The sequence below is a fragment of the Helicobacter pylori SA213A genome (assembly GCF_000476275.1).
GTDB lineage: Bacteria > Campylobacterota > Campylobacteria > Campylobacterales > Helicobacteraceae > Helicobacter > Helicobacter pylori_CL.
Window position 1 is genome coordinate 1 of sequence record NZ_CBOM010000011.1, and the last position, 53,208, is coordinate 53,208.

A 53,208-nucleotide genomic window follows, 5' to 3' on the forward strand; every position below is an offset into this window, starting at 1 on the left:
TTTTTGGCCTTAACCACCGATTTGCAAGCCGGTATCCCAGCCGAAATAAAAGCGCGAAAAAAGCAATACGAGTATTACCGAGAAAAATTATTGACTTTCAAAGCGCTCCAAAACAAGGGATAACATGAATTACGAAACGATCGCAGAAAGCAATGAAAGCACGGTAATAGCAGAATTTCATAGCGATAATGAAAGGAAAAGCGCTTATGAGAGCGAGGCGCAATTAGAAAGGGAATTTATCGCGCTTTTAGAAAAACAAGGCTATGCATTTAAAAACATCCACAATGAAAAAGAATTGAAAGAGAATTTAAAAGAGCAGTTAGAAAAGCTTAACCATCATCATTTCACGCCCAAAGAATGGGACACTCTTTATTCTCAATTCATCGCTAATAAAAACGATGATTACAAAGCGAAAACGAAAAAGATCCAAGAAGATCCGATTTTTAATCTAACCCTTGAGAACGGGAAAACCAAAAACATTAAAATCATTGATAAGAAAAATATCCATAAAAACGCCTTGCAAGTGATCCACCAATACAGCAATAAAGGGGGGAAGTATGCGAACCGCTATGATGTGAGCATCCTTGTGAATGGCTTGCCTTTAGTGCATGTGGAATTGAAAAAAAGAGGCGTGGCGATCAGAGAGGCGTTCAATCAGATCAAGCGCTATAAAAGGGATAGTTTTAGCGCTGAAGACGGGCTTTTTGAGTTCGTGCAGATTTTTGTCATCAGTAACGGCACGAGTAGTAAATACTATTCAAACACCACAAGAATGGTGCAAATTGAGAAAAACAACAAGGCCGATACTTTTGAATTCACGAATTATTGGGCGGATAGCCAGAATTGCAATATTGAAGATTTAATGGATTTTACTAAGGCGTTTTTTGCAAAGCATAGCCTTTTGAACGTTTTAACGCGCTATTGCGTTTTTACCAGCGATGAGGTTTTATTGGTGATGCGGCCTTATCAAATCGTGGCAGCAGAAAGGATTTTAGAAAAAATCAAAGCCACGCATAATCATAAAACTTATGGGAAAAGCCAAAGCGGAGGCTATATTTGGCACACCACAGGGAGCGGTAAAACTTTAACGAGTTTCAAAAGCGCGACTTTAGCCAAAGAATTAGAACACATTGCAAAAGTTTTGTTTGTGGTGGACAGGAAAGATTTAGACTATCAAACCATGAAAGAATACGATAAATTCCAAAAAGATTGCGCTAATTCTAACACCAGCACCAAGATTTTAAAAGAACAGCTAGAAGATTCTAACGCTAAAATCATTATCACCACGATCCAAAAATTAGACAAATTCGTTAAATCGCACCTTAAAGGGCATGCGATCTTCAATGAAGAAATCGTGATGATTTTTGATGAATGCCACAGGAGTCAATTAGGCTCAATGCATCAAATCATCACCAAAGCGTTTAAAAAATACCATCTTTTTGGATTCACCGGCACGCCCATTGTTAAAGACAATTGCGATAAAAACAACCCGTTAGGCACGACGGAGCAGAAATTTGGGAAACGCCTCCACCAATACACCATTATTGATGCGATCAGGGATAAAAATGTCTTGCCCTTTAGGGTGGAATACCACAACACCATTAAAGCTAAAGAAAACATTAAAGATAAAGAGGTTAGAGCGGTTGATGAAAAAAACGCACTTTTAGATAGTAGGAGAATCAAAGAAATCGCTAAATGCATTTTAGAGCGTTTCAATCAAACCACTAAAAATAAAAAATTCAATTCCATTTTGGCATGCCAAAACATAGAAATGCTGAAAAAATACTACCAAGCCTTTAAAGAAGAAAAACATGACCTTAAAATCGCTACGATTTTTAGTTATAGCCCTAATGAAGATTTTGATGCATTAGAAGATGAAAACAATGAAAACACCGTTGGGCTAGACAAAGGCTCAAGGGATTTTTTAGAGGGCGCGATTGCGGATTATAATGAAAGGTTTGGCACCTCTTTTGACACTTCGGATCAAAAATTCCAAAGCTATTATAAGGATCTTTCTCAAAAAATGAAAGAGCGTAAAATCGATCTTTTAATGGTGGTGAATATGTTTCTTACCGGGTTTGACGCTACTAGGCTTAACACCCTTTGGGTGGATAAAAACTTGAAATACCATGGGCTAATTCAAGCTTTTTCACGGACTAACCGCATTTTAGACAGCGTTAAAACGCATGGGAATATCGTGTGTTTTAGGGATTTAGAAAAGGATTTGAATGATGCGCTCACGCTTTTTGGCAACAAGGACACTCAAACTATTGCGCTATTAAGGAAATATGAAGATTATTTGAAAGGCTATATTGATGAGAATAAAGAATACGAGGGCTATGAGGGTTTAATCAAAAGGCTTTTAACCGATTTCCCCCTAAAAGAGCCGATCATTTCAGAAAGCCAAAAAAAGGATTTTATCAAGCTTTTTGGCAAGATTTTGAAACTAGAAAATATTTTAAATAGTTTTGAAAATTTTAATAAAGACGATTACATCAGTCCTAGGGATTTTCAAGATTATCAAAGCAAATACCTTGATTTTTACGATGAAATGAGGCCAGAAAAAAGAGGGGATAAAGAAGAGATTAACGATGATTTGATTTTTGAAATTGAACTCATTAAGCAAGTGGAAGTCAATATTGACTATATTTTAAACTTGATTGAAGAGTTCGCTAAAGAGCATCATTTAGAGATCCAAGGCGTTAAAAACAAAATAGAGCCTGTCATTAACTCCAGCCTAGAATTAAGGAATAAAAAAGATTTGATCATGGATTTCATTGACCAATACAACAGCCAGGATCAAAAAGTCCATGAATATTTTCAAAGCTATATCCACCAAAAACGAGAAGAGGAATTCCAAAATATCATAGAAGAAAACCGCTTGAATGAAGAAAAAGCCTATTCGTTCATGCAGCATGCCTTTAAAGGGGGCGAAATCAGCTTCAGCGGGACAGAATTCCCTAAAATCATTGAGGAAAAACCCTCCATGTTCAGCTCGCGCTATGCAGAGGTGAAAGAAAAAGTCGCTGCAAGCCTTTCTCGCTTTTTCCACCGCTTTTGCGATCTCACTAGCGCTATATTTAAAAAGAATGGGGTTAAAAAAGATGAGGTTAATGGAAAATAGTTCATGAACGCTTTTGTATTAAAACTCAAAAAAAGCGCCGTTTAATGGATTTTTTGTAAAATAAAAGAAATTTTAAGGAGGCTTGTGGTGTTGAAAGAATTACGCCAAAAACGCCCTTTAGTGCATAATATCACCAATTATGTGGTGGCGCAATTTGTGGCTAATGGTTTATTAGCCTTAGGGGCATCGCCTTTAATGAGTGATGCGATTGATGAAATGCAAGATTTGGCAAAAATTTCTGACGCGCTCGCTATTAATATTGGCACCCTCAATGAACGCGCTATTTTATGCGCTAAAGAGGCTATCAAATGTTACAAGGCTTTGGATAAACCCATCGTATTAGATCCTGTGGGGTGTTCAGCGAGTGCTTTGCGCTATGACACCAGTTTAGAGCTTTTGAAAAGTGGTGGGGTTAGCGCGCTTAGGGGTAATGCTGCTGAATTAGGCTCTTTAGTGGGTATTTCTTGCGAAAGTAAGGGGTTAGATTCCAAGCATTCCGCTACGCCTATAGAAATAATCAAACGAGCGGCTCAAAAGTATTCTGTGATAGCGGTAATGACGGGTAAAATAGATTACGTGAGCGATGGGAAAAAAGTTTTTAGTATTACTGGGGGGAGCGAGTATTTGGCTGTGATTACTGGGGCTGGGTGTTTGCATACAGCAGCGTGCGCGAGCTTTTTAGGTTTGAAAAAAGACCCCCTAGATTCTATGGCGCAACTTTGCGCTTTCTATAAACAAGCCGCTTTTAGTGCACAAAAAAAAGTGTTGGAAAATAACGGCTCTAATGGTTCGTTCTTGTTTTATTTTTTAGACGCTCTAAGCTTGCCCATAGAGTTAGAAAATAGCCTCATTAAGGAAGAGTTGTGAAAATTTATCCGCAAGTTTTAAGCATTGCTGGTAGCGATAGCGGTGGGGGCGCTGGGATACAGGCCGATTTGAAAGCGTTCCAAACTTTGGGCGTGTTTGGGACAAGCGTGATCACTTGCATCACCGCGCAAAACACACAGGGCGTGCATGGGGTTTATCCATTGAGCGTTGAGAGCGTGAAAGCGCAAATCTTAGCCATTAGAGATGATTTTTCTATCAAAGCGTTCAAAATAGGAGCGTTATGCAATAATCAAATCATTGAATGCGTGGCGGACACTTTAGAAACTTGTGATTTTGGGTTGTGCGTTTTAGATCCGGTGATGGTGGCAAAAAATGGGGCTTTGCTTTTAGAAGAAGAGGCGATTTTAAGCTTAAAAAAACGCCTTTTACCTAAAGCCAATTTACTAACCCCTAACCTCCCTGAAGTTTATGCGCTCACAGGCGTTCAAGTGCGAGATGATAAAAGCGCTTCAAAAGCGATGGGTGTTTTAAGGGATTTAGGCGTTAAAAATGCTGTGATTAAAGGGGGGCATACAGAGCATTTTCAAGGGGAATTCAGCAACGATTGGGTGTTTTTAGAAGATATTGAATTTATCCTAAACGCCAAGCGCTTTAACACGAAAAACACGCATGGCACGGGTTGCACTCTATCTAGCTTGATTGTGGGCTTACTCGCTCAAGGACTGGATTTAAAAAACGCTATCACAAAGGCTAAAGAGCTTTTAACTATTATCATTCAAAACCCTTTAAACATTGGGCATGGGCATGGGCCTTTGAATTTGTGGAGCGTTAAAAAGCATGTTTGATGCGGATTGTTTGAAACTCATGTTTGTGGCTGGCTCGCAAGACTTCTACCACATAAAGGGCGGCAAAAACGATAGGATAAACGCGCTTTTAGAGACTTTAGAATTAGCTTTAAAATCTAAAATCACAGCGTTTCAATTCCGCCAAAAAGGCGATTTAGCCTTACAAGATCCTACTCAAATCAAACGATTAGCCCTAGAGTGTCAAAAATTATGCAAAAAATACGGCACGCCTTTTATTATTAATGATGAGGTGCGACTCGCGCTAGAATTAAAGGCTGATGGCGTGCATGTGGGGCAAGAAGACATGGCCATAGAAGAGGTAGTAACTTTATGCCAAAAGCGCCAATTTATAGGTTTGAGCGTCAACACTTTAGAGCAAGCCCTAAAAGCGTGCCATTTAGATGGCGTAGCCTATTTAGGGGTAGGCCCTATTTTCCCCACACCATCTAAAAAAGACGCTAAACAAGTTGTAGGCGTAGAGCTTTTGAAAAAAATACACGATAGCGGGGTAAAAAAACCCCTCATAGCGATTGGGGGCATCACGATGCATAACGCTTCAAAATTGCGCGAATATGGGGGTATCGCCGTCATTAGCGCAATCACGCAAGCCAAAGATAAAGCCTTAGCAATTGAAACACTTTTAAAAATTCGTGAGGGATTCTAAAATCCCACAACGAAAATTTTTCTACCCTATCGTGTCCAATAAACGCTCTTCAAAAGCAAAAAGCATGGGGGTTTTTTCGCACACGATTTCCACAAAAGAAAAGCCTAAAAGGGTGTTTTGAGCCTCTTTTAAAACCTCCTTAGTCCTTTGGAGGGTGGTTTTTAAAAAAAGTTGTTTTTCTTTTTCCTTCAAATAAATAACGCCGCCAATTTCGCCCAAGTTAGGATACAGAGCGTAAAAATCAACGCTTTGTTTTTTGGCTTTCACTTGCAAAAAGGCTTTTTTGCGTTCGTTTTCAACCACGAAGCTTAAAACCTGCGATTGCAAGCTCAAAAGCATGTTGGCTGTATTCAAAAACTCTTGCGGATTTTTAGCATGGATTAATTTTTCGCTCAAAAGTTCTTTGTATTCTTTTAAAGGGGTATTGTCTTTGGCGCTCAATATTTCTTTGATTTGTTTCATTTCAATAGCGGGCAAATCGTTTAATGCGTCTAAGATTTTTGGGGCAGGCACTAAATTTTTAAGCACAATATCGCCCAGTTGGTTTCTTTGCATGGTCGCAAAATAAGGCTGATTGATTTTCAATTCCTGTTCGCTTTTGGTGGGGATAATCCTATTACCCACTTGCAAAAGAAAAAGATCTTTATCTTGTTTTTCTAAAACCTTTAAAAGAATGGGTAAGGTAGCGTTAAAGTGGTGCGCAGCGTTTTTGGAATGAAGAGCGTTAAGCTGGTTTAGGGCGTTTAGGGCTTCTAGCATTAAAGGGCGTTCTCTTTGATAAAATCAAGGATTTTAAAGCTCGCTTCTAATTTGTTCATAGAAGGGATTTTTTGGGTTTTTTTATGGCTAAAAAGCCACAATTCATTTTCTAATGATCCAAAAGGGCGTGAATCTTTAATGAGATTCAAAGCAGCCATGGAGCAATCCTTGCCGTTATCTTGAAAAGGTTTTAAAAGATTTTGTGCATTTTGCATGGCGTTTTGTTGATCGTCTTCAGCTTTAAAACCGATTTTAACGAATTGGTTAGGATTGACAGAAGCCAGTAAATCCTTATTTTGAACGCATTCAATGTTTAGGGTTTCGCCGATTTCGCTTTTTTTAAGCTTATGGTTAAAAGAAGTTTTAGGCACATAATCGCTAATGGCGGCTAAATTGAAGAGTAGGGGTTTTAAGGCATGCTTTTGCAGGTTTTTAGCGGCGCTATTTAAGGCGTTTTCATAAGAAGCGGTGTCGCTGACTAAAACGCTTGCGATTTCTTTAGGCAAAGGGGTGGGGAAGTTTGATGCAATCAAAGTAACTTTGGCTCCCTTAAAATATAACGCTAGGGCTAATGCGCTCGCTTGAATCCCGCTAGAAAGATTGCTAATCGTTCGAACGCTGTCAATCTTTTCCACGCTCGCCCCGCCCATGATTATGACTTCTCTGTTTTCAAAATAAGCGTCTTTTAAGAGCGTTTGAGCGGCTTTAAAAAGGATTTCTAAAGGCTCAGCCATTGCCCCATCGCCTTTAGTGTCGCATGCTAAAAGGCCGTTTTGCGTGTCTAAAATAATGTGGTTGGAATCTTTCAAGCGTTTTAAATTACTTTGAGTGATAGGGGAATTGAGCATGTTAGTGTTCATGCTAGGGGCTAGGATTTTAGGGGAAGCGCAAGCTAAAAAAGTCGCACTTACGATATTATCCGCTAAAGCATGAGCGATTTTAGACAAGCTGTTAGCGCTTAAAGGGGCAAAGATGAGTAAATCAGCATTAGCAGCGCATGCGATGTGGTTATGGTGCAATTTGTTTTGGTAGTTGTAATACCATTTTTCATTACGATCATGCAAGACTTTATGGTGGCTCAAAGCTTCAAAACTTAAGGGTTTGATGAATTTTTTCGTGCCCTTACTCATCACCACTTGGATACTAGCCCCGCTTTTAAACAATAAGCGCGTTAATTCTAGGGATTTATACGCCGCAATAGATCCGCTCACGAGCAATAAAACGCGCTTGTTTTCTAATAATCTTAAGGGGTAAAACAAATCTTCTAAAAAATTCATAGTAATTTTAACAAATCATCAGGCTCTAGCCATTGGTTATTATTATGGCTGCTGTATTCAAAATCGGGGGCGACTTTTTGGCCTTTTTCATGGAGTTTGGTGAGCGTGTAATCTTTAGGCGTTTGGAAGCTTATAGTGGGCTGAATGATGAAAAAGTCTTCAAATTCTAGGGCTAAATGGCTTTCATCTTTAGGGATCATCACTTCATGGAGTTTTTCGCCCGGGCGAATGCCGATGATTTTAGTAGGGGTATTGGGGGCTAGGGCTTTAGCGAGATCAGTCATTTTCATGCTAGGGATTTTAGGCACAAAAATTTCACCCCCATGCATTCTTTTCAAGCTTTTAAGCACAAAAGAAACCCCCTCATCTAAGGTGATCCAAAATCGTGTCATGCGGATATCGGTGATGGGGATTTCACTCGCTTTGTTTTGGACTAATTTTTTAAAAAACGGCACCACGCTCCCACGGCTCCCCACCACATTACCATAGCGCACCACGCTAAATTGCGTTTGAGAAGAGCCTTTAAAGTTATTCGCACTCACAAAGAGCTTATCGCTGCACAATTTGGTTGCGCCGTAGAGGTTAATGGGGTTAGCGGCTTTATCGGTGCTTAGAGCGATGACCTGGCTGATTTCATTTTTTAAGCATGCGTTAATCACATTGCTCGCTCCCATGATATTGGTTTTAATGCATTCTAGGGGGTTGTATTCAGCGATAGGGACATGCTTGAGCGCGGCGGCATGAATACAAATATCCACGCCCTCTAAAGCGTAATTCAAGCGCTCTAAATCCCTGACATCGCCGATAAAAAAACGCATCCTAGGATCATTAAATTCCATGGCCATTTCGCTTTGCTTTAATTCATCTCGGCTATAAACGATGATTTTTTTAGCGTTGGTGGTGTCTAAAACCTTACGAACAAAGCATTTGCCAAAACTCCCAGTGCCTCCGGTGATTAAAATCGTTTGGTTGTCTAGCATGTTTTGATGATTTGGCATGTTTTACCAGCGATAGCCTAAGGAAGCGCTAAAGATTCTCAATTGCCCAATGGTTGGGGATTGATACAAACTGGAGCGGTTGCTCTTAAAAGTAAAACTCCCCGCTACGCCCAAATCAAAGCCTCTAAAGTTGTATTTCGTCCCAAAAGCCACGGTATAGCCATTAGAATCTGGGATACCTATCGCATCTTGGGGGCTTGGGGCTTGATCATAATCAATAGCGCCCATCAAACGCAAGCTTTTGCCCATGTAAGTTACCCCTAATCTAAAGGTGTTGGTGTCCCTCCAGCCAGCCCCCATGTTCATCACGCTTTTAAAATTCGCTAAGCCTACCATTTTTTTAAGCGTCTCAGAGTCTAGTGAAGCCACTGTTCCACTCAAGCCCTTGTAAGTGGCGTTCGCAAAATCAGGGGTTACTAAAAATTTATTCCCTTGACTCCAAAAGGTGCGCTCAAACACCCCCTCTATTCTTAAATGGTCTTTAAAAAATTGGTGGGCGTAGGCCAGGCTAAGAGTTTGAGGGAGTGAAACATTGATATTCAAGCTGCCTTTAGTCAAAACGCTCCCTAAAGAAGGGCCAAGCTCGGTGATAGCCACTAGAGCACCTTTCATGTTGAATGTAACTGAAGAATTATACACCACAGAAAACATGCCATGATCAAACACACGCAAACTCGAACCCACTCTATAGCCCCCTGATACGCCTTGCCCGTTAGATTTTTGCACGACTTGAGTTGTGCCATAAAGATTGGCGCTCGCTTTGATTAAACCGCTATAACCCATGATTTTTTTCAAGCCGTTATAAAACTCTTGACAGCTCTGATCGCTCATATCCCCACCGGCTTTTTGGCAATTAAGCGCTGGCTGATAGCCAATATTGCCTAATAAAGTCATCATATTACTTGGCACTTGATCGGCAAAAACATTGTTGGGTAAATTTAAAATCTGTTCCGCACTCAAAACCGAAGCGCCCTCTAAAGGCACATAAACGGTGTTGTTAAAGCTCCCAGTCGCATAAAGCCCTCTTAAGCCTACACCCACTGAAAAACGCTTATTAACAGTATAGCTCATGCTAGGGGCAAGCTCTACCATCATGATAAACACGTCATGCAAAAATTCCCCCCCCTTACCATTCCATTTCATGCCTAGTCCGCTAGGAGCGGTGAAACTCCCCCCAAAAGTGAAGCCGTTATGCGTGCGAGTTTTATAAAAGAATTTGGGTAGGACAAAATTAGTCGTTCCTGTCCAGCCATTCACGATTTGAGTATCAGGATTTGAAGCGAGGGTTACGACTTTTTGATTGGTTAGATTCATAAGCCCTTGAACACGATTGATTGCTTGTGATAAGCCATTGGTAGCGGCCGTATTGCCAAGCGCTTTAAGGATATTGCCAAGCCCTATAGTGTTGATGATGCCTAAAATATTTTGTTGGCTTTTATCAATTTCTAAACTCGTAACCGAATACAAGCCTTGATTAGTCGTAGGGACTTTAAAGCTAAAGGCCGGAATGTTAATCACGGTGGTGGTCATTTCAAATTCGCTTCTGTTTTCACCCCAATCGTTAGTAAAGCCCATATTCGCTGGGTTATAAAAGGAAGCATCAGCCCCCCTAGCCCCAGCGACATACGCCGAGCCTAAAGCCGTGCCATTTAGGCTTTGTTCTTGGATTTTAAAGCCATTGGCATAAGAAAGCAAGGGCAGGCTCAGAGCGATTAAATGGCATTTTTTGAGCTTTTTAAAACAACAAAGTGGGTAAAAGTTTTTCATTGAAGCTCGCTATCAGCGTTTTCATTATCTTCTAAATCTTGCAAAGAAGGCTCATAGGGTTCAATCCTAATAGCAATTTTTTGTGTCAAATTTTGGAAAGAAATCAGACCATTTTTTCTTTCATAAAGGATAATTTCCCCGCTTTTTTGAAACCTTTGGATCACGTATTCAGGGGTTAAGTGGCGTTTCCCTAAGCCTTTAAAAATATCCCTCCCTAAAACAATGTCATCAAACAAATCCCCATAGCTCACCTTACCAAACAAATCCCTTGCAGCAATCCATTTAGCCGAACATTTTTGACTAAAACAAATGTTTCGTTTAGTCATATAAATATCGCCCACTCTTTGGCTGAGCTTGTAAAGGGTTACTTCAATATTATGGTCTTTATCGGTTTTAATCGTGCCGTAATCGTAAAAGCGAAAAACCGGCGTGTTAATATAAATAAGCCTGAATTGGCGCAAGGCATTCAAAGTCTCTTCTCTTTTTTTATTGGCTTCTTCTTGTCTGATTTGCTCCCTAGTTTTGGGGGTTTGCTTAGAAAAAGGGTGCTTGGAGCAAGAGACAAAAAAAAGCGTCATGAAAAATAATAAAAAAGCACTTCTAAAATACCGCATGATTATAGAGTAAGAGAGTTTATCCTCTCGCTCCGCTCAAAATACGATACCAAATCCTGCCGTCTAATTTAAGCTCCATGCTCACTTGACACAAACCGTCTTTATAGATGGTCTCAGTGATTTCAGCGTTACGAATGAGAGCATTGACTCTGGTTTTAATCACGGAATTTTGTAAAACCATGTCTTTGACGGTGTCTTGAGCGTTCACCCTAATACCATACATTTTTTCACCCAATTGGCGGTAGCCATCAACGATAGCCGCCCGCTTGGCCAAAGCCAAGGCTTGAGAGGGCGAAATGGTGGATTCTGGAGCCACGCCCATGCCCACTGCGTTCAATTCAATGACATTATTAGGCGTGAGAATGGGGGTGTTAGGGATAGCGTTAGTGGGATTAGAGCTAATAATGGGCTGATCGTTATTCTCAAGGCGAGGGCTTGGGAGAGGCTGAATGCTCTTTCTGGGGGTGAAATTGGTTGGGGGATAAATGGGGGCTTGCAAGCCGTTAGCTGAAGGAGGGATTAACTGGGCGTTAGTGTTACGCTTTTTAAAAAGACTGCAACCACTTATCAAAAGAGTGGCTACAAGCAATGAATTGATACCAAAAAAGGCAGTGTGCAAACGCATGGGCATTTTCCTTAAAATGAGTTCATCAGGTCTATTATATCATTTTTGAAGGGATTTGTCATGCGGAATATTCTTATTAAGCTTATAAGGCTAGTGGGTTTTAATTTAAATTCTAGGGGATTATGATTTATTTTTTGGCTTTCCTAAATTTTTAATAGGGATCACTCAATTTTTTAAAAAAAGGGATTTTAATGGCTTGATTTTATCGTTTTAAGATTTTATTTGATGATAAAACTCATTTTTTTAAGTTTGATTTTTAAATTCATTTCTTAAGGGGGTAGGAGGCATTTTGAAAAATTCCTCCCTACAACCCACAACTAAAACCCCCTAAAGAGCGCTTTTTTAAGAGATTATGGCTTGATTTTTGCAAGATCTTTTTAATTGCAAAAAATGCTTTGAATATTTTTTAAATAAGATTGGAAATAAAATAAAATTTTTTTAAATTCCTATAATAGTAAAAATAATGCGAATGGTGTCCTTGGCGGGATTCGAACCCACGACCTTACGATTAGGAATCATACGCTCTATCCAGCTGAGCTACAAGGACATTTTATAAGAAAGCAAGAAGCTTACCATCTATTGATAAGCCCCTTGCTGAGTGGATCAAATTCACTTGCCTTCTTCAACTTTTTGTTTAAGGATTTTACCGGGTTTGAATTTAGGTACTCGTTTGTCTTCGGTTTTATAAGTTTTATCGCTTCCTGGAACTTTACCCTCTTTGCCTTTTTGCTCTGCGGTTTCAAATTTGCCAAAACCGATCAACTCCACGCTCTCACCCTTGCTTAAAGCTGTCTCTACCGCCAAAGTAAAGGCGCTGATCGCTTCTTCGGCTTCTCTTTTGCTGTTGTATTTACCCGTTTCTTTAACCAAATCGATAAATTCCGCTTTGTTCATGTGGATAACCCCTTTTCTAATAGATGCTAAAACCAAGCGGTTTAATCGCTTAGCTTGACTGATTGAGCGGTAATTATAATCAAATCCTAAAGATAAATCAAGCAAAAACGCTTTTTTAAGGGGGTTTAATGCATAAAAAATTTAATTCTGTTGGGTGCTTTTTTTATCTTTAGCGTTAAGGATTAAAGGCGTGCCTAAAAAATTAAATTCTTTCCTTAAGGTGTTGATCAAATAGCGTTTGTAACTGAAATGCAAGGCTTTAGGGCGATTCATTATAAGAGAGATTTGAGGGGGTTTGGTGGCAAATTGCGTGGCGTAATACACTTTCACTAATTTCCCTCCATCGCTTGGCAAGGGGTGTTTTTGAGTGGCTTGAGAAATCACGCTATTGAGCAAGCTTGTGGGAATGCGTTTGGAAAAACACTCATAGACTTCTATGATTTTATGCTTGATTTCATCAATATGACGCGCTTTTAAGCAGCTGGTTGTGATCACAGGGGCGTATTCTAAAAAGCGGAATTTCCTTTTTAAGGTTGCCATGATCTCTTCATAAGGGGCGTAGCGGATGTCCCATTTGTTTAAAATGAGAATGATGCCTAAAGAGTGTTTATCCGCTAAGGAGCTGATCTTTTCGTCCAATTCCACAAAAGGAGCGCTCACGTCTAAAACTAAAAGCGCAATGTGGGATTTTTCTAAGGCTTTTTGCGTGCGTTCTAGGGCGTATTTTTCAATGCCTAAAATTTTACCCCTATGCCTGATGCCAGCGGTATCCACGAAGCAGATTTTTTGATCGCCTATGAGGATGGTTTCATCTATGGGGTCAATAGTAGTGCCAGCCACGCTAGAGACAAGGCTCCTTTCTTTTTTCGTGAGCGCGTTTAAAAGCGAGCTTTTGCCCACATTCACTCTCCCAATGATGCCTACTTGAATGATTTCTTCTTCTTTAGTTTCTTCTTCTGGTGCGTTATTTTCTAAGCTTTCTAAAATATCCGCATCCAGATCTTGCTCTATGATTTGGTTTAAATCCAGAGCCCTCAATATTGCATCAATTAACGTGCTAATGCCTCTATTGTGCGAAACGGAAATATTAAAACTCTTTGGCATGCCAAAAGAAGAAAACGCATAAGCTCGCTCTTTTTCTTTGTCGTTATCAATTTTATTGATCACTAAAAAGCAGTTAGGGTTGATCTTAAAAATCTCTCTAAAAAGCTTGATGTCTTCATCGCTAGGGATAGACTTGCCATCCACAACGTATAAAATCAAATCGCTCATTTGAGCGGCTTTTAAATTAAGGGCTTTGATTTCTTTAGACAAAAGAGCGTCTTTAGCCATGCCCCCTGTATCTAGTAATTCCACTTCATGACCATTCAATGCGATTTTTCGTTTGTTAATGTCTCGTGTAGTGCCTGCAAAATCTGAAGTGATAGCGATCCTTTCTCTAGCCAAGCGGTTAAATAGTGAGCTTTTCCCCACATTAGGCTGGCCTAAAATCGCAATGGTTTTTAAAGTTTTATGGCTTGTATTCATCTTTTTTATCGCTTCAATTTAATCAAAATTAGATTACAATATTATAGTTATTTAAAGCTTAAATAAGGGTCTAGCATTGTTTTTAGTCAAAAAAATAGGCGTGGTAATAATGATTTTAATATGCTTTTTAGCTTGCTCGCAAGAGAGGTTTATTAAGTTGCAAAAAAAAGCCCAAGAGCAAGAAAATGACGGCTCTCAACGCCCTAGCTATGTGGATTCGGATTATGAAGTCTTTAGCGAAACGATTTTTTTACAAAACATGGTGTATCAGCCTATAGAGGAAAGAAACGCTTTTTTCCAACTGACTAAAGATGGAGATGATTCTTTTAACCATGAAACTTCTGTGATTTTATTGAATGAGCCAAGCGATAATAATGAAAAAAACCCGCCCTTATACCAAAATGATCCCCATAACAACACCAACAATGCCAATAATGATATAAAAAACCCGTTCCTTTACAAACCAAAAAGAAAAACAAAAAATCCAAAACTCATTGAATACTCCCAACAAGATTTCTACCCCTTAAAGAATGGGGATATTGTGATGAGTAAAGAAGGGGATCAATGGTTGGTAGAAATCAAATCCAAAGCCTTGAAGCGTTTTTTAAAAGATCAAAACGATAAAGATCGCCAGATCCAAACTTTCACTTTTAATGACACTAAAACGCAAATCGCGCAATTTAAGGGCAAAATTTCTTCGTATGTTTATACCACCAATAACAGCGATTTGAGTTTAAGGCCTTTTTATGAATCCTTTTTGTTAGAAAAAAAGAGCGATGATTTTTATACGATAGGGGCGATAGGGGATAAGGCTTTAGACGCCATTGAGATTTCAAAGTGTCAAATGGTGTTAAAAAAGCATTCAACCGATAAATTAGACAGCCAGCATAAAGCCATCAGCATTGATTTGGATTTTAAAAAAGAGCGTTTTAAGAGCGATACGGAACTCTTTTTAGAATGCCTTAAGGGAAGTTAGGGCGTTTATTACGACAATTTAGATTTTTTTGGGTAGCATGTTAGCGTTTCAAAGGCATGGATATTGTTAAAAAGTAAGGAATGTTTATGTGGATCACCCAAGAAATCACGCCGTATTTGCGTAAAGAATACACCATAGAAGCGAAATTATTAGATGTTAGAAGCGAGCATAATATCTTAGAGATTTTTAAATCTAAGGATTTTGGCGAGATTGCAATGCTCAACCGCCAGTTGTTGTTCAAGAATTTTTTGCATATTGAAAGCGAATTGCTCGCTCATATGGGGGGTTGCACTAAAAAAGAGCTTAAAGAAGTTTTGATTGTAGATGGGTTTGATTTGGAATTGGTCCACCAGCTTTTTAGATACGATGCGCATGTGGATTTTGTGCAAGCAGATGAAAAGATCTTGGATAGTTTTATTAGTTTTTTCCCCCATTTCCATGAAGTGAAAAACAATAAGAATTTCACGCATGCCAAACAACTTTTAGATTTAGACATTAAAAAATACGATTTAATTCTTTGCTTGCAAGAGCCGGACAAGCATAAAATTGATGGTTTAAAAAGAATGCTTAAAGAAGATGGCGTGTTCATTTCGGTAGCCAAACACCCGTTATTAGAGCATGTGAGCATGCAAAACGCCCTTAAAAACATGGGCGAGTTTTTTTCTGTTGTCATGCCTTTTGTAGCGCCTTTAAGGATTTTGAGCAATAAGGGTTATATTTATGCATCTTTAAAAACCCACCCCCTAAAAGATTTGATCGCACCAAAAATAGAAGCGCTAAAAAGCGTGAGATACTATAATGAAGACATTCACAGGGCCGCATTCGCTCTCCCTAAAAATCTACAAGAAATCCTTAAAGAGAATATCAAATCTTAAAATGGTTTTAAAAAACGCTATCGCTCTCACAGGGGGGATAGGCACCGGTAAAAGCACCACCATTAAATTATTGCAATCGCAAGGCTATGAAATCTTAGATGCGGATAAAATCGCCCATCAATTGTTGCAAGAGCATCGGCTAGAGATCGCCCAACATTTTGGATCAAGTATTTTAGAAAAGGATATTCTTGACAGAAAAAAACTTGGCGCGATCGTGTTTAAAGACTCTAAGGAGTTAAAATGGCTAGAGGATTTTTTGCACCCCTTGATTCGTGAATGCATGCTCAAAAAAGCGCGCGAATTAGAAAAAAACCACCAAGCGTATTTTTTAGACATTCCTTTGTTTTTTGAAGTGGGGGGAAAAGAGCGCTACCCTGTGAGTAAAGTGGTTTTAATCTATGCGCCTAGGGCTTTACAAATTGAGCGCCTTTTAGAGCGAGACAAACTCAAAGAAACTGAAATCTTGCAACGATTAAATTGCCAAATGGATATAGAGCAAAAACGCGCCATGAGCGATTATGTTATAGACAATAGTTCTAGTTTAAAAGATTTAAACAAGCGAGTTGAATGTTTTTTAAAAACGCTCTTATAAGCTCGTTTTGTGTGTAAGCATGTTAAACTACCATTAAATTTTTTGTAAGGCTAAAACATGATCACTTTAAAACAAGCCCTTTCTTTATCCCAAGATGAATTAGAAACCCTTAAAAACGAAATTGACGCTAAGGTTAGAGCTTCAGATTTGAACGCTTACATTAAAGCCCCTAGTCTTAATGGCGCTAGTGCTAAGGGTGTGCCTATCCTTATTAAAGACAATATCAGCGTCAAGGGGTGGGAGATTACTTGCTCCAGTAAGATTTTAAAAGGCTATGTCGCCCCTTATTGTGCGAGCGTGATTGAAAACTTGCACCAAAACAGCATGGCAGGGTTTGGGCTTTCTAACATGGACGAGTTTGCAATGGGAAGCACCACGGAGTCTAGTTGCTATGGCATCACTAAAAACCCACGAGATAAAAACAGAGTGCCTGGAGGGAGTAGCGGGGGGAGTGCGGCAGCGGTGGCCGGCGGCTTAGCAGTAGCGGCTTTAGGGAGCGATACGGGCGGGTCCATTAGGCAGCCAGCAAGCTATTGCGGGTGTGTGGGGTTAAAGCCCACTTATGGGAGAGTGAGCCGTTATGGTTTGATTGCATATTGTTCTAGTTTTGATCAAATCGGGCCTATCACGCAAAATGTAGAGGACGCTTCTATTTTGTTTGATGCAATTAGCGGGTATGATAGTAAGGACTCTACGAGCGCGAATCTCAAACCCACGCAAACTTTTAAAAATCTTAACAGAGACAGACGCTTTAAAATCGCTATTTTAAGGGATCACATTAAAGATGCGAGCCATGAAGTGCAACTCGCTTATGAAAACACCCTTAAAGCCTTGAAAGAAATGGGGCATGAAATTGTAGAAAAAAAGATGTTGGATTCGCATTATCAAATCTCGATCTATTATATTATTAGCATGGCTGAAGCGAGCTCCAATCTGGCTAGATTTGATGGGGTGCGTTATGGGAGAAGGGCTCAAAATATTAAAGATTTGAAAGAATTGTATCTTAAAAGCCGCAGTGAAGGTTTTGGCGATGAGGTGAAGCGCCGTATCATGTTAGGGAATTTTGTTTTAAGCAGCGGGTATTATGACGCTTATTATTTGAAAGCCCAACAAATGCGTTTGACAATCAAAGAGCAATACAACAAGATTTTTGAAGAAGTGGATTTGATTTTCACTCCTGTAGCTCCCACGACCGCCCACTTATTCAACTACCATGCAAGCCCTTTAGAAATGTATTTGAGCGATATTTACACGATCGGAGCGAATTTGAGCGGTTTGCCAGCCCTTTCTTTGCCGGTCGCTAAAGATCCTTTAGGCTTGCCCATAGGGATGCAATTCATTGCTAAGGCTTTTGATGAGCAAAGCCTTTTAGATGTTTCCTACGCTTTAGAGCAGGAATTGGATTTAAAATTAGATTAAGGATACAAAATGAGAATTTTACAAAGAGCTTTGACTTTTGAAGACGTGTTGATGGTGCCTAGAAAATCTAGCGTTTTACCTAAAGATGTGAGCTTAAAATCTCGCTTGACTAAAAACATTCGTTTGAATATCCCCTTTATTAGTGCGGCTATGGATACGGTTACGGAGCATAAAACCGCTATCGCTATGGCGCGCCTTGGGGGGATTGGCATTGTGCATAAAAACATGGACATTGAAACGCAAGTTAAAGAAATCGCTAAGGTGAAAAAAAGTGAGAGCGGGGTGATTAATGATCCTATTTTTATCCACGCGCACAAAACGCTAGCGGACGCTAAGGCTATAGCGGATAATTACAAGATTTCAGGCGTGCCTGTGGTAGATGATAGGGGGTTATTGATTGGGATTTTAACCAACAGAGATGTGCGTTTTGAAACGGATTTGAGTAAAAAAGTGGGCGATGTGATGACTAAAATGCCTTTAGTTACCGCTCATGTGGGCATTAGTTTAGATGAAGCGAGCGATTTGATGCACAAGCATAAGATTGAAAAATTGCCTATTGTGGATAAAGATAATGTTCTAAAAGGCTTGATTACGATCAAGGACATTCAAAAACGCATTGAATACCCTGAGGCCAATAAAGATGATTTTGGGAGATTAAGAGTGGGGGCGGCTATTGGAGTGGGGCAACTAGATAGGGCTGAAATGTTAGTTAAGGCTGGGGTGGATGCGTTGGTGTTGGATAGCGCGCATGGGCATTCGGCGAATATTTTACACACTTTAGAAGAGATTAAAAAAAGCTTGATGGTGGATGTGATTGTAGGGAATGTGGTAACTAAAGAGGCCACAAGCGATTTGATTAGCGCGGGAGCGGACGCTATTAAAGTGGGGATTGGGCCAGGAAGCATTTGCACCACTAGGATTGTGGCTGGAGTGGGAATGCCTCAAGTGAGCGCGATTGATAATTGCGTAGAAGTGGCGTCTAAATTTGATATTCCTGTGATTGCAGATGGAGGGATCCGTTATTCAGGCGATGTGGCTAAAGCTTTGGCTTTAGGGGCATCAAGCGTGATGATAGGCTCTTTACTCGCTGGCACAGAAGAATCTCCTGGGGATTTTATGATCTATCAAGGGAGGCAATATAAAAGTTATAGGGGCATGGGCAGCATTGGGGCTATGACTAAAGGGAGTTCTGATAGGTATTTTCAAGAGGGCGTAGCGAGTGAAAAATTAGTCCCTGAAGGCATTGAAGGGCGTGTGCCTTATCGTGGTAAGGTTTCAGATATGATTTTCCAATTAGTGGGGGGCGTGCGCTCTTCTATGGGGTATCAGGGGGCGAAAAATATTTTGGAATTGTATCAAAACGCTGAATTTGTAGAAATCACTAGCGCGGGGTTGAAAGAAAGCCATGTGCATGGCGTGGATATTACTAAAGAAGCCCCTAATTATTATGGGTGAATTTTAAAAGAAAGCAAGACAAATCGTTAAAAAACTCGTTAAAAAGCTTGGTTTAATGAGTTTTTAAAACTTAATTGCTACAATTAAGAAAATTTTCAATAAGGCTTAGAGAAACTTTTTCATGGAACACAGAGTATTTACTATTGCTAATTTTTTTAGCTCCAATCATGATTTTATCACCGGTTTTTTCGTTGTTTTGACAGCGGTTTTAATGTTTTTCATTTCTCTTGGTGCATCGCGCAAAATGCAGATGGTGCCTATGGGTTTGCAAAATGTGTATGAAAGCATTATTAGCGCGATTTTAAGCGTGGCTAAGGATATTATAGGCGAAGAATTGGCCCGCAAATACTTCCCCCTAGCTGGCACGATCGCTTTGTATGTCTTTTTTTCTAACATGATAGGCATCATTCCTGGTTTTGAATCCCCCACGGCTAGTTGGAGTTTTACGCTGGTTTTAGCGCTGATTGTGTTTTTTTATTACCATTTTGAAGGCATTAGGGTGCAAGGCTTTTTTAAATATTTCGCCCATTTTGCAGGTCCTGTGAAGTGGCTCGCGCCTTTCATGTTCCCTATTGAAATCATTTCACATTTTTCTAGGATCGTGTCTTTATCGTTTCGTTTGTTTGGGAATATCAAGGGCGATGACATGTTCTTACTCATCATGCTCTTATTAGTGCCTTGGGCTATTCCTGTAGCGCCCTTTATGGTTTTGTTTTTCATGGGGATTTTGCAAGCTTTTGTTTTCATGATCCTTACTTATGTGTATTTGGCAGGGGCTGTTTTAACCGATGAGGGGCATTAAATAAATATTTTTGTTTGGCTTTAATATTGTTTTTAAAACTTTGTTTTATGGTAAAGCTTTTAAAAGGATAGGGGGGTGGTTTTGAAACCATGCTTATTCTTTGATAACGCTTTTTAAAATTACCGCTTGCTTGTGTAAGTTCTATTTTATTATCAATACCCAATTTTAATAGCTTTTATAATTTTTTAAGCAATCATTAGATAAAATCCACCATACTTCTGTTTTGGATGTGTTTGGGTTTTAGAAGTGTTACTTTTTTATAACTTTTTCATATTCTTATGGGTATGTTGTCATTTTTTTACCGGAGAATTTTATCTTGAAAAACATTTATGTAGGGAATTTGGTTTATAGCGCTACCAGTGAGCAAGTCAAGGAGCTTTTCAGTCAATTTGGCAAAGTTTTTAATGTCAAGCTGATTTATGACAGAGAAACGAAGAAACCTAAAGGTTTTGGCTTTGTAGAAATGCAAGAAGAGGGCGTTAGCGAAGCAATCGCTAAATTAGACAATACGGATTTTATGGGCAGAACGATTAGGGTAACCGAAGCCAATCCTAAAAAATCTTAATAACATTAGAAAATTAGAAATAATTTTCTAATGCACTTCATTCTCTTAATGCGTCTTATTTAGATTGCTTATAGAAGCTAAAAGGGGTTAAAACCCTTTTAAAATCCATTTAAAGATTGTAATCCATTCTTAAAAGCGGTTAAAAACGAGCTTTATTCTAATCAAATAGGGGCAGCTAAAGCTTTAAAACGCTCGTTAGTATTTTTTACAATTTTCATTTATACAAACTGCCAATATTTCAAATATTTGAAATGGAGTTCTCTCATTAGAGCGATTTTAGGGCTATAGGGTTCTTCTTTTCGCGCTATCGTAGAGATTTGCTCATCATCAGCGATCACAAAAGGTTGTAACACCAAATTTTTCACGCCATGGATAAAAGTAGCGTCCATTATCGTATCCACAGGAACAACCCATTTTCGGCTGTGTTTCAAAAAAACTTTGGCAATCTTAGGCGTGATCACATAGCCTTGCGTCCCCACCCCTTCGCTATAAGCTTTAATAATCCCCACACGCTCTTGTATCTCGTGGTTTTTATGGTTTAAAGGCTCACTTTTTACACTGGCATCATACAATAAATGCATCAAGCGGATATAGCCTAACTCTTGGATGTGTTTTTCTAAAAAATCCAAGCCCTCTTTAAAATCCTCTTTCAAGGTTATATCGTCTTCTAAAATACAAATAGGCTCACCTAACTCTATGCATTTTTCCCACAAGGAATAATGGCTCGCATAGCACCCAAGCTCCCCCAAGCTCATAAACTTCGCATGGTATTTTAAAGCGTAATAAAACTTAGAAACCTCACTGATGAGATTGGTTGTAATCCCCATGTCTTTGATATTTTGCGTGATGAAATAAGGGTGTAAATGCTTTTTCACTAAGGGGTGCAACCCGCCTTCAAAAGTTTTAGAATAAATCGCATCAAAAATTTGCGCTTGGTGGTGGGTAGCATTGATGCTATTGAGTAAAGTCGTGGTGTCTCTAAAAACCAAACCAAATTTATCGCACACTTTTTGATTTAAAGAAATGATAAAAACACGCAAAGCTTAGACTCCCATAATTTTTAATAGAGTATATCGTTTTTAGGCTCTGTTTTACAATAAAACTCTTAAGAGAATAGGGGGTATTAAAATAGTTCTCCCCCCTACAACCCCCAACTAAATCCCCACAACCTCCTAAGGAGCGCTTTTTTGATCAAACAAGTTCTTTTATTATATTGATTGTAAAAAATGTTTTAAGCGTTTTTAAATTTTGTGATCAATATTTAATTAAAATAAAGCAAGAGAACGAAATCGCATTGCAATTAAACAAAAAACTAAAATACTTTATAAGCTTTGAAGAGTCAAATGAATGTTTGGAGCAAAAGCCCATAACCCTAAATCTAGGATTACAAGCCATAATTTTAATGGTGTTCTAAATAAGAAATCACGCTTAAAGCCGCCGTAGCACCATCGCTTGCCGCACAAACTACTTGTTTAGGGGCAAAAATGCGAATATCTCCCGCTGCAAACAAACCTTGAATATTTGTTTTCATGGAAAAATCCACGACTATTGAGCCGTATTCATCGCATTTGCACAGCATGGAGCCGTCTTCTTGCTTCAATACCGCATTATTCACATCATAACCCACAAAAACAAAAAGCCCCGGCACAACCAATTCGCTTGTTTTGTTAGTGGCTGTATTTTTAACGCTCAAAGAAGACACACCGGCACTATCGCCTTTGATTTCTTCCACCACATAAGGGGTTAAAAACTCAATTTTATCGTTCTTTTTAGCATGCTCTAAAGTGATGGGTGCACACCTAAAGCCATCTCTCCTGTGGATAAGATAGACTTTTTTGCAGATATTGGCTAAATAAATCGCCTCTTCTACGGCAGTATCGCCCCCACCAAGCACCGCTACTTCCTTATTTTTATAAAAGAAGCCATCGCATGTCGCACAAGTGCTAACGCCTTTGCCCCAATATTCTGACTCGCCTTTAATGCCTGTGCGTTTAGGGCTACCGCCGGTAGCGATGATCACGCTTTTAGCTTCAAAAGTCTTGCCGTCTTCTGCCAAAATAACAAAATGAGAGTCTTTTTTAGAAACCCTTTGAATGGCGGTCATTTCGTGCTTTAAGCCAAAGCGAAAGCATTGCTCTTGCCATGGTTGCATGAAATCCAACCCGCTCACCACTTCCTTCACGCCCGGATAGTTTTCAATCTCGCTACTGCTAGTGATTTGCCCCCCAGGCATTCCTTTCTCAAACAAAACGGCGTTTTTAACACCGCCTCTAGTGGCATAAAGCCCCGCACTCAAGCCTGCAGGACCACCTCCAATAATCGCGCAATCTATCATGGCCACTAGCCTAAAAGTTTGTTCAATTGTTCTTTTAAAGCGACTTTAGTTTGCACGCCCACCAGCTGATGGACGACTTCGCCATCTTTTGTGAATAAAAGGGTAGGAATGCTTCTAATGCCAAATTTCGCGCTCAATTCTTCTTGCTCATCGGTATTGACTTTACAAATCTTAGCCTTACCTTCATATTCGCTAGCCAGTTCATCAATCACAGGGGATAGCATCTTGCAAGGACCACACCATGGCGCCCAAAAATCCACTAACGCAACCCCTTTTTTAATGGTGCTTTCAAAATTTTCTTCAGTTAATTCAATATAGTGACTCATTGGTTACTCCTAATTATTCTATGATTTTGATTAACGAGAATTATATTAGCTTAATAATGTTAATGAAAACGCATTTATTTTCTGTAAAAATCTAAAAAGTGATATTTTCTAAAAGCTCAAAATTACCTTTTTTCACAATGAGAGCGTCAATGCAAAAATCACTATTAGGATCTTTTTGAGACAAATAACAGCGGATCGTTTTGATCATCTTTTTTAATTTGCTCGGCGTGATCGCATAAATGGGATCAAAATTTTCCCCGCTTTTGACTTCAATGAAATGCAAAACCCCTTTTTTCAAAGCGATAATATCAATTTCGCCAAATTGTGAAAAAAAGTTCCTTTCCACCATTTCAAAACCCAGCGTTTTTAAAAATCCGCAAGCTTCTTCTTCAGCCTTCAAGCCCTTTTCTCTATGTTTGTTATTCAAAAAGCGCATCAATTTTCCAAACGGATCATTTTAGGGGTATCCAACACGCTTTGTAGATTTTCAAGCTCTTTAAGGGCGTTCAGCATAGACTTTTCGTTGGTGGTGTGCGTGGAAAATAAGATTTTAGCCTTGTTGGAATGCGGGATTTCTTTTTGTAAGACATTGTTGAGCGAAATATCATTTTGGGCTAAAATCGCGCTAATTTGAGAAAAAACCCCTTTTTCATCGCTCACTAACAAACGTGCATAATAAGCGCATTGGATTTCTTCTTTGGGTTTTAGGGGGAGTTTTTGAGGGGTTTCAAAGCCTAGCATTAAAGAGCTTTTTTTCCTTGCGATTTCTATAATATCGCTAATGACCGCGCTTGCGGTAGGCTCTCCCCCAGCCCCAGCCCCATAATACAAAGTCTCGCCCACCTTATCCCCTATAACGCTGATAGCGTTCATCACTCCATCCACTTTAGAGAGCATGCATTCATTTTTAATCATGCTTGGATGCACCCTTAATTCAATGCAATCTGGGTGTTTTTTAGCGATGCCTAAAAGTTTAATGCTATAACCAAACTCTTTTGCAAATTCCATGTCGTCTGGCTCTATTTTTTCAATGCCTTCAATCAAGATTTCTTCTAATTTCGCATCAATGCCATACGCTAAAGACGCTAAAATCAATAATTTGTGCGCCGCATCAATGCCCTTAATGTCAAATTCAGGGTTCAATTCCGCATAGCCTAAACGTTGCGCGTCTTTCAAAGCGTCCTTAAAGCTCGCTTGATTTTTAAACATCTGGCTTAAAATGTAATTGCTCGTGCCGTTTAAAATCCCTTTAAAAGAAAGGATATGATTAGCGCTCAAGCCGTCTTTTAAAGCCTTGATAATAGGGATACCCCCACACACGCTCGCTTCAAAGCCTATGGGGGTGTTTTTAGCGGTTTGCTCTAATTCATAGCGGTGGTACGCTAACATGGCTTTATTGGCTGTAACGAAGGCTTTTTGTTTGGCTAAAGTTTTTTTAGCTAAAAGATAAGGCGCTTCCACCCCACCCATAAGCTCCACGATAAGATCAATCTCTTTATCTTCTATTAGGCTTTCTAAATCATCACTGATTTCAAAAGGATAGCCTTTGTGCTTTTTCACGTCTCGCACCACCGCTTTTTTAATTTTAATTTCCACGCCGGCTCTGTCTTTGATGATTTCTTGATTTTCTTGTAAGATTTTAGCGACCGCGCTCCCCACACACCCTAAACCCACAAGCCCTATATTCAATCTTTTTTTCATGTCTTTTCCTTTAAATTCGTTTTTTTAAAACGGCGTTTTTTTCTTGTTCGCTCGCTTTTTCTATCGCTTCAAAACTCCCAAAATAATCCAACAATTTTTTCACGCTGGCTTCTCCTATGCCCTTTTCTTTTAAGAGAGCGATTTGTTTCATGTTTTTAAGTTTAGTGGATCTGTGGAAGTTTATCGCATACCGGTGGCTTTCATCGCGCAATTTTTGCACCCACTGCAAGCGTTTGTCGCTAGGGAGCAATTTAAAAGTATTGCTAGGCGTATGGATAATGTCTTTAGCGCCCCCTTTAGAACGATAAGCTTTAGAATCCCTTTTTTCTTTAGAAATAGCGATCACTTCTACAAAACTCCCGCTGCTTTTTAAAATTTCTAAAGCGATGTTTAATTGCGCCCTCCCTCCATCGATCACCCACAAATTAGGCGGTGGCTCTTTGGCAAAGTCTAAAGCCCTTCTGGTGAGCAATTCGCTCATTTGATCGTATTCGTTAGAGCCTTTTAAATGGTAGCGCCGATAAGAGTCTTTTTGAAAGGCGTTGTTTTCATACACGACCATTCCCCCCACGCATTGGCTGTTGGCATGGTGGCTTGTGTCAAAGATTTCCACCCTATAAGGCACGCACTCTAAATTGAAAAGCGATCGCGCTTCTTCTAAAATCCGATCTTCATTAGAGGTTTTTTCTTGGCTAAAAATCTCTTGAGCGTTTTTCATAGCGATTTCTATTAAAGCGAGCTTATCGCCTTTTTTAGGAATGCTAAGAGCGATTTTTTTAGAATATTGATGAGAGATAAATTCTTGCAATTCTTTAAGCGCTTCGTTAGAGCAAGCGCTCAATAGAATTTGTTCAGGCATCAAAGGCAAATGCGATTGGTAATGGTTGATAATGGCTTGTTTCATCGCTTCATCAGTGTCAAACCCATTGAGGGAGTGGATTTTTTCAAACGCTGAAGAAATGATTTTACCCCCACGCATGAACATTTTCACCAACACCGCCTTGTTGTTTTTGCCATAAAAAGCAAAAATATCCAAATCATAGAGTTTGGCTAAATCCATGCAAGTGAAAGGGGCGATTTTTTGGATTTTAGAAATCCTATCTCTATAGATTAGAGCTTCTTCAAAACGCAAATTACTAGAAAGGCGATCCATTTTTAATTGAAGTTCTTTGATGAGCTTGTCTTTATTTTCAATCATTTCTAAACATTCTTTAGCGATTTTTAAATACTCTTCTTTGGTGATTTTGTTCTCGCATGGGGCTTTACAACGCTCTATTTGATAAAACATGCATGCCTTTTTATCTTTAATGCAATTTTTCTTTTGGACTAAAGGGAGCAATTCATACAAACTATCCAAAATATCTTTAGCCCCGCTAGTAAAGGGGCCAAAATACTTAACGCCAGGCTGTTTTAAAATTTTTCGTGTGATTAAAGGGATAGGGAAATCAGTGGAAAAATCCATGTAAATATAAGGGTAAGTTTTATCGTCTCTTAAAAGAATGTTGTATTTGGGTTTGAGCTGTTTGATTAAAGAATTTTCTAAAATCAAAGCGTCTTGCTCGTTTTCTACTAAAATCGTTTCTAAAAAAGCGATTTGTTTGACCATCATTTGAATGCGCAAACTTGCACGATGGTTGGGCGTGATTTCATTATTATGGATAGAAAAATAGCTTTTGATGCGCTTTTTTAAGTTTTTCGCTTTACCGATGTAGAGTAGTTGGCGGTTTTTATCAAAATATTGATACACGCCACTGCTATTAGAAAGGTTTTTTAAACTGGACAATAAATCAGCCATTCATTCCTCAAAAAAACCGCGTTGGTAGTGGATCAAAGAGCGTGCTTTTTCAAAACATTCATGCAAACGAGTGTCTTTAATGGGGTTATGGAACAACCCTAAGGCGCTGGGGCGATAAAATTGGGCTTGCTTTTTAATGGGTGTATAAAAATTGGCCTTTTCTAGTGAATCTTTAGGCACATAAGCCACAATTTCTAACGCATCTAACCCATCAAGCCCACAAGCATGCCCTTGCGTGGTTAAAAAATGACTGATTTCTTTAGCGACTCGCTGGTTAAATTCCTTACACGCCCAAAGATCTTTAAACGCAAAAAGCAATTTAGAATCTTTTATGAAGATAAAAAGCAAATTTTTTTGTAAACTTAAAGGCATAAAAACCTTAAGCTTTTTGAGTTTCAAAAGAGTTTCAAGCTTTTTATAAGACTTTTTTTGGATGAGTAAGGAGAAAATATTTTGTTCCATAAACTGATCTTAACATGCTTTTTAACGCTTATGGCAATAACCATTCAAGCTTGTGGCTATAAAGCCCCCCCATTCAATGAAAAACCCACTAAAAAAACTTCAAACAGCTCTAATTCTTCTATGCAAACGCCCACCAACAACACCACGCCAGAATTTTTAAACGAGCCTTAAAATCATTGCCCTTGTTTAAGGGCTTTGATTTCTAGGGTTTTTGTGGCTAACTTTTGTGCCTCGCTTTCATCATGCGTTACCATAATGAAAGTAGCGCAAGAATTTTGGTGTATCTCTTTGATGAGATCCTGCAAATTCTTACGATTAAAACTATCTAAAGCACTAAAAGGCTCATCTAATAAAATGAGTTCTGGCTTGTGGATAATCCCCCTAATAATGCCCACTCTTTGGGCTTGCCCCCCGCTCAATTCATTGGGGAATTTATCCATAAGGCTCTCCTCTAACCCCATTTTTAACGCTAAGGCTTTGGCTTCTTTTTGAGCGGCTTGTTTGTCTATGCCTTGTAAATTAAGGCAAAAAGTCATGTTTTGCATGGCGTTTAAATGAGAAAATAAGGAATTGCCTTGAGCGATATAGCCTATTTTTTGGCGTAAAAAAGCGTTGTTTGAAAGGGTCTCATTAAAGATTTTAACGCTCCCAAGATTAGGTTTTAAAAGCCCTAAAATCAAGCCTAAAAGCGTGCTTTTGCCGCTCCCGCTCTCCCCTAAAACGCATAAAAAATCCCCTTTTTCAATGCTTAAATTGAAATCCTTAAAAACAGCGCGATTGTGGTAGTTAAAAGACACATTCTCTATTTTGACGATTTCTTTCATGCTATAACCCCAAGCTTTCTAAAAAATCTTTAGCTACGATTTTAGGGCTTTTTTTCAACACTTCCACCTGATAGTTTAAATCTTGCATCATTTCATCACTAATTTTTGAATCCAATTTTTCTAAGATTTCTAGTGCTTCAGGATACTTTTTTACTATTTCTTTTCTGATGACAATACCGGCCTGATAATTGGGGAAAAACCCTTTATCGTCCTTAAGCACCTTTAAATCCAACTCTTTGATTTGAGCGTCTGTGGTGAAGACATCTAAAGCGTTGATCTTATGGGATTCAAAACTTTTATAACGCAAATTAATATCCATTTCATGCAAACTTCTAAAATGAAAGCGATAAGCTTTCACTAAGCCCTTAAAAGCGTCCTCTCTTTCAAAAAAGTCAAACTCCGCTCCAAAATCAAAATTTTGGCTATGAAAGGCTAAATCGCTGAAAGTTTCAATCGCGTATTTTTGAGCGTCTTCTTTAGAAATCGCTAAGGAATAGGTGTTGTTAAAGCCCAAAAGCCCCACCCACAAAAGATTAAATTCCTTCTCATAACGCTTTTTAATCGTTTCAAAATCCACTTTTTGAGTCAAAGGGTTTTTGAGCGTGTTCACCCAAGCGGTGCCGGTGTATTCCACATACAAATCAAAATCGCCTCTAATTAATGCCGGATGGATATTCATCGTCCCCCCACCAATGCCAAACGCCCGCTTGATAGGAATATGGTGTTTTTCTAACAAAAGGCTTAAAATCTCGCCCAAAATATACTGCTCGCTGCTAGGTTTTGTAGCCACGACTAAGGGCTTTTCTTCTATGGCGTTTCTAGGAATGAGCCATAAAGCGCTCGCTAGCAATAACAAAAGAAACACCGCTAAATTAGTATAAACTCTTCTTTTTTGTTTTTGGGTGGCGTTTTGAGAAAATAGGCGTTGCAAGGCGTTTTCATGTTGAAAGACGCTCACAAATTGATCCGCTAAAACACTAAAAAGAGCTATGATCAAACTACCCGCCACTAAAAGCGTGGTGTTTTGCGTGTTTAGCCCTCTAAAGATCGCCTGCCCTAAGCCTCCAGCCCCAATGAGCGCCCCAATCCCAGCCATCGCCACTAACATTACTACCGCAATCCTTAAACCCGCTAAAATTTGGGGGATAGCGAGCAAGAAGTGCACTTTAAAAAACAATTCTTTGGGGTTACACCCTAGCCCGATAGCGGCCTTAATGACCTCTTCTCGCACCTCTTTTAAAGCGTTATAAGTGCTATGGACAATGGGTAATAAGCCGTATAAGACCAACACTAAAAGCGCGTTTTTTAACCCCACCCCAATCACAGGAATGAATAACGCGAATAACGCAAGCGATGGGATGGTGTAGAGGAAATTCACCACAGGGAGCAAGAACGCCCTGGCCTTTGAGTTATAAAACACAAAAACCCCAATCAAAACCCCAAACACCAACACGAGAAGACTAGAAAGCGCAACGATGATAAAATGTTGCGCAATCAAATCTATAAAATAAATGAAGCGATCATGAAATTCTTTTATCAAATATTTTACCACGCTTATTTTTAACACTATGGCAACTAAATGCTGCGTAGCCACATCTATAGAATGGAGCAACCATTCATACAATTCTTTGATCAATTGTTTAAAAACGCCCATGCTTGGCATTATAACCAAACTTATTTGAATAAAGGGGTTTTAAAATGCTAAAGGCATTCTTTAATGTTGGTTATAAGTTAAAACTGAAAGGTGCGTTTGCCTAAATTCGTGCTTACTTCTATCCATAGGGGCTGGTTTTCGCATAAAATTTCATAGGCTACGCTTTGGTTCCTCACTAAAGAAACGCTTTTAGGCGTGGGGTAGAGCGAGCAAGAACGCCCTTGATTGATGTCAATTTTTAAGATAACCACGCTCTCCACGACAGCGCTCACCTTTAAATAATACGACTCCCTAGCCCCTTGCCATTCTAAATAGGGCGTTTCTTGGGGGACAATCTCTAAAGCCACTAAAGGGCTTTGAGCCAGTTTTAAGCGCGTTTTTTGCTCCTGCTCTTTTAATTCTTGTTCTCTGTTGATCCCCTTATCAATCAAATCAAAAAGGTTTGAAGAAGCGTCCTTTTCTCTAGCGATAAGGCTCGCTAACAACAAAAAGATTGACAAAAAAATTCGTTTCATGCGATTCATTCTTGCTGTTTGTGGGGGTTGAACTCATTATCTAAAATAGAATGGATCTTACTCAAATCGTTCGCATCGGTTGAAAAAAAGATTTCCACACGATTGTTTTTCATTCTGTTTTCTAGGGAGTCATTAGGCGCGATAGGGTTTGTAGATCCGTAAGAAGAAAAAGACAATTGGTTAGGATCCACGCCGTATTGTATAAGGACTTTCATCACCCTATAAGCACGATTGGCGGCTAATTCATAGTGGCTTTTAAAACGGGTTTTATTTAAAGGCGTATTATCCGTAAAACCTCTCACATTGATATGCACTCTTTTAGGGAGTTTTTGAATGATTTTAGCGATCCGTTCAAGATAAAGCATCATGTCTTGATTGATGGCGTCTGAAGTGGCGTTTTCAAATAATAAACTAGAGGGGAGCTTTAAAACAGAGCCTTGATCAATTTGCTCTAAAACACTGCCTTCGCCTTTGCGAGCGATAGTGGCTTTTGTTTCGGTATTTTGCGAAGCCGGTTTGGAGCTTTCGCTCGCCATTTGCTCTTCTTCTTTCCCTGAATCAGGGGGGATCACTACAACCGGCTGCATCGCCTCTGGCTTAGGAGCGTAATTAAAAATCTTAATAAATTCGGTTTTTAAGGCTTCCACTTTGGATTTATTGACCGCTGAAATGGCATAAAGAGCGATAAAAAGCGCGAGCAACAACGACAAAAAGTCCGCATAAGGAACCGCCCATTTTTCGCCGGCGGGGCATTCGGTGGGTTTGTTTTTCTTAGCCATGTTTAGCCCTCAAATTGAGATTTTTTAGGCTCACCGGGAGCGATGTAGTTTAAGAGTTTGTTTTCTAAATCCCTTGGGTTTTCCCCATTAGCGATGCCTAAAATCCCCTCTAAAAGAACGGTTTTTTCTTTGATAATGTCTTTAGATTTAGCTTTGAGCTTATGCCCAAAAGGGCCAAAAATCGCATAAGCACACATAATCCCTGTAACAGTGGCCGTAAAAGCCCCAGCGATCCCTGCTGCCATTTCAGCCGGGTTGTCTAGTTTTTGCAAGGCTAACATAAGCCCCATAACCGCCCCCACTAACCCCATAGTAGGAGCGGTCTCACCGGCCGTCTCCCAATAATGAGCGGCGCCGTGGTAATACTCTTCCATTTCTTCAATGCTGATTTCTAAGCTTTCCTTAACGGATTTTAAATCCTTGCCATCTATGATCATAGACAAACCATTACGGGTGAAATCGTCTTCAATTTGCGCCACCCGCCCCTCCAAACTCAACACCCCATCTTTTCTAGCCAGAGTGGCTAATTCCACTAAATTTTTAATGGTTTCGTTTAAATTGATTTTAGGGTTTAAAAAAACAATTTTTATCTCTTTGTAAGCGGCTTTCACGTAACGAGCATGCGTGCCTGTCATGGCGGCAAAAAGCGAAGTAGGCACAATGATAATAACTGAACTCAAATGGATAATGTGCAACGGGTTGCCATCTTCTAAAATATCGCCTAACGAAATAGAAGCGACCGCCAATACCAAGCCTAGTATGGTTGATAAATCCAAAACTTACCCCTTAATCTAAATTTCATAATCCTGTAAATGCGTGATTTTATGCGTGCCACAAACCCTACATTCAGGGTTTTTGGGTGCTTGAATTTTTTTAAAATCCATCGTTTTAATATCGGCTATAAGTAAAGTATTTATAAGTAAAGTTTCAAACCCTAAAAAATATTTAAGGCATTCGCTCGCTTGGATACACCCTAAAACCCCAGGTAAGACCCCAAAAAGCCCTGAAGTAGGATTTAATCCCTTTTTAGGGGGCTTATCAAAAACGCACGCTAAGCATGCACTATGGGGTAAAACGCTCATGCTTTGCCCCCTGTATTTTAAAACCCCGGCATGCGAATAGGGTTTTTGGGCTAACACGCAAGCGTCATTGATCAAAAATTTAGCGTTAAAATTGTCTGTAGCGTCTATGATAAAATCATAAGGTTCTATAAGAGAAAGAGCGTTATGAGCCTTAAAGCGTTCTTCAAAAGCCTCTATTTCAATACCCGCATTGAGTCGTTTTAAGCGCGCTTTCGCGCTAGAGGCTTTAGGTTGGTTTAAAAAATCCTGTGAATGGATGATTTGGCGTTGCAAATTACTCATATCCACCACATCAAAATCCACAATACCTATTTTTCCTATCCCAGCGGCACACAAATACATCAAAACCGCTGATCCAAGCCCTCCAGCTCCAATGACTAAAACGCTAGATTTTAAAAGCTTCAATTGGCCTTCTTCGCCCACATCTTCTAGCATGATATGGCGCAAATAACGCTCTTTGTCTAGCCGGCTTAGCAATTAAGCCATCCTTGAAACCCAAATTTTAGAATGCTCTCTTTCGGCAAAAAAACTTGTTTTATCCCCATGCCCTGGATAAATCTCTATGTCTTTAGGGAAATCTAAATTCTGAAACCTTAACAGGGACTCTTTCATGTCTTTTTCATTAGAATAAGGGAAATCATAGCGGCCAATGCTGCGATAAAAAATAAAATCCCCGCTAAAAATCACCCCTTCTATTTCTATGATAGAACAACCTGGCGTGTGTCCGGGAAAATGCCAGTATTTAATGGTAGTGTTTTCTATCTCTAAAGTGGTGCAACCCTTATTGCAAGGCACGCTAAAATTGGGGCTAAAAACCGGCATGCCTAAATGGAAAATATCATTTTCTAGCATGAACACATCGTCTTTGGGGGCGTAAATGGGGGTGTCTTTAAGGGTTTTTGACAATTGAGCGCTATCCCATACATGATCATAATGCCCATGCGTGATTAAAATCGCTTTAGGATTCTTGGCGTTTTCTAACACCCATTCGCTGCTAGAAAATCCGGGATCAATAATAAAATCTACCCCACTAGAAAGCTTCACAATATAAGCGTTTTCTTCCACCGCCCCGCATTCTCGCCTTAAAATTTCCAAACTCTAAACTCCCTTCAAACTAGTTTTAAAAAGTCATTATGATTGAATATCATAGCGCAAAAATAAGGCGATTTTGACTAGAATAGCACTCTCTTATTGTTGATTGAGATGAGTTTAATGAAAGGAAAATCATGCGATCGTTTGGGAATTACATGCAAGAGTGGCTTTATGGAGAAAAGGGGTATTACAGAAAGGCGCTAATCGGTCAAAAAGGGGATTTTTACACTTCGGTGTCTTTGAGTAAGTTTTTTGGGGGCGCTATGGCGTTTTATATCATTAAGCTTTTAGAAGAAGAAAAATTATTGTTGCCTTTAAAGATTGTAGAAATTGGCTCTCATCATGGGTATTTTTTGAGCGATATAGCCAGTTTTTTAAACGCTTTGAGCGTGGGCGTAATGGAAAAATGTGAGTTTGTCAGCTGCGAGCCTTTAAAGGAATTGCAAAAACTCCAACGAACCATTTTCAAACAAGCCACGCAATTGGATCTGATGATCTGCGATCTGAAAGATCTAGATTTCAAGGGGCATGAAAGCGCGTTCGTTGTCTCTAATGAATTGTTTGACGCGTTCGCTTGCGAGATCATTAAAGATAACCAAATGCTTTTTATTACCCATGATCATCAGGGCGTTTGGGGCGCTATTGATGAACCCACTAAAGAACTTCTTAAAAATTTGGATTTAAAACAAGGGTGCGCGCCGTTATTTTTAGAGGCTTTCATTAAGGATTTGTTAGAAAAATTGGATGAGGCTTCTTCTTGGGTGTTTTTGAGCTTTGATTATGGCGATGAAACAGAGAGGAAAGACATGCATTTAAGGGCTTTTAAAAACCACCAAGCGCTGGATTTTAAGGATATTTTAAACCATCTGGCTTCTTTGTATCAGCAAAGCGATTTGACTTATGATGTCAATTTTTCTCTGGTGCGCTTTTTGTTTGAAAAACACCACGCGCAATTTTCATTCTTCAAATCGCAGGCTAACGCTTTGCTGGATATGGGGCTTATGGGGTTGTTAGAAACATTTTCAAAGAGCGTGGGTTATGAAAGGTATTTAAAAGAAGCGGCTAAAATCAAGCCCCTAATTAGCCCTGGGGGTTTAGGGGAGCGTTTCAAAGCGTTAGAGTTTGTAGAAAAAAAAAAAAATAAAATGTAAATTAAAAGCATTTTGACAATCTAATAATAATTAATAATAATAAAGAGTTTGCGTTTTTTTAAAGGGGAAAGGTAAGAGCGTCAGGACATTTTTTTAATGAAAAAGTTTATTAAAATGCTAAGTTATAGTAAAGAAGGAAGGAATATAATACCCTTCGCTCTTACCTTCGCCGGCCATTATACCAAAAAAAAAAAAGATGTTATTTGAGCTTTATTTTTAACATTCTATTTTTCTTTTTTACAAAATGAAACAATTTTTGAGTTTATTTAATATTGGTATTTAAAAGAAAGAATTGCTATAATTTGAAACAATTTAAGTCTATTGATGAGGTAAAAGGGGTTTTTTGAAAATTTTTCTTTCTTGTAAGTCTTTGTTGATCCAAAAGAGTTTGGAATTTTACTTGAGCGGTTGCCTCTCTCCTATAGAAGTTTGCGACTTTGTTTTAAGCGATGATGAAACGCTAGAGATTAATAAGCCCCTATGCTTTATAGAAGAACGCTTAAGAAAGCCTTTCACCAAACAGAGCGTGAAAGAAGATGTAAAAAATTTTTATCGCGCTTTAAAAGAGAGTGAAAAACCTTGCGAAGAATGCGAAGAAATCAAATTTTCTAAAGAGCAAAAGATTCAGCAATTATTAGAAGAATACACCCAAAAATTATGCCAAATCATCAGCCAGTAAAAAAATTTAAGATTATTGGGGGGGCTTGTAAGGGATTGGGCTTGAATTTGCCTAACATTTCTAGCACGCGCCCCACGAAAGCGATCGTAAGAGAGTCGTTTTTTAATACCTTGCAAGCAGAAATTATAGGAGCGCATTTTATAGAAGTGTTTTCAGGCAGCGCTTCTATGGGTTTAGAGGCTTTGAGTAGGGGGGCTAAAAGCGCGGTGTTTTTTGAGCAAAATAAAAGCGCTCATGCCACGCTTTTAGAAAATATCGCCCTCTTTAAAAACCGCTTAAAAAAGGAAATGGAAATTCAAACCTTTTTAGATGACGCTTTCAAGCTTTTGCCCACGCTGGGTTTAAAAAATGGCGTTTTGAATATTATTTATTTGGATCCTCCTTTTGAAACAAGCGGGTTTTTAGGGATTTATGAAAAATGTTTTCAAGCGTTAGAAAGGTTATTAAAACGCTCTCATTCAAAAAATCTTTTAGTGGTTTTTGAGCATGAAAGCGCGCATGAGATGCCTAAAAATCTTACAACTTTAGCTATAATCAAACAGAAAAAATTCGGGAAAACCACTTTAACTTATTTTCAATAGGAATAGGCATGGCAGAAGAACAAGAAAATACCGCGCAACAACCCCCCAAAAAAAGCAAAACCCTTTTATTTGTCATCATTGGAAGCGTGTTAGTGATGCTTTTATTGGTGGGGGTGATTATCATGCTGCTTATGGGGAATAAGGAAGAATCCAAAGAAAACGCTTCTAAAAACACCCAAGAAGTCCAAGCTAATCCTATGGCGAACAAAAATCAAGAAGCCAAAGAAGGCTCTAATATCCAGCAATATTTGGTGCTTGGGCCTTTGTATGCGATTGATGCGCCTTTTGCGGTGAATTTGGTCTCTCAAAATGGCAGACGCTACCTTAAGGCTTCTATTTCGCTAGAATTGAGCAATGAAAAGCTTTTGAATGAAGTCAAGGTTAAGGACACAGCGATTAAGGACACGATTATAGAGATTCTATCGTCTAAAAGCGTGGAAGAAGTGGTTACTAACAAAGGCAAAAACAAGCTTAAAGATGAAATTAAGAGCCATTTGAATTCGTTTTTGATTGATGGCTTTATTAAAAATGTCTTTTTCACTGATTTTATCATCCAATAGTTTTAAATGATTGGCGTAGATATTGTCTCTATTGCTAGGATAGAAAAGTGCGTGAAACGCTTTGAAATGAGGTTTTTAGAGCGTTTTTTATCGCCAAGCGAGATTGTTTTATGCAAGGATAAATCAAGCACGATTGCTGGGTTTTTCGCGCTTAAAGAGGCTTGCTCTAAAGCCCTTCAAGTAGGCATTGGCAAGGAATTGAGCTTTTTAGATATGCGTATTTCTAAAAGCCCTAAAAACGCCCCCTTAATCACCCTTTCTAAAGAAAAAATGGATTATTTTAACATCCAAAGCTTGAGCGCGAGCATCAGCCATGACGCTGGTTTTGCGATAGCGGTTGTGATGATCTCTCCGTCAAATTTATAAATAACGCGCCCTAAAACCCCCATAACATCCTGTTTTTAAAAAAAACGCTTAGCGGCTATTTGCAAAAAAAAATAAAAACACTAAAAACTTTTTTCAAATCGTTTTGATAACAAATTGTAAATCAATAGAATCAAACTTCAAAATTTAAGTTAATTATAATAATTATTTTTATAATATGCATCGGTTTGAATTAAATAAGAAAGGTTATCATAATGAATGGTTATTTGAGGGTAAAAACCCCGTATTTTTTAGCGTCGGTCGTTTTGACTTTTTGGACTTTTAATTCTTTTATGAGCGCGAAAGATAAGCACCATTTTTTAAAAAAAGTTACAACCACCGAGCAAAAATTCAGTTCCAGCGCACCGCTTTCATGGCAAAGCGAAGAGGTTCGTAATTCCACAAGCTCTCGCACGGTGATTTCCAACAAAGAACTCAAAAAAACGGGTAATTTGAATATTGAAAACGCTTTGCAAAATGTGCCAGGGATTCAAATCAGAGACGCTACAGGCACGGGCGTGTTGCCTAAAATTTCGGTGCGCGGTTTTGGTGGAGGCGGTAACGGGCATAGCAACACGAACATGATTTTAGTCAATGGTATCCCCATTTATGGTGCGCCGTATTCTAATATTGAACTGGCGATTTTCCCTGTAACTTTCCAGTCAGTGGATAGGATTGATGTGATTAAGGGGGGAACGAGCGTCCAATACGGCCCTAACACTTTTGGAGGCGTGGTGAATGTCATCACTAAAGAAATCCCAAAAGAGTGGGAAAATCAAGCGGCTGAAAGGATCACTTTTTGGGGGCGCTCATCCACAGGGGGTTTTGTAGATCCCAAAGAAAAAGGTAAGCCTTTAGCCCAAACTTTAGGAAACCAAATGCTGTTTAACACTTATGGGCGAACGGCCGGGATGTTGGGTAAGTATATAGGCATTAGCATGCAAGGCAATTGGATTAATGGGCAAGGTTTCAGGCAAGATAGCCCTACAAAGGTGCAAAACTACTTGTTGGATGCGATTTATAAGATCAATGCGACCAATACTTTTAAAGCCTATTACCAGTATTATCAATACAATTCTTACCATCCAGGCACTTTGAGCGCTCAAGATTACGCCTATAACCGCTTCATCAACGAGCGCCCTGACAATCAAGATGGAGGGCGGGCCAAGCGCTTTGGGATCGTGTATCAAAATTATTTTGGCGATCCGGATAGGAAAGTGGGGGGCGATTTTAAATTCACTTATTTCACGCATGACATGAGCAGGGATTTTGGGTTTTCCAACCAATACCAAAGCGTGTATATGAGCAGTCAAAACAAGATTTTACCCTTTAAAGGCAAGGGGGAAATCAGCGCGACTAACCCTAATTGCGGTTTGTATTCTTATAGCGATACGAATAGCCCTTGCTGGCAATTTTTTGATCAGATCCGTCGCTTCGTGGTGAATGCCTTTGAGCCAAAACTCAACCTCGTTGTCAATACCGGTAAAGTCAAACAAACTTTTAACATGGGAATGCGGTTTTTAACCGAAGATTTATACCGCCGATCCACCACTAGGAAAAACCCTAGCGTGCCTAATAATGGCAGTGGGTTTGATGCAGGAACTTCACTCAATAATTTCAACAATTATACCGCCGTGTATGTCAGCGATGAAATCAATTTCAATAACGGCATGCTAACGATCACGCCAGGATTGAGATACACTTTTTTAAATTATGAAAAAAAAGACGCTCCTCCTTTTAAGGTAGGCCAAACCCCAAAAACCACGAAAGAGCGTTATAATTGGTGGAATCCGGCAGTCAATGTCGGCTATAAACCCATTAAGGATTGGTTGTTTTATTTCAACTATCAAAGAAGTTACATTCCGCCCCAATTCAGCAATATTGGTAATTTTACAGGCACAAGCACGGATTATTTTCAAATCTTTAATGTCATAGAAGGCGGCTCAAGATATTATTTCAACAATCAAGTGAGTTTTAACGCGAATTATTTTGTGATTTTTGCGAATCACTATTTTACCGGGCGCTATGGGGATAATAAAGAACCGGTCAATGCGAGATCGCAAGGCGTGGAGCTGGAATTGTATTACACGCCTATTAGGGGGCTTAATCTCCATGCGGCTTACACTTTCATAGACGCTAATATCACCAGCCACACGATGGTCACTAACCCTGCTAATCCTAAAGGGCCTAAAAAAGATATTTTTGGCAAGAAACTCCCTTTTGTGAGTCCGCACCAGTTTATTTTAGATGCGAGTTACACCTACGCTAAAACCACGATTGGGTTAAGCTCTTTCTTTTATAGCCGAACTTATAGCGATGTGTTAAACACCGTGCCTTTCACTCAATATGCGCCCACGATTAAAAATGGGGCTATCACTACCAAAACAGCGGGCATGACGCCGTACTATTGGGTGTGGAATTTGCAAATTTCTAGCACTTTGTGGGAGCGCAAAAAGCAAAGCGTGAATGCAAGCTTGCAAGTCAATAATATTTTTAACATGAAATATTGGTTTAGCGGGATAGGCACCAGCCCTAATGGTAAAGAAGCCGCTCCTCCTAGGAGCATCACGGCGTATGTGAGCTATAATTTTTAAAATTTAGGGTTTCAATGGTTTGAGCAGTTGGGAATAAAAAATAATATTTTGCTTTAAATGATTTCTTAAGGTTTGGTAATTGGGGCAAAAGATTTCCACGCAACGCCAAAAATTTTGAGAATGGTTTTTGTGGATCGTGTGGGCGAGTTCATGGATGATGACATAATCAATGGCTTCTTTTTGAGCACTAATCAACAATAACGCAAAACTCAAGCGGTTATGATAAGAGCAGCTCCCTAAAACCTTGGCGTTGTTTCTAATATTAAAACCAGTGTATGCAGTTTGCATTTTTTGCGCGATTAAGGGGAGTTTGTGATCCAAGTAAGTTTTTAGGATTTTTTTAAGATCTTTTAAGGTGTAATCGTTAGCGTTTTTCACCTCATCAAAGATGAGGATTTTGTCCTTGTAATTTTTTAGGTTAGCGTGTAGGAGTGAGTATTTTTCTTGCATGATTGAAAAGGTTTTTTTTAGCCAAATTTCTTGCTCTTTTAAAAAAGCATTCGCTCTGGCTTGAGAGCAAGAATGGGGCATTTTGAGAAACACTTCTAAAGAGGGCGTGATATTCAAGCTCAGGGTTTTGATTTTTTTACTTTTTTGAATGGTAATAGGAATATCATCTAACATGGTGCGTATTTTACTAAAATTTGCGCTAGAATGTAAGTCTGTTTAATATTGATTTTATTTGTATTAAGAATTAAGGCTAACATGCGTGTTTTTATTATTCATTTAAGCCCAAAAACCTGTCAAAATTTTTCTTTAAAAGAAACTCATATAACCCCCCTTTTAGAGAGCCTTAAACTTCAAGGGATCTCTTATGAAATTTTTGATGCGATCTATTCTAAAATCTCTCCCACTCAATTACACCCCTTGATTTTAGAGCATTTGCACCCTTCTTTTATGGTTGAAGATTTATTGGCTTTTTGTAAAAATAAAAAACACCCCCCTTGCGCGTTCAAAAATTTCTTTTACGCGCTCAAGCATTGCGGGAAGAGAATGGGGTTTGGGGAGCTTGGGTGCTATGCGAGCCATTATTCCTTGTGGCAAAAATGCATAGAGCTTAATGAAGCGATCTGTATTTTAGAAGATGATATTATTGTAAAAGAGCGTTTTAAAGAGAGCCTGGAGTTTTGTTACCAACACATCAACGAATTAGGCTATATCCGCTTGATGCATTTAGAAGAAAATGTGGCTAAACAAAAAACTCCCGTTAAAGGGGTTTCTCAAATCTTAAATTTTAAAGATGGCATTGGCACTCAAGGGTATGTTTTAGCCCCCAAAGCCGCGCAAAAATTATTGAAATACAGCACGAAAGAATGGGTGATGCCTATAGATTGCGTGATGGATAGGCATTATTGGCATGGGGTCAAAAACTATGTGTTAGAAGAATTTGCGATTGCTTGCGATGGAATAAATACTCAAAACTCCAACACAGAAAAACAAAGGCCTAAAAAATTACCTTTAAGCATCAGGATTGGCCGTTTTTTGCATAAAAGTGCGGTTAAAATCTTGGATAAAGTTTTTAGGTATAGCCCAAAACCAATCATTAGAAAAAACTAATTATTAGAATTTGCAAACATTAGAATAAGTCTTTGAGCATTTCTTGCATATAGGGGAAGTTTCATTCAATTGATTTAAAGACTTAAGCGGTTTGCTAAATAAAGCAATAAAGTAATAATCGTTATTAAACATGCTATATTTCTTTTTTCACAATCTCAATTAATTTTTAATTGGATGAGACTAGGGGGAATGAGACTTTAGGGAGTTAGAATGATCTTAAGAAGAGTTACTGAAGCTTTAGAAGCGTATAAAAATGGCGAAATGCTCATTGTCATGGACGATGAAGACAGAGAAAATGAGGGGGATTTGGTTTTAGCTGGGATTTTTTCCACCCCTGAGAAGATCAATTTCATGGCCACGCATGCTAGGGGGTTGATTTGCGTGTCTTTGACCAAAGATTTAGCGAACAAATTTGAATTACCTCCTATGGTTAGCGTGAATGATTCTAACCATGAGACCGCTTTCACGGTGTCCATTGACGCTAAAGAAGCCAAAACCGGGATTTCTGCTTTTGAAAGGCATTTGACGGTTGAATTATTGTGTAAAGACACCACCAAACCGAGTGATTTTGTGCGCCCGGGGCATATTTTCCCTTTAATCGCAAAAGATGGAGGCGTGTTAGCGCGCACGGGTCATACTGAAGCGAGCGTGGATTTGTGCAAATTAGCTGGATTAAAGCCCGTGAGCGTGATTTGTGAAATCATGAAAGAAGACGGCTCTATGGCGAGAAGGGGGGATAAATTTTTGAGCGATTTCGCTCTTAAACATAATCTTAAAATCCTCTATGTCTCTGATTTGATTAGCTATCGTTTGGAAAATGAAAGTTTGCTGAAAATGTTTTGCCAAGAAGAAAGAGAGTTTTTAAAACACCAAACGCAATGCTACACTTTTTTAGATCACCAGCAAAAAAACCATTACGCTTTTAAATTTAAAGGCGTAAAAACCCATGATTTAGCCCCTTTAGTGCGTTTCCACCCTATCAAAGAGGATTTTGATTTTTTAACGACTGATGCGTTTGAAGTGTTTTTTAAAGCGTTAGAATATTTAAAGCGCGAAGGGGGCTATTTGATCTTTATGAACACCCATTCTGAACAAAACAATATCGTTAAAGATTTTGGGATCGGGGCGTTAGTGTTAAAAAATTTGGGGATAAAGGATTTCAGGCTCTTAAGCTCTTGTGAAGACAGGCAGTATAAGGCTTTGAGCGGGTTTGGGCTTAAGCTTATAGAAACGATTAGCCTTTGAGGCTTGTTAAGTTTTATTGAATGTGTTGTAATGTTTTTAAGGTATAATAAACTCTTTTTAAGTCAAGCGATAAAGTTTGCAACCTAATGAGAGTAATAATAAAGTTTATGCTGATTTCATTAAAAACATTCCTAAAAATATTATTGAAAATATTCCTAAAAACCTTCCAAAAGATTTGGATAGTTTGCGTTATTATTTGGGGGTTAGGCTGTAGTTTTTTAAACGCTAACAGCGTTCAATTAGAAGAAACGCTGAGACGAAATCCTAAAAATCTTATTTGGCAACACTTTAAAAAGAAGTTTAAAAAGAGCAACACGATCCCTTATGCCCCTAATAGCCGTTGGAAATATTTAGGCACAAGTATAGGGATTTTGGGTGTGTCTTTGGTGATAGGGATTGTGGGGTTGTATCTCATGCCAGAGAGCGTAACGAATTGGGATAGAGAAAAGTTTGGCGTCAAAAGTTGGTTTGAAAATGTCCGCATGGGGCCAAAACTAGACAATGATAGTTTTATTTTTAATGAAATCTTGCACCCTTATTTTGGGGCTATGTATTACATGCAACCGCGCATGGCTGGGTTTAGCTGGATGGTCTCAGCGTTTTTTTCCTTTATCACTTCCACGCTTTTTTGGGAATATGGCTTGGAAGCGTTTGTGGAAGTGCCTAGCTGGCAGGATTTGGTGATCACGCCCTTACTAGGTTCCATTTTAGGGGAAGGGTTTTACCAGCTCACGCGCTATATCCAACGCAACGAAGGCAAGCTGTTTGGCTCTTTATTTTTAGGGCGTTTAGCCATCGCCCTTATGGATCCTATAGGCTTTATCATTAGGGATTTAGGGCTTGGGGAAGCCTTAGGGATTTATAATAAACATGAAATCCGTTCTAGTCTAAGCCCCAATGGTTTGAATTTAACCTACAAATTTTAAGAATTTAAAATTTAAGAAAATTATAAAGAGTTTTGATAGAATACCTTTTTTTAAAAGACGCGTTTTAAAACTAATTTTAGGAGTATCCTTGAAACGATTAGAAGTTTCTAACCAAGCCAAATTACCCACTCAATTTGGGGAGTTTTATATCCAGTGTTTTAGAGAAAAGGGTTCTAATGGCTCTAAAGATCATTTAGTCATTTTCACCCCTAATTTTCCTCAAAACCCCTTAGTGCGCCTGCATTCAGAATGCTTAACGGGTGATGCTCTAGGCTCTCAAAAATGCGATTGCGGAGGGGCGTTGCAAATGGCGTTAGAAAGGATTTCTAAAGAAGGGGGGCTAGTGATTTATTTGCGCCAAGAAGGGCGTGGGATAGGGCTATTTAACAAAGTCAATGCCTACGCTTTGCAAGATAAGGGCTATGATACCATTCAAGCCAATGAAATGATAGGGTTTAAAGACGATGAAAGGGATTATAGTGTTGCGGGTGAGATTTTAGAATATTACCGCATTAAAAAAATGCGCTTGCTCACGAATAACCCTAAAAAAATCGCCGCTTTAGAAAAATACGCTGAGGTAACAAGAGAGAGCTTGATCGTGTGCGCTAATGAGCACAATCAAGGGTATTTGGAAGTTAAAAAGCTCAAAATGGGGCATTTATTGTGAAAACTCTTTTAAAATAAGCTTTAAAAGGCACAATATAGGGGTAAGATAATGGTAGAAGTGCGATTTTTTGGACCCATAAAAGAAGAAAATTTTTTCATCAAAGCGAATGATTTGAAAGAATTAAGAGCGATTTTACAAGAAAAAGAGGGCCTAAAAGAGTGGTTGGGCGTTTGCGCGATAGCCCTTAATGATCATTTAATAGATAATTTAAACACGCCTTTAAAAGATGGCGATGTGATCAGTTTATTACCACCGGTTTGTGGGGGCTAGGTGTTAAAAATCATTCAAGGGGCATTGGATACTAGCGAGCTTTTGAAAGCCTACCAAGAGGAAGCTCGCATGAAAAACTTTGGAGCGTTTTGTGTGTTTGTGGGGATTGTGAGAGAAGAGGGCAACGTTCAAGGCTTGAGTTTTGATATTTATGAAGCGTTGTTAAAGACTTGGTTTGAAAAATGGCGCCATAAAGCCAAAGACTTGGGCGTGGTGTTAAAAATGGCGCACAGCGTGGGCGATGTTTTGATAGGGCAAAGCTCATTTTTATGCGTTTTAATGGGAAAGAATAGAAAAAATGCCTTAGAACTATACGAAAATTTTATTGAAGATTTCAAGCGTAACGCCCCTATTTGGAAATACGATTTGATTGATAATGAACGCATTTACGCTAAAGAAAGAAGCCACCCTTTAAAAGGGAGTGGGCTTTTAGCTTAAAAAGGAGTTAAAATGCAAACGATTCATATAGGCGTTTTGAGCGCGAGCGATAGGGCGTCAAAAGGGATTTATGAAGATTTAAGCGGGAAGGCGATACAAGAAGTGTTGAGCGAATATCTGCTCAATCCTTTAGAATTTCATTATGAAATCGTCGCTGATGAAAGGGACTTGATTGAAAAATCGCTCATTAAAATGTGCGATGAATACCAATGCGATCTAGTCGTTACTACAGGAGGCACAGGCCCTGCTTTAAGAGATATAACCCCAGAAGCCACAGAAAAAGTGTGCCAAAAAATGCTTCCTGGGTTTGGAGAGCTTATGCGAATGACTAGCTTAAAATACGTGCCTACAGCGATTCTATCGCGCCAGAGCGCTGGCATTAGGAATAAGAGTTTGATCATCAATCTTCCTGGGAAGCCAAAAAGCATTAGAGAATGCTTAGAAGCGGTTTTTCCAGCGGTTCCTTATTGCGTGGATTTGATTTTAGGGAATTACATGCAAGTGAATGAAAAAAACATTCAAGCGTTTCGCCCCAAACAATAGGATAAAAAAATGCCGCTCACTCATTTGAATGGAGAAAATCAACCTAACATGGTGGATATAGGGGATAAAGAAACCACCGAAAGAATCGCTCTCGCAAGCGGTCGTATCAGCATGAATAAAGAGGCTTATGACGCTATTATCCATGGCGTTAAAAAGGGTCCGGTGTTACAAACTGCTATTATTGCTGGGATCATGGCGGCTAAAAAGACAAGCGAGCTCATTCCTATGTGCCATCCAATCATGCTCAATGGGGTGGATATTGACATTTTAGAAGAAAAAGAGACTTGCAGTTTTAAACTCTATGCGAGAGTCAAAACTCAAGCTAAAACGGGCGTGGAAATGGAAGCGCTAATGAGTGTGAGCGTAGGGCTTTTAACCATTTATGACATGGTGAAAGCCATTGATAAGAGCATGACAATTAGCGGTGTGATGTTAGAATATAAGAGTGGAGGCAAAAGCGGGGATTATAACGCTAAAAAATAGAAAAAAACTAATAATCTAAAGATGTTAGGGTAAAATAACATTTTGACAACAAAAGCGTTTTGGTTGCTTCGGGTTTGTTGTTATGGAAGTCTGAAATATTACAATCAAGGATAGAACGATGAAAACAAATGGTCATTTTAAGGATTTTGCATGGAAAAAATGCCTTTTAGGCGCGAGCGTGGCGGCTTTATTAGTGGGGTGCAGCCCGCATATTATTGAAACCAATGAAGTCGCTTTGAAATTGAATTACCATCCAGCTAGCGAGAAGGTTCAAGCGTTAGATGAAAAGATTTTACTTTTAAAGCCAGCTTTCCAATACAGCGATAATATCGCTAAAGAGTATGAAAATAAATTCAAGAATCAAACCACGCTTAAGGTTGAAGAGATCTTGCAAAATCAGGGCTACAAGGTTATCAATGTGGATAGCAGCGATAAAGACGATTTTTCTTTTGCACAAAAAAAAGAAGGGTATTTGGCTGTCGCTATGAATGGCGAAATTGTTTTACGCCCCGATCCTAAAAGAACCATACAGAAAAAATCAGAACCCGGGTTATTATTCTCCACTGGTTTGGATAAAATGGAAGGGGTCTTAATCCCGGCCGGTTTTGTCAAGGTTACCATACTAGAGCCTATGAGTGGGGAATCTTTAGATTCCTTTACGATGGATTTGAGCGAGTTAGACATTCAAGAAAAATTCTTAAAAACCACCCATTCAAGCCATAGCGGAGGGTTAGTTAGCACTATGGTTAAGGGGACGGATAATTCTAATGATGCGATTAAGAGCGCTTTGAATAAGATTTTTGCAAATATCATGCAAGAAATAGATAAAAAACTCACTCAAAAGAATTTAGAATCTTATCAAAAAGACGCCAAGGAATTGAAAAACAAGAGAAACCGATAAAGACAAATAACGCATAAGAAAAGAACGCTTGAATAAACTGCTTAAAGGGGGTGTTTTAGCGTTCTTTTTGAGCGTGTATTTAAGGGCTGATGATTTGGTTACTTACACCATCATCAAAAAAGAAGATCTAGGATACCAGCGGTTTTTAGCCAAGAAGTGTTTAAGGGGTAAAACCCACCCTCCATGTTTTGCTGAGCCTAAAAAGCCCAAAAAAAAACTTTTTAACATAGACAAAAGCTCCCATTATTATGGCACAAGCGTGGTGCAAATGTCATGGCTACAGAGTAGGGAAAAATTTGAAAACCATTCAAAATACCGAGACATTCCTTTTGCTGAAGTCAGTTTGATTTATGGCTATAAACAATTTTTTCCTAAAAAAGAGCACTACGGTTTCCGCTTTTATATTTCTTTGGATTACGCTTATGGGTTTTTTCTTAAAAATAAAGGCGTTTTAGGCGATAGTTTGAGGGAGAGTTCGCAAATCCCTAAAAGCTATAGAGAAAAATTGCAAAGAAAAGAGACTTTTATCAACGCTATTTTTTACGGCACGGGAGCTGACTTTTTATACAAACGCGCTTTTGGAACGCTGATTTTAGGGATGAATTTCGTGGGCGAAACCTGGTTTTATGAAACAAAGATTTTTAAAAAGTGGGCTAAAGATCCTTTGAGCGTTTATCACCCTTACATGTTTCAAGTGATGTTGAATGTGGGGTATCGTTACCGTTTTTCAAGGTATAAGAATTGGGCGATAGAATTTGGCGCACGCATCCCTTTTTTAACCAATGATTATTTTAAAACCCCTTTATACACCCTTCATTTCAAGCGCAATCTTTCTGTCTATCTCACTTCAACTTATGACTTTTAGTTTTTTAAATTTTTGAAAACTAGAATTAAAACCGCTTTTTATCAACCGGAATTAAAACAAATTAAGCTATAATGATACAAAAATTTAATTTTTTAGCCATTAAGGAAAAAAATGAATCTTGAAGTGAAAAAGATTGACACCGCTAACGCCCGTTTGAGCGCTAAACCTTCCATTGAAAATTTAGAAAAGCGTTATGATAAAATCGCTCAAAAAATCGCCCAAAAAGTTAAGATTGATGGCTTTAGAAGAGGTAAAGTCCCCCTTAGTTTAGTGAAAACCCGTTATCAAGCCCAAATTGAACAAGACGCTCAAGAAGAGATGATTCAAGAGGTTTTAAAAAACGCTTTTAAGGAATTAGGGATTGAAAATAAGGATTTAATCGGCAGCCCCAATCTCACTAAATTTGAAAAAAAAGACACGCATTTTGAAATAGAAGCGGATATTGGCTTAAAACCCACGATTGTTTTAGACAAGATCAAAGAGTGTGTGCCTAGCGTGGGAGTGGAAATCCCCAATGAAGAAAAAATTAATGAGCGTTTGAAACAGCTCGCTAAAGATTATGCGAAATTTGTGGATATTGACGCTCAAAGAAAGGCTCAAAACGACGATAAATTAACGATTGATTTTGAAGGCTTTATAGATAATGCGCCTTTTGAAGGGGGCAAGGCTGAGAATTTCAGTTTGATTTTAGGCAATAAGCAAATGCTAGAAGATTTTGAAAAGGCTCTTTTAGGCATGCAAGCGGGCGAAGAAAAAGAATTCCCTTTGACTTTCCCTAGCAAATACCACGCAGAGCATTTAGCCGGCAAAGAAGCCCTTTTTAAAGTGAAATTGCACCAGATTCAAGCGCGTGAAGCGTTAGAAATCAATGACGAACTCGCTAAAATCGTGCTAGCCAATGAAGAAAATGCAACTCTAGAGCTTTTAAAAGAGAGGGTTGAAGGGCAGTTGTTTTTAGAAAATAAAGCCAGACTCTATAACGAAGAGCTGAAAGAAAAATTGATTGAAAATTTAGACGAAAAGATCGTTTTTGATTTGCCTAAAACGATCATAGAGCAAGAAATGGATTTGTTGTTCAGGAACGCTCTTTATTCCATGCAGGCTACGGAAGTCAAATCCTTACAAGAAAGTCAAGAAAAAGCCAAAGAAAAGCGTGAGAGCTTTAGGAATGATGCGACAAAAAGCGTGAAAATCACTTTTATCATTGACGCTTTAGCGAAGGAAGAAAAAATTGGCGTGCATGACAATGAAGTCTTTCAAACTCTGTATTATGAAGCGATGATGACAGGGCAAAACCCAGAAAGCCTCATTGAGCAATACCGCAAAAATAACATGTTAGCGGCGGTGAAAATGGCGATGATTGAAGATAGGGTGTTGGCTTATTTGTTGGATAAAAACCTGCCTAAAGAGCAACAAGAAATTTTGGAAAAGATGAGACCCAACGCTCAAAAAACTCAGGTGGGTTGAACAGCTAAAAAGGAGAAGTGATGGGATACATTCCTTATGTAATAGAGAATACCGATCGTGGGGAGCGTAGCTATGATATTTACTCGCGCCTTTTAAAGGATCGCATTGTTTTATTGAGCGGTGAGATTAATGACAGCGTGGCGTCTTCTATCGTGGCCCAACTCTTGTTTTTGGAAGCTGAAGACCCTGAAAAAGACATTGGCTTGTATATCAATTCTCCCGGTGGGGTGATAACAAGCGGTCTTAGCATTTATGACACCATGAATTTTATCCGCCCTGATGTTTCCACGATTTGCATCGGCCAAGCGGCTTCTATGGGGGCGTTTTTACTGAGCTGTGGGGCTAAGGGCAAGCGCTTTTCACTGCCCCATTCAAGGATTATGATCCACCAGCCTTTAGGGGGGGCTCAAGGGCAAGCGAGCGATATTGAAATCATTTCTAACGAGATTCTCAGGCTTAAGGGTTTGATGAATTCTATTTTGGCTCAAAACTCAGGGCAGAGTTTGGAGCAAATCGCTAAAGACACGGACAGGGATTTTTACATGAGCGCTAAAGAAGCTAAAGAGTATGGCTTGATTGATAAAGTGTTACAGAAAAATGTGAAGTGATTGCATGGCGTTATTAGAGATTATCCATTACCCTTCCAAAATCTTAAGAACGATTTCTAAAGAGGTCGTTTCTTTTGATGCAAAACTCCACCAACAACTAGATGACATGCATGAGACTATGATCGCTAGTGAGGGGATAGGGTTAGCCGCTATTCAAGTGGGCTTGCCTTTAAGAATGCTCATCATCAACCTCCCGCAAGAAGACGGCGTGCAACACAAAGAAGACTGCTTAGAAATCATTAACCCTAAGTGGATAGAAACTGGGGGATCAATGATGTATAGAGAAGGGTGCTTGTCTGTGCCAGGATTTTATGAAGAGGTGGAGCGCTTTGAAAAGGTTAAGATAGAGTATCAAAACCGCTTCGCTGAAGTGAAAGTTTTAGAAGCGAGTGAGCTTTTAGCGGTAGCCATTCAGCATGAGATCGATCACCTCAATGGCGTGTTATTCGTGGATAAATTATCCATTTTGAAGCGTAAGAAATTTGAAAAAGAACTCAAAGAGCTGCAAAAAAAACAAAAACACGAGTAATAACCATGATTAACACGATATTTTGCGCGACCATGCAAAGGGGAGTGGCAGAAATCGTGGCTGTGGAAGCGACTTTCACAAGGGCTTTGCCGGCGTTTGTGATTTCAGGCCTGGCTAATAACTCTATCCAAGAAGCCAAGCAACGAGTCCAATCGGCTTTACAAAATAACGATTTCACTTTCCCGCCTTTAAAAATCACCATCAACCTTTCCCCTTCAGATTTGCCTAAATCCGGGAGCCATTTTGATTTGCCTATCGCTCTTTTAATCGCTTTGCAAAAACAAGAATTGGCCTTTAAAGAGTGGTTTGCTTTTGGGGAGTTGGGGCTTGATGGCAAGATCAAACCCAATTCCAATATTTTCCCCATGCTTTTAGACATTGCCATCAAACGCCCTCATGCAAAAGTCATCGCGCCTAAAGCCAATGAAGAGCTTTTTTCGCTCATTCCTAATTTGCAATGCTTTTTTGTGGAGCATTTTAAAGAAGCCTTAGAAATCTTGCAAAACCCTGAAATCAAAGCGCACACCCACATTAAAAACCTCCCTTTTGAAACGATAGAAATCCACCACAAAGAGTATTATTTTTCAGACACCTACGCTTTAGATTTTAAAGAAGTTAAGGGGCAAGCTATCGCTAAAGAAGCCGCTTTGATCGCTAGCGCTGGGTTTCATAACCTGCTTTTAGAGGGAAGTCCAGGGTGCGGTAAAAGCATGATCGTTAATCGCATGCGTTATATTTTACCTCCCTTAAGTTTGAATGAAATCCTAGAAGCCACAAAATTACGCATTTTAAGCGAGCAAGACAGCACCTATTACCCCTTAAGAAGCTTTAGAAATCCGCACCAAAGCGCTTCAAAATCCAGCATTTTAGGCTCAAGCTCTTTAAAAGAGCCAAAACCTGGCGAAATCGCATTAGCACATAACGGCATGCTTTTTTTTGATGAATTGCCTCATTTTAAAAAGGATATTTTGGAAGCCTTAAGAGAGCCTTTAGAAAACAATAAATTAGTGATCTCACGAGTGCATAGTAAGATTGAATACGAAACCTCTTTTTTATTTGTAGGGGCTCAAAACCCTTGCTTGTGCGGGAATTTACTCAGCACCACTAAAGCATGCCGTTGTCAAGATAGAGAAATCACGCAGTATAAAAACCGCTTGAGCGAGCCTTTTTTGGATAGGATTGATTTGTTTGTGCAAATGGAAGAGGGGAGCTATAAAGACGCGCCACCGCATTCTTGGACTTCAAAAGAAATGCACCAATTGGTGTTATTAGCTTTCAAACAGCAAAAATTAAGAAAACAAAGCGTTTTTAATGGTAAGCTTAATGAAGAGCAGATCGAACAATTTTGCCCTTTAAATTTTGAAGCGCAAAAGTTGTTGGAGCAGGCGGCTGAAAGGTTTAATCTGTCCATGCGATCTATCAATAAAGTCAAAAAGGTCGCTAGGACGATTGCGGATTTAAACGCTTGCGAGAATATAGAAAAATCTCACATGCTTAAAGCGTTGAGTTTTAGAAAAATTTCTTAAAATTTTTTAATAAGGGAGAGAAAATGCAAGAATACCACATTCATAATTTGGATTGCCCTGATTGCGCGGCTAAATTGGAAAGGGATTTGAACAAACTAGACTATGTGAAAAAAGCTCAAATCAATTTCAGCACCAGCAAGTTGTTTTTGGATACGAGCGATTTTGAAAAGGTTAAGGCTTTCATCAAGCAAAACGAACCGCATTTGAGCCTGTCCTTTAAAGAAGCCGTAGAAAAACCCTTGAGTTTTACCCCACTCATCAGCACGATTATTGTCTTTTTGGGCGCGATTTTAATCTTGCACCTTGATCCTAGCCCTTTCATTGAAAAAGCAGTGTTTGTGGTGCTAGCTTTAGTGTATCTCATAAGCGGTAAAGATGTGATTTTAGGGGCGTTTCGTGGGCTTAGAAAAGGGCAATTCTTTGATGAAAACGCTCTCATGCTCATTGCGACTATTGCAGCTTTTTGCGTGGGGGCTTATGAAGAAAGCGTCTCTATTATGGTGTTTTATTCAGCGGGCGAATTTTTGCAAAAACTCGCTATCGCTCGCTCTAAAAAATCCCTTAAGGCTTTAGTGGATGTCGCTCCTAATTTGGCTTATTTGAAAAAGGGCGATGAATTAGTGAGCGTTGCGCCTGAAGATTTAAGAATTAATGACATTGTGGTAGTGAAAGTCGGCGAAAAAGTGCCTGTGGATGGCGTGGTAGTTAAGGGCGAAAGCTTGCTAGATGAAAGGGCGTTGAGTGGGGAGTCTATGCCTGTTAATGTCAGCGAACGCTCTAAAGTTTTAGGGGGGAGCTTGAATTTAAAAGCGGTCCTTGAAATTCAAGTGGAAAAAATGTATAAAGATTCTTCTATCGCTAAAGTGGTGGATTTGGTCCAGCAAGCCACGAATGAAAAGAGCGAAACCGAGAAATTTATCACTAAATTTTCACGCTACTACACCCCAAGCGTTTTATTCATTGCGTTAATGATCGCTGTATTACCGCCCTTGTTTTCTATGGGGAGCTTTGATGAGTGGATTTATAGGGGGCTTGTGGCTTTAATGGTGAGCTGCCCTTGCGCGTTAGTGATCTCTGTGCCTTTAGGGTATTTTGGGGGCGTGGGAGCGGCGAGCCGAAAGGGCATTTTAATGAAAGGCGTGCATGTTTTAGAGGTGCTTACCCAAGCTAAAAGCATCGCCTTTGATAAAACCGGCACTTTGACTAAAGGCGTTTTTAAAGTAACAGATATTGTGCCGCAAAACGGGCATTCTAAAGAAGAAGTTTTGCATTACGCTTCTTGTTCGCAGCTTTTATCCACGCACCCGATCGCTTTATCCATTCAAAAAGCATGCGAAGAAATGTTAAAGGACGATAAGCACCAGCATGACATTAAAAATTACGAAGAAGTGAGCGGGATGGGGGTTAAAGCGCAATGCCATACGGATCTAATCATCGCAGGGAATGAAAAAATGCTGGATCAATTCCATATCGCGCACAGCCCTTCCAAAGAAAACGGCACGATCGTGCATGTGGCTTTTAACCAAACTTATATAGGCTATATCGTCATTAGCGATGAGATTAAAGATGACGCCATAGAGTGCTTAAGGGATTTGAAAGCGCAAGGGATAGAAAATTTTTGCATTTTGAGCGGGGACAGAAAAAGCGCGACTGAGAGCATCGCTCAAACCCTAGGCTGTGAATATTATGCGAGCTTGTTGCCTGAAGAAAAAACGAGCGTGTTTAAAACTTTTAAAGAACGCTATAAAGCCCCGGCGATTTTTGTAGGCGATGGCATTAATGACGCTCCAACTCTAGCGAGCGCTGATGTGGGGATTGGCATGGGGAAAGGCTCAGAATTGAGTAAGCAAAGCGCAGACATTGTAATCACCAATGACTCTTTAAGCTCTTTGGTGAAAGTTTTAGCGATCGCTAAAAAAACTAAAAGCATCATTTGGCAAAATATCTTGTTCGCTTTGGGGATTAAAGCCGTTTTTATCGTGCTAGGACTTATGGGGGTAGCGAGCTTGTGGGAGGCGGTCTTTGGCGATGTGGGGGTTACGCTTTTAGCCTTAGCCAATTCCATGCGCGCAATGAGGGCTTAA

At 39.3% G+C, this 53,208-nt stretch carries 56 protein-coding genes, 1 tRNA gene and 1 pseudogene; 34 read left to right on the forward strand and 24 right to left on the reverse strand.

Going from position 1 to position 53,208, the window contains the following annotated elements; translation table 11 throughout:
- The 5 genes and pseudogenes from QT74_RS08200 to thiE all read left to right on the forward strand — a co-directional run.
- Positions 1 to 123, forward strand: a pseudogene (locus tag QT74_RS08200) (restriction endonuclease subunit S); the annotation flags it as partial.
- 1 nt (position 124) lies between these two features.
- Complete coding sequence (locus QT74_RS04935) at positions 125 to 3,124, forward strand: HsdR family type I site-specific deoxyribonuclease (RefSeq protein WP_033765101.1); 3,000 nt, start codon at positions 125 to 127, stop codon at positions 3,122 to 3,124.
- Positions 3,125 to 3,211: 87 nt separating this feature from the next.
- The gene (gene thiM, locus QT74_RS04940; protein ID WP_033765172.1) at positions 3,212 to 3,991 is read left to right on the forward strand and encodes a hydroxyethylthiazole kinase; all 780 of its coding nucleotides are present in this window, start codon (positions 3,212 to 3,214) and stop codon (positions 3,989 to 3,991) included.
- Positions 3,988 to 4,797 carry a bifunctional hydroxymethylpyrimidine kinase/phosphomethylpyrimidine kinase gene (gene thiD, locus QT74_RS04945; protein WP_033765103.1) on the forward strand — a complete coding sequence of 270 codons (810 nt, stop codon included), beginning with the start codon at positions 3,988 to 3,990 and terminating at the stop codon, positions 4,795 to 4,797. Before thiM ends, thiD begins: the two co-directional genes overlap by 4 nt.
- Positions 4,790 to 5,461: a thiamine phosphate synthase gene (thiE, locus tag QT74_RS04950; protein ID WP_033765104.1), complete on the forward strand. Its 672-nt coding sequence runs from the start codon at positions 4,790 to 4,792 to the stop codon at positions 5,459 to 5,461. Before thiD ends, thiE begins: the two co-directional genes overlap by 8 nt.
- A gap of 21 nt (positions 5,462 to 5,482) precedes the next feature.
- Here the strand turns inward: thiE and QT74_RS04955 are convergent, their stop codons facing one another.
- From QT74_RS04955 to der, 9 genes are all read right to left on the reverse strand, one after another.
- On the reverse strand, positions 5,483 to 6,220 hold the full coding sequence (locus QT74_RS04955) for a hypothetical protein (RefSeq protein WP_033765106.1): 738 nt from the start codon (positions 6,218 to 6,220) through the stop codon (positions 5,483 to 5,485).
- Positions 6,220 to 7,497, reverse strand: a complete 1,278-nt coding sequence (gene coaBC / locus QT74_RS04960; RefSeq protein ID WP_033765108.1) for a bifunctional phosphopantothenoylcysteine decarboxylase/phosphopantothenate--cysteine ligase CoaBC — start codon at positions 7,495 to 7,497, stop codon at positions 6,220 to 6,222. The genes QT74_RS04955 and coaBC overlap by 1 nt, the downstream gene beginning before the upstream one ends.
- Positions 7,494 to 8,477, reverse strand: coding sequence for a UDP-N-acetylglucosamine 4,6-dehydratase (inverting) (gene pseB / locus QT74_RS04965; RefSeq protein ID WP_033765173.1), 984 nt, complete (start codon positions 8,475 to 8,477; stop codon positions 7,494 to 7,496). The genes coaBC and pseB overlap by 4 nt, the downstream gene beginning before the upstream one ends.
- Positions 8,478 to 8,498: 21 nt before the next feature.
- Complete coding sequence (locus QT74_RS04970) at positions 8,499 to 10,262, reverse strand: OmpP1/FadL family transporter (protein ID WP_033765110.1); 1,764 nt, start codon at positions 10,260 to 10,262, stop codon at positions 8,499 to 8,501.
- Positions 10,259 to 10,876: an HP0838 family lipoprotein gene (locus QT74_RS04975; RefSeq protein ID WP_001268719.1), complete on the reverse strand. Its 618-nt coding sequence runs from the start codon at positions 10,874 to 10,876 to the stop codon at positions 10,259 to 10,261. Before QT74_RS04975 ends, QT74_RS04970 begins: the two co-directional genes overlap by 4 nt.
- 19 nt (positions 10,877 to 10,895) lie before the next feature.
- The gene (locus tag QT74_RS04980) at positions 10,896 to 11,501 is read right to left on the reverse strand and encodes an LPP20 family lipoprotein (protein ID WP_001236611.1); all 606 of its coding nucleotides are present in this window, start codon (positions 11,499 to 11,501) and stop codon (positions 10,896 to 10,898) included.
- A gap of 470 nt (positions 11,502 to 11,971) precedes the next feature.
- Positions 11,972 to 12,048: transfer RNA gene (locus QT74_RS04985), tRNA-Arg, on the reverse strand.
- Between the two features lie 62 nt (positions 12,049 to 12,110).
- Positions 12,111 to 12,395: an HU family DNA-binding protein gene (locus QT74_RS04990; RefSeq protein WP_024114927.1), complete on the reverse strand. Its 285-nt coding sequence runs from the start codon at positions 12,393 to 12,395 to the stop codon at positions 12,111 to 12,113.
- A gap of 141 nt (positions 12,396 to 12,536) precedes the next feature.
- The gene (gene der / locus QT74_RS04995; protein WP_033765112.1) at positions 12,537 to 13,922 is read right to left on the reverse strand and encodes a ribosome biogenesis GTPase Der; all 1,386 of its coding nucleotides are present in this window, start codon (positions 13,920 to 13,922) and stop codon (positions 12,537 to 12,539) included.
- 76 nt (positions 13,923 to 13,998) lie between these two features.
- On the opposite strand from der, the gene QT74_RS05000 reads away from it, so the two are divergent.
- From QT74_RS05000 to QT74_RS05030, 7 genes are all read left to right on the forward strand, one after another.
- The gene (locus tag QT74_RS05000) at positions 13,999 to 14,898 is read left to right on the forward strand and encodes a hypothetical protein (protein ID WP_033765114.1); all 900 of its coding nucleotides are present in this window, start codon (positions 13,999 to 14,001) and stop codon (positions 14,896 to 14,898) included.
- 86 nt (positions 14,899 to 14,984) lie between these two features.
- Positions 14,985 to 15,773, forward strand: a complete 789-nt coding sequence (locus tag QT74_RS05005; protein WP_033765116.1) for a spermidine synthase — start codon at positions 14,985 to 14,987, stop codon at positions 15,771 to 15,773.
- Position 15,774: 1 nt separating this feature from the next.
- On the forward strand, positions 15,775 to 16,365 hold the full coding sequence (gene coaE / locus QT74_RS05010; RefSeq protein WP_033765118.1) for a dephospho-CoA kinase: 591 nt from the start codon (positions 15,775 to 15,777) through the stop codon (positions 16,363 to 16,365).
- 57 nt (positions 16,366 to 16,422) lie between these two features.
- Positions 16,423 to 17,784 (forward strand): Asp-tRNA(Asn)/Glu-tRNA(Gln) amidotransferase subunit GatA, encoded by a 1,362-nt coding sequence (gene gatA, locus QT74_RS05015; RefSeq protein ID WP_033765119.1) that lies wholly within the window; start codon positions 16,423 to 16,425, stop codon positions 17,782 to 17,784.
- A gap of 9 nt (positions 17,785 to 17,793) precedes the next feature.
- Entirely contained in the window at positions 17,794 to 19,239 is a 1,446-nt protein-coding gene (guaB, locus tag QT74_RS05020) for an IMP dehydrogenase (protein ID WP_033765121.1), read from the forward strand.
- A gap of 121 nt (positions 19,240 to 19,360) precedes the next feature.
- The gene (locus QT74_RS05025) at positions 19,361 to 20,041 is read left to right on the forward strand and encodes a F0F1 ATP synthase subunit A (protein ID WP_001948654.1); all 681 of its coding nucleotides are present in this window, start codon (positions 19,361 to 19,363) and stop codon (positions 20,039 to 20,041) included.
- A gap of 316 nt (positions 20,042 to 20,357) precedes the next feature.
- A complete protein-coding gene (locus QT74_RS05030) occupies positions 20,358 to 20,606 on the forward strand; it encodes an RNA-binding protein (RefSeq protein WP_000790557.1) in 249 nt (82 codons plus the stop codon).
- A 218-nt stretch (positions 20,607 to 20,824) separates the two neighbouring features.
- Here QT74_RS05030 and QT74_RS05035 read toward each other — a convergent pair whose 3' ends face one another.
- The 7 genes from QT74_RS05035 to QT74_RS05070 form a co-directional block, all read right to left on the reverse strand.
- Complete coding sequence (locus QT74_RS05035; protein WP_033765123.1) at positions 20,825 to 21,646, reverse strand: glycosyltransferase family 25 protein; 822 nt, start codon at positions 21,644 to 21,646, stop codon at positions 20,825 to 20,827.
- Positions 21,647 to 22,005: 359 nt separating this feature from the next.
- Entirely contained in the window at positions 22,006 to 22,941 is a 936-nt protein-coding gene (gene trxB / locus QT74_RS05045) for a thioredoxin-disulfide reductase (protein WP_033615282.1), read from the reverse strand.
- A gap of 5 nt (positions 22,942 to 22,946) precedes the next feature.
- A complete protein-coding gene (gene trxA / locus QT74_RS05050) occupies positions 22,947 to 23,267 on the reverse strand; it encodes a thioredoxin (protein WP_000020199.1) in 321 nt (106 codons plus the stop codon).
- 91 nt (positions 23,268 to 23,358) lie between these two features.
- Positions 23,359 to 23,703: a YraN family protein gene (locus tag QT74_RS05055; RefSeq protein WP_033765127.1), complete on the reverse strand. Its 345-nt coding sequence runs from the start codon at positions 23,701 to 23,703 to the stop codon at positions 23,359 to 23,361.
- Positions 23,703 to 24,968 carry a homoserine dehydrogenase gene (locus QT74_RS05060; protein ID WP_033765129.1) on the reverse strand — a complete coding sequence of 422 codons (1,266 nt, stop codon included), beginning with the start codon at positions 24,966 to 24,968 and terminating at the stop codon, positions 23,703 to 23,705. The genes QT74_RS05055 and QT74_RS05060 overlap by 1 nt, the downstream gene beginning before the upstream one ends.
- Positions 24,969 to 24,978: 10 nt before the next feature.
- A complete protein-coding gene (uvrC, locus tag QT74_RS05065; RefSeq protein WP_033765131.1) occupies positions 24,979 to 26,763 on the reverse strand; it encodes an excinuclease ABC subunit UvrC in 1,785 nt (594 codons plus the stop codon).
- On the reverse strand, positions 26,764 to 27,225 hold the full coding sequence (locus tag QT74_RS05070) for a hypothetical protein (protein ID WP_033619941.1): 462 nt from the start codon (positions 27,223 to 27,225) through the stop codon (positions 26,764 to 26,766).
- Between QT74_RS05070 and QT74_RS05075 the strand changes: the two genes are divergently transcribed.
- Positions 27,217 to 27,396 carry a hypothetical protein gene (locus QT74_RS05075; protein ID WP_033765133.1) on the forward strand — a complete coding sequence of 60 codons (180 nt, stop codon included), beginning with the start codon at positions 27,217 to 27,219 and terminating at the stop codon, positions 27,394 to 27,396. The two genes, QT74_RS05070 and QT74_RS05075, sit on opposite strands and share 9 nt — an antisense overlap.
- A gap of 2 nt (positions 27,397 to 27,398) precedes the next feature.
- On the opposite strand, the gene egtV is transcribed toward QT74_RS05075, so the two are convergent.
- The 7 genes from egtV to QT74_RS05110 all read right to left on the reverse strand — a co-directional run bounded on the left by egtV (position 27,399) and on the right by QT74_RS05110 (position 33,174).
- A complete protein-coding gene (egtV, locus tag QT74_RS05080) occupies positions 27,399 to 28,049 on the reverse strand; it encodes an ergothioneine transport ATP-binding protein EgtV (protein WP_033765135.1) in 651 nt (216 codons plus the stop codon).
- A 1-nt stretch (position 28,050) separates the two neighbouring features.
- Positions 28,051 to 29,712, reverse strand: a complete 1,662-nt coding sequence (gene egtU, locus QT74_RS05085; RefSeq protein WP_033765137.1) for an ergothioneine transport permease/ergothioneine binding protein EgtU — start codon at positions 29,710 to 29,712, stop codon at positions 28,051 to 28,053.
- Between the two features lie 68 nt (positions 29,713 to 29,780).
- A complete protein-coding gene (locus QT74_RS05090) occupies positions 29,781 to 30,218 on the reverse strand; it encodes a hypothetical protein (protein ID WP_001885597.1) in 438 nt (145 codons plus the stop codon).
- Positions 30,219 to 30,223: 5 nt separating this feature from the next.
- Positions 30,224 to 30,997 (reverse strand): flagellar motor protein MotB, encoded by a 774-nt coding sequence (gene motB / locus QT74_RS05095; RefSeq protein ID WP_033765139.1) that lies wholly within the window; start codon positions 30,995 to 30,997, stop codon positions 30,224 to 30,226.
- 2 nt (positions 30,998 to 30,999) lie between these two features.
- Positions 31,000 to 31,773: a flagellar motor stator protein MotA gene (gene motA, locus QT74_RS05100; RefSeq protein WP_000366184.1), complete on the reverse strand. Its 774-nt coding sequence runs from the start codon at positions 31,771 to 31,773 to the stop codon at positions 31,000 to 31,002.
- 15 nt (positions 31,774 to 31,788) lie between these two features.
- Positions 31,789 to 32,556 carry a HesA/MoeB/ThiF family protein gene (locus tag QT74_RS05105; RefSeq protein ID WP_033765140.1) on the reverse strand — a complete coding sequence of 256 codons (768 nt, stop codon included), beginning with the start codon at positions 32,554 to 32,556 and terminating at the stop codon, positions 31,789 to 31,791.
- Entirely contained in the window at positions 32,557 to 33,174 is a 618-nt protein-coding gene (locus QT74_RS05110; protein WP_033765142.1) for an MBL fold metallo-hydrolase, read from the reverse strand. It abuts the gene before it with no gap.
- A 131-nt stretch (positions 33,175 to 33,305) separates the two neighbouring features.
- On the opposite strand from QT74_RS05110, the gene QT74_RS05115 reads away from it, so the two are divergent.
- From QT74_RS05115 to QT74_RS05140, 6 genes are all read left to right on the forward strand, one after another.
- Positions 33,306 to 34,322, forward strand: a complete 1,017-nt coding sequence (locus tag QT74_RS05115; protein WP_033765144.1) for a class I SAM-dependent methyltransferase — start codon at positions 33,306 to 33,308, stop codon at positions 34,320 to 34,322.
- A gap of 343 nt (positions 34,323 to 34,665) precedes the next feature.
- On the forward strand, positions 34,666 to 35,001 hold the full coding sequence (locus QT74_RS05120; RefSeq protein WP_033765146.1) for a hypothetical protein: 336 nt from the start codon (positions 34,666 to 34,668) through the stop codon (positions 34,999 to 35,001).
- A complete protein-coding gene (gene rsmD, locus QT74_RS05125) occupies positions 34,980 to 35,582 on the forward strand; it encodes a 16S rRNA (guanine(966)-N(2))-methyltransferase RsmD (protein WP_033765148.1) in 603 nt (200 codons plus the stop codon). Before QT74_RS05120 ends, rsmD begins: the two co-directional genes overlap by 22 nt.
- An 8-nt stretch (positions 35,583 to 35,590) precedes the next feature.
- Positions 35,591 to 36,142 carry a flagellar basal body-associated protein FliL gene (gene fliL, locus QT74_RS05130; RefSeq protein WP_033765150.1) on the forward strand — a complete coding sequence of 184 codons (552 nt, stop codon included), beginning with the start codon at positions 35,591 to 35,593 and terminating at the stop codon, positions 36,140 to 36,142.
- A gap of 6 nt (positions 36,143 to 36,148) precedes the next feature.
- Entirely contained in the window at positions 36,149 to 36,508 is a 360-nt protein-coding gene (acpS, locus tag QT74_RS05135; protein WP_033765152.1) for a holo-ACP synthase, read from the forward strand.
- A 194-nt stretch (positions 36,509 to 36,702) separates the two neighbouring features.
- Entirely contained in the window at positions 36,703 to 39,099 is a 2,397-nt protein-coding gene (locus QT74_RS05140; protein ID WP_195742341.1) for a TonB-dependent receptor family protein, read from the forward strand.
- Between the two features lie 3 nt (positions 39,100 to 39,102).
- Here QT74_RS05140 and QT74_RS05145 read toward each other — a convergent pair whose 3' ends face one another.
- A complete protein-coding gene (locus tag QT74_RS05145; protein WP_033765155.1) occupies positions 39,103 to 39,723 on the reverse strand; it encodes a M48 family metallopeptidase in 621 nt (206 codons plus the stop codon).
- Positions 39,724 to 39,804: 81 nt separating this feature from the next.
- Here QT74_RS05145 and QT74_RS05150 point away from each other — a divergent pair, with 81 nt between their 5' ends.
- The 15 genes from QT74_RS05150 (at position 39,805) to QT74_RS05220 (ending at position 53,208) form a co-directional block, all read left to right on the forward strand.
- Positions 39,805 to 40,656: a glycosyltransferase family 25 protein gene (locus QT74_RS05150; protein WP_033765157.1), complete on the forward strand. Its 852-nt coding sequence runs from the start codon at positions 39,805 to 39,807 to the stop codon at positions 40,654 to 40,656.
- Between the two features lie 210 nt (positions 40,657 to 40,866).
- A complete protein-coding gene (locus QT74_RS05155) occupies positions 40,867 to 41,901 on the forward strand; it encodes a bifunctional 3,4-dihydroxy-2-butanone 4-phosphate synthase/GTP cyclohydrolase II (protein WP_033765159.1) in 1,035 nt (344 codons plus the stop codon).
- A 179-nt stretch (positions 41,902 to 42,080) separates the two neighbouring features.
- On the forward strand, positions 42,081 to 42,827 hold the full coding sequence (locus tag QT74_RS05160; protein ID WP_229260714.1) for a DUF3943 domain-containing protein: 747 nt from the start codon (positions 42,081 to 42,083) through the stop codon (positions 42,825 to 42,827).
- 88 nt (positions 42,828 to 42,915) lie between these two features.
- Complete coding sequence (ribA, locus tag QT74_RS05165; protein ID WP_033596678.1) at positions 42,916 to 43,494, forward strand: GTP cyclohydrolase II; 579 nt, start codon at positions 42,916 to 42,918, stop codon at positions 43,492 to 43,494.
- Positions 43,495 to 43,542: 48 nt separating this feature from the next.
- On the forward strand, positions 43,543 to 43,764 hold the full coding sequence (locus QT74_RS05170) for a MoaD/ThiS family protein (protein WP_000230572.1): 222 nt from the start codon (positions 43,543 to 43,545) through the stop codon (positions 43,762 to 43,764).
- A complete protein-coding gene (locus tag QT74_RS05175) occupies positions 43,765 to 44,202 on the forward strand; it encodes a molybdopterin synthase catalytic subunit (protein ID WP_033765161.1) in 438 nt (145 codons plus the stop codon).
- Positions 44,203 to 44,214: 12 nt separating this feature from the next.
- The gene (gene mog / locus QT74_RS05180) at positions 44,215 to 44,745 is read left to right on the forward strand and encodes a molybdopterin adenylyltransferase (RefSeq protein ID WP_001193317.1); all 531 of its coding nucleotides are present in this window, start codon (positions 44,215 to 44,217) and stop codon (positions 44,743 to 44,745) included.
- 9 nt (positions 44,746 to 44,754) lie between these two features.
- The gene (moaC, locus tag QT74_RS05185; RefSeq protein ID WP_033765162.1) at positions 44,755 to 45,228 is read left to right on the forward strand and encodes a cyclic pyranopterin monophosphate synthase MoaC; all 474 of its coding nucleotides are present in this window, start codon (positions 44,755 to 44,757) and stop codon (positions 45,226 to 45,228) included.
- A gap of 118 nt (positions 45,229 to 45,346) precedes the next feature.
- Positions 45,347 to 46,129 carry a flagellar sheath lipoprotein HpaA gene (gene hpaA, locus QT74_RS05190; RefSeq protein ID WP_033765164.1) on the forward strand — a complete coding sequence of 261 codons (783 nt, stop codon included), beginning with the start codon at positions 45,347 to 45,349 and terminating at the stop codon, positions 46,127 to 46,129.
- Between the two features lie 28 nt (positions 46,130 to 46,157).
- Positions 46,158 to 46,994 (forward strand): outer membrane protein, encoded by an 837-nt coding sequence (locus tag QT74_RS05195; RefSeq protein ID WP_033765165.1) that lies wholly within the window; start codon positions 46,158 to 46,160, stop codon positions 46,992 to 46,994.
- A 111-nt stretch (positions 46,995 to 47,105) separates the two neighbouring features.
- On the forward strand, positions 47,106 to 48,461 hold the full coding sequence (tig, locus tag QT74_RS05200) for a trigger factor (RefSeq protein WP_033765167.1): 1,356 nt from the start codon (positions 47,106 to 47,108) through the stop codon (positions 48,459 to 48,461).
- Between the two features lie 20 nt (positions 48,462 to 48,481).
- On the forward strand, positions 48,482 to 49,069 hold the full coding sequence (clpP, locus tag QT74_RS05205; protein ID WP_000540573.1) for an ATP-dependent Clp endopeptidase proteolytic subunit ClpP: 588 nt from the start codon (positions 48,482 to 48,484) through the stop codon (positions 49,067 to 49,069).
- A 4-nt stretch (positions 49,070 to 49,073) separates the two neighbouring features.
- Positions 49,074 to 49,598, forward strand: coding sequence for a peptide deformylase (def, locus tag QT74_RS05210; protein WP_033765169.1), 525 nt, complete (start codon positions 49,074 to 49,076; stop codon positions 49,596 to 49,598).
- 5 nt (positions 49,599 to 49,603) lie between these two features.
- Positions 49,604 to 51,124 (forward strand): YifB family Mg chelatase-like AAA ATPase, encoded by a 1,521-nt coding sequence (locus QT74_RS05215; protein ID WP_033765170.1) that lies wholly within the window; start codon positions 49,604 to 49,606, stop codon positions 51,122 to 51,124.
- Positions 51,125 to 51,147: 23 nt separating this feature from the next.
- Entirely contained in the window at positions 51,148 to 53,208 is a 2,061-nt protein-coding gene (locus QT74_RS05220) for a heavy metal translocating P-type ATPase (protein ID WP_033765171.1), read from the forward strand.

What these genes read in the sequence shown, in the direction of transcription:
- egtU (WP_033765137.1), bottom strand. Translation starts at nt 29,712, where the DNA reads ATGCCAAGCATGGGCGTTTTTAAACAATTGATCAAAGAATTGTATGAA.
- QT74_RS04990 (WP_024114927.1), bottom strand. Translation starts at nt 12,395, where the DNA reads ATGAACAAAGCGGAATTTATCGATTTGGTTAAAGAAACGGGTAAATAC.
- rsmD (WP_033765148.1), top strand. Translation starts at nt 34,980, where the DNA reads ATGCCAAATCATCAGCCAGTAAAAAAATTTAAGATTATTGGGGGGGCT.
- motB (WP_033765139.1), bottom strand. Translation starts at nt 30,997, where the DNA reads ATGGCTAAGAAAAACAAACCCACCGAATGCCCCGCCGGCGAAAAATGG.
- gatA (WP_033765119.1), top strand. Translation starts at nt 16,423, where the DNA reads ATGATCACTTTAAAACAAGCCCTTTCTTTATCCCAAGATGAATTAGAA.
- QT74_RS04970 (WP_033765110.1), bottom strand. Translation starts at nt 10,262, where the DNA reads ATGAAAAACTTTTACCCACTTTGTTGTTTTAAAAAGCTCAAAAAATGC.
- QT74_RS05070 (WP_033619941.1), bottom strand. Translation starts at nt 27,225, where the DNA reads ATGGAACAAAATATTTTCTCCTTACTCATCCAAAAAAAGTCTTATAAA.
- pseB (WP_033765173.1), bottom strand. Translation starts at nt 8,477, where the DNA reads ATGCTAGACAACCAAACGATTTTAATCACCGGAGGCACTGGGAGTTTT.
- thiE (WP_033765104.1), top strand. Translation starts at nt 4,790, where the DNA reads ATGTTTGATGCGGATTGTTTGAAACTCATGTTTGTGGCTGGCTCGCAA.
- QT74_RS05145 (WP_033765155.1), bottom strand. Translation starts at nt 39,723, where the DNA reads ATGTTAGATGATATTCCTATTACCATTCAAAAAAGTAAAAAAATCAAA.
- QT74_RS05005 (WP_033765116.1), top strand. Translation starts at nt 14,985, where the DNA reads ATGTGGATCACCCAAGAAATCACGCCGTATTTGCGTAAAGAATACACC.
- coaE (WP_033765118.1), top strand. Translation starts at nt 15,775, where the DNA reads ATGGTTTTAAAAAACGCTATCGCTCTCACAGGGGGGATAGGCACCGGT.
- fliL (WP_033765150.1), top strand. Translation starts at nt 35,591, where the DNA reads ATGGCAGAAGAACAAGAAAATACCGCGCAACAACCCCCCAAAAAAAGC.
- QT74_RS05090 (WP_001885597.1), bottom strand. Translation starts at nt 30,218, where the DNA reads ATGAAACGAATTTTTTTGTCAATCTTTTTGTTGTTAGCGAGCCTTATC.
- QT74_RS05060 (WP_033765129.1), bottom strand. Translation starts at nt 24,968, where the DNA reads ATGAAAAAAAGATTGAATATAGGGCTTGTGGGTTTAGGGTGTGTGGGG.
- trxB (WP_033615282.1), bottom strand. Translation starts at nt 22,941, where the DNA reads ATGATAGATTGCGCGATTATTGGAGGTGGTCCTGCAGGCTTGAGTGCG.
- egtV (WP_033765135.1), bottom strand. Translation starts at nt 28,049, where the DNA reads ATGAAAGAAATCGTCAAAATAGAGAATGTGTCTTTTAACTACCACAAT.
- coaBC (WP_033765108.1), bottom strand. Translation starts at nt 7,497, where the DNA reads ATGAATTTTTTAGAAGATTTGTTTTACCCCTTAAGATTATTAGAAAAC.
- tig (WP_033765167.1), top strand. Translation starts at nt 47,106, where the DNA reads ATGAATCTTGAAGTGAAAAAGATTGACACCGCTAACGCCCGTTTGAGC.
- QT74_RS04955 (WP_033765106.1), bottom strand. Translation starts at nt 6,220, where the DNA reads ATGCTAGAAGCCCTAAACGCCCTAAACCAGCTTAACGCTCTTCATTCC.
- QT74_RS05115 (WP_033765144.1), top strand. Translation starts at nt 33,306, where the DNA reads ATGCGATCGTTTGGGAATTACATGCAAGAGTGGCTTTATGGAGAAAAG.
- QT74_RS05150 (WP_033765157.1), top strand. Translation starts at nt 39,805, where the DNA reads ATGCGTGTTTTTATTATTCATTTAAGCCCAAAAACCTGTCAAAATTTT.
- QT74_RS05055 (WP_033765127.1), bottom strand. Translation starts at nt 23,703, where the DNA reads ATGCGCTTTTTGAATAACAAACATAGAGAAAAGGGCTTGAAGGCTGAA.
- clpP (WP_000540573.1), top strand. Translation starts at nt 48,482, where the DNA reads ATGGGATACATTCCTTATGTAATAGAGAATACCGATCGTGGGGAGCGT.
- trxA (WP_000020199.1), bottom strand. Translation starts at nt 23,267, where the DNA reads ATGAGTCACTATATTGAATTAACTGAAGAAAATTTTGAAAGCACCATT.
- QT74_RS04935 (WP_033765101.1), top strand. Translation starts at nt 125, where the DNA reads ATGAATTACGAAACGATCGCAGAAAGCAATGAAAGCACGGTAATAGCA.
- uvrC (WP_033765131.1), bottom strand. Translation starts at nt 26,763, where the DNA reads ATGGCTGATTTATTGTCCAGTTTAAAAAACCTTTCTAATAGCAGTGGC.
- QT74_RS05155 (WP_033765159.1), top strand. Translation starts at nt 40,867, where the DNA reads ATGATCTTAAGAAGAGTTACTGAAGCTTTAGAAGCGTATAAAAATGGC.
- QT74_RS04975 (WP_001268719.1), bottom strand. Translation starts at nt 10,876, where the DNA reads ATGCGGTATTTTAGAAGTGCTTTTTTATTATTTTTCATGACGCTTTTT.
- QT74_RS05215 (WP_033765170.1), top strand. Translation starts at nt 49,604, where the DNA reads ATGATTAACACGATATTTTGCGCGACCATGCAAAGGGGAGTGGCAGAA.
- QT74_RS05220 (WP_033765171.1), top strand. Translation starts at nt 51,148, where the DNA reads ATGCAAGAATACCACATTCATAATTTGGATTGCCCTGATTGCGCGGCT.
- QT74_RS04980 (WP_001236611.1), bottom strand. Translation starts at nt 11,501, where the DNA reads ATGCGTTTGCACACTGCCTTTTTTGGTATCAATTCATTGCTTGTAGCC.
- acpS (WP_033765152.1), top strand. Translation starts at nt 36,149, where the DNA reads ATGATTGGCGTAGATATTGTCTCTATTGCTAGGATAGAAAAGTGCGTG.
- def (WP_033765169.1), top strand. Translation starts at nt 49,074, where the DNA reads ATGGCGTTATTAGAGATTATCCATTACCCTTCCAAAATCTTAAGAACG.
- der (WP_033765112.1), bottom strand. Translation starts at nt 13,922, where the DNA reads ATGAATACAAGCCATAAAACTTTAAAAACCATTGCGATTTTAGGCCAG.
- QT74_RS05170 (WP_000230572.1), top strand. Translation starts at nt 43,543, where the DNA reads ATGGTAGAAGTGCGATTTTTTGGACCCATAAAAGAAGAAAATTTTTTC.
- guaB (WP_033765121.1), top strand. Translation starts at nt 17,794, where the DNA reads ATGAGAATTTTACAAAGAGCTTTGACTTTTGAAGACGTGTTGATGGTG.
- moaC (WP_033765162.1), top strand. Translation starts at nt 44,755, where the DNA reads ATGCCGCTCACTCATTTGAATGGAGAAAATCAACCTAACATGGTGGAT.
- mog (WP_001193317.1), top strand. Translation starts at nt 44,215, where the DNA reads ATGCAAACGATTCATATAGGCGTTTTGAGCGCGAGCGATAGGGCGTCA.
- QT74_RS05025 (WP_001948654.1), top strand. Translation starts at nt 19,361, where the DNA reads ATGGAACACAGAGTATTTACTATTGCTAATTTTTTTAGCTCCAATCAT.
- hpaA (WP_033765164.1), top strand. Translation starts at nt 45,347, where the DNA reads ATGAAAACAAATGGTCATTTTAAGGATTTTGCATGGAAAAAATGCCTT.